This window comes from Pseudomonas sp. PDM30, assembly GCF_019218985.1.
GTDB lineage: Bacteria > Pseudomonadota > Gammaproteobacteria > Pseudomonadales > Pseudomonadaceae > Aquipseudomonas > Aquipseudomonas jessenii.
The window spans coordinates 689,397-747,067 of the sequence record NZ_JAHUWM010000001.1 but is presented as its reverse complement, the minus strand read 5'-3'; the positions used below and the strand labels follow the sequence as shown (position 1 = coordinate 747,067).

At 56.8% G+C, this 57,671-nt stretch carries 49 protein-coding genes and 1 pseudogene (1 of these 50 only partly in view); 15 read left to right on the top strand and 35 right to left on the bottom strand.

Going from position 1 to position 57,671, the window contains the following annotated elements; genetic code table 11:
• Window positions 1-93: 93 nt before the first annotated feature.
• Together KW840_RS03460 and KW840_RS03455 are read right to left on the bottom strand one after the other, a co-directional pair.
• Window positions 94-387, bottom strand: a complete 294-nt coding sequence (locus KW840_RS03460) for a hypothetical protein (protein ID WP_003226812.1) — start codon at window positions 385-387, stop codon at window positions 94-96.
• Between the two features lie 56 nt (window positions 388-443).
• On the bottom strand, window positions 444-1,049 hold the full coding sequence (locus KW840_RS03455; protein WP_090457081.1) for an arylesterase: 606 nt from the start codon (window positions 1,047-1,049) through the stop codon (window positions 444-446).
• 10 nt (window positions 1,050-1,059) lie between these two features.
• Here KW840_RS03455 and KW840_RS03450 point away from each other — a divergent pair, with 10 nt between their 5' ends.
• The 3 genes from KW840_RS03450 to greB are packed head-to-tail and all read left to right on the top strand — an operon-like array spanning window position 1,060 to window position 4,779.
• Window positions 1,060-1,743, top strand: coding sequence for an ABC transporter ATP-binding protein (locus KW840_RS03450; RefSeq protein WP_046043370.1), 684 nt, complete (start codon window positions 1,060-1,062; stop codon window positions 1,741-1,743).
• Complete coding sequence (locus KW840_RS03445) at window positions 1,743-4,247, top strand: ABC transporter permease (RefSeq protein ID WP_218494454.1); 2,505 nt, start codon at window positions 1,743-1,745, stop codon at window positions 4,245-4,247. The genes KW840_RS03450 and KW840_RS03445 overlap by 1 nt, the downstream gene beginning before the upstream one ends.
• Window positions 4,248-4,281: 34 nt before the next feature.
• Window positions 4,282-4,779, top strand: coding sequence for a transcription elongation factor GreB (greB, locus tag KW840_RS03440; protein ID WP_057713804.1), 498 nt, complete (start codon window positions 4,282-4,284; stop codon window positions 4,777-4,779).
• 3 nt (window positions 4,780-4,782) lie between these two features.
• On the opposite strand, the gene KW840_RS03435 is transcribed toward greB, so the two are convergent.
• From KW840_RS03435 to KW840_RS03425, 3 genes are all read right to left on the bottom strand, one after another.
• A complete protein-coding gene (locus KW840_RS03435) occupies window positions 4,783-5,091 on the bottom strand; it encodes a hypothetical protein (RefSeq protein WP_057713803.1) in 309 nt (102 codons plus the stop codon).
• Between the two features lie 247 nt (window positions 5,092-5,338).
• Window positions 5,339-5,773 (bottom strand): DoxX family protein, encoded by a 435-nt coding sequence (locus tag KW840_RS03430; RefSeq protein WP_090457085.1) that lies wholly within the window; start codon window positions 5,771-5,773, stop codon window positions 5,339-5,341.
• A 103-nt stretch (window positions 5,774-5,876) separates the two neighbouring features.
• The gene (locus KW840_RS03425; RefSeq protein WP_150812275.1) at window positions 5,877-7,298 is read right to left on the bottom strand and encodes a transglycosylase SLT domain-containing protein; all 1,422 of its coding nucleotides are present in this window, start codon (window positions 7,296-7,298) and stop codon (window positions 5,877-5,879) included.
• Window positions 7,299-7,535: 237 nt separating this feature from the next.
• Here KW840_RS03425 and KW840_RS03420 point away from each other — a divergent pair, with 237 nt between their 5' ends.
• From KW840_RS03420 to KW840_RS03410, 3 genes and pseudogenes are all read left to right on the top strand, one after another.
• Window positions 7,536-8,345: a TatD family hydrolase gene (locus KW840_RS03420; protein WP_218494453.1), complete on the top strand. Its 810-nt coding sequence runs from the start codon at window positions 7,536-7,538 to the stop codon at window positions 8,343-8,345.
• 188 nt (window positions 8,346-8,533) lie between these two features.
• Entirely contained in the window at window positions 8,534-10,015 is a 1,482-nt protein-coding gene (locus KW840_RS03415) for a methyl-accepting chemotaxis protein (protein WP_218494452.1), read from the top strand.
• Window positions 10,016-10,236: 221 nt separating this feature from the next.
• Window positions 10,237-10,591: pseudogene (locus KW840_RS03410) on the top strand (Mpo1-like protein).
• On the opposite strand, the gene KW840_RS03405 reads toward KW840_RS03410, so the two are convergent.
• The 3 genes from KW840_RS03405 to KW840_RS03395 all read right to left on the bottom strand — a co-directional run bounded on the left by KW840_RS03405 (window position 10,592) and on the right by KW840_RS03395 (window position 12,779).
• The gene (locus KW840_RS03405) at window positions 10,592-11,389 is read right to left on the bottom strand and encodes an acyl-CoA thioesterase II (RefSeq protein WP_090457089.1); all 798 of its coding nucleotides are present in this window, start codon (window positions 11,387-11,389) and stop codon (window positions 10,592-10,594) included.
• 231 nt (window positions 11,390-11,620) lie between these two features.
• The gene (locus tag KW840_RS03400) at window positions 11,621-12,379 is read right to left on the bottom strand and encodes a CHAD domain-containing protein (RefSeq protein ID WP_154860257.1); all 759 of its coding nucleotides are present in this window, start codon (window positions 12,377-12,379) and stop codon (window positions 11,621-11,623) included.
• A 121-nt stretch (window positions 12,380-12,500) separates the two neighbouring features.
• Entirely contained in the window at window positions 12,501-12,779 is a 279-nt protein-coding gene (locus KW840_RS03395; RefSeq protein WP_034150181.1) for a hypothetical protein, read from the bottom strand.
• A 219-nt stretch (window positions 12,780-12,998) separates the two neighbouring features.
• Between KW840_RS03395 and KW840_RS03390 the strand changes: the two genes are divergently transcribed.
• Window positions 12,999-14,036 (top strand): patatin-like phospholipase family protein, encoded by a 1,038-nt coding sequence (locus tag KW840_RS03390; protein WP_057713795.1) that lies wholly within the window; start codon window positions 12,999-13,001, stop codon window positions 14,034-14,036.
• Window positions 14,037-14,188: 152 nt separating this feature from the next.
• Here KW840_RS03390 and KW840_RS03385 read toward each other — a convergent pair whose 3' ends face one another.
• From KW840_RS03385 to kdpF, 6 genes are all read right to left on the bottom strand, one after another.
• A complete protein-coding gene (locus KW840_RS03385; RefSeq protein WP_090457093.1) occupies window positions 14,189-14,887 on the bottom strand; it encodes a response regulator in 699 nt (232 codons plus the stop codon).
• 48 nt (window positions 14,888-14,935) lie between these two features.
• A complete protein-coding gene (locus KW840_RS03380) occupies window positions 14,936-17,587 on the bottom strand; it encodes a sensor histidine kinase KdpD (protein WP_218494451.1) in 2,652 nt (883 codons plus the stop codon).
• Window positions 17,588-17,716: 129 nt separating this feature from the next.
• Window positions 17,717-18,262, bottom strand: a complete 546-nt coding sequence (gene kdpC / locus KW840_RS03375) for a potassium-transporting ATPase subunit KdpC (protein WP_218494450.1) — start codon at window positions 18,260-18,262, stop codon at window positions 17,717-17,719.
• Between the two features lie 144 nt (window positions 18,263-18,406).
• Entirely contained in the window at window positions 18,407-20,464 is a 2,058-nt protein-coding gene (gene kdpB / locus KW840_RS03370) for a potassium-transporting ATPase subunit KdpB (RefSeq protein WP_218494449.1), read from the bottom strand.
• 10 nt (window positions 20,465-20,474) lie between these two features.
• Window positions 20,475-22,184, bottom strand: a complete 1,710-nt coding sequence (gene kdpA, locus KW840_RS03365; RefSeq protein WP_218494448.1) for a potassium-transporting ATPase subunit KdpA — start codon at window positions 22,182-22,184, stop codon at window positions 20,475-20,477.
• A gap of 8 nt (window positions 22,185-22,192) precedes the next feature.
• Window positions 22,193-22,282 carry a K(+)-transporting ATPase subunit F gene (kdpF, locus tag KW840_RS03360; protein ID WP_079246727.1) on the bottom strand — a complete coding sequence of 30 codons (90 nt, stop codon included), beginning with the start codon at window positions 22,280-22,282 and terminating at the stop codon, window positions 22,193-22,195.
• 344 nt (window positions 22,283-22,626) lie between these two features.
• Here kdpF and rfbB point away from each other — a divergent pair, with 344 nt between their 5' ends.
• The 6 genes from rfbB (at window position 22,627) to KW840_RS03330 (ending at window position 28,153) form a co-directional block, all read left to right on the top strand.
• Complete coding sequence (rfbB, locus tag KW840_RS03355; protein ID WP_057716576.1) at window positions 22,627-23,709, top strand: dTDP-glucose 4,6-dehydratase; 1,083 nt, start codon at window positions 22,627-22,629, stop codon at window positions 23,707-23,709.
• The gene (rfbA, locus tag KW840_RS03350; protein ID WP_057713789.1) at window positions 23,706-24,581 is read left to right on the top strand and encodes a glucose-1-phosphate thymidylyltransferase RfbA; all 876 of its coding nucleotides are present in this window, start codon (window positions 23,706-23,708) and stop codon (window positions 24,579-24,581) included. The genes rfbB and rfbA overlap by 4 nt, the downstream gene beginning before the upstream one ends.
• A 46-nt stretch (window positions 24,582-24,627) precedes the next feature.
• Window positions 24,628-25,497: a dTDP-4-dehydrorhamnose reductase gene (rfbD, locus tag KW840_RS03345; RefSeq protein ID WP_218494447.1), complete on the top strand. Its 870-nt coding sequence runs from the start codon at window positions 24,628-24,630 to the stop codon at window positions 25,495-25,497.
• Window positions 25,498-25,755: 258 nt separating this feature from the next.
• Window positions 25,756-27,120, top strand: a complete 1,365-nt coding sequence (eat, locus tag KW840_RS03340) for an ethanolamine permease (RefSeq protein ID WP_218494446.1) — start codon at window positions 25,756-25,758, stop codon at window positions 27,118-27,120.
• 141 nt (window positions 27,121-27,261) lie between these two features.
• Window positions 27,262-27,429, top strand: coding sequence for a DUF2897 family protein (locus tag KW840_RS03335; RefSeq protein WP_007985427.1), 168 nt, complete (start codon window positions 27,262-27,264; stop codon window positions 27,427-27,429).
• Window positions 27,430-27,595: 166 nt separating this feature from the next.
• On the top strand, window positions 27,596-28,153 hold the full coding sequence (locus tag KW840_RS03330) for a TetR/AcrR family transcriptional regulator (RefSeq protein ID WP_057713786.1): 558 nt from the start codon (window positions 27,596-27,598) through the stop codon (window positions 28,151-28,153).
• Here KW840_RS03330 and fabF read toward each other — a convergent pair.
• Window positions 28,150-29,424, bottom strand: a complete 1,275-nt coding sequence (gene fabF, locus KW840_RS03325; RefSeq protein WP_090457107.1) for a beta-ketoacyl-ACP synthase II — start codon at window positions 29,422-29,424, stop codon at window positions 28,150-28,152. The genes KW840_RS03330 and fabF overlap by 4 nt on opposite strands.
• Window positions 29,425-29,455: 31 nt before the next feature.
• The gene (locus KW840_RS03320) at window positions 29,456-30,250 is read right to left on the bottom strand and encodes an SDR family oxidoreductase (RefSeq protein WP_218494445.1); all 795 of its coding nucleotides are present in this window, start codon (window positions 30,248-30,250) and stop codon (window positions 29,456-29,458) included.
• A 479-nt stretch (window positions 30,251-30,729) separates the two neighbouring features.
• Between KW840_RS03320 and KW840_RS03315 the strand changes: the two genes are divergently transcribed.
• Entirely contained in the window at window positions 30,730-32,010 is a 1,281-nt protein-coding gene (locus tag KW840_RS03315) for a Wzz/FepE/Etk N-terminal domain-containing protein (RefSeq protein WP_218494444.1), read from the top strand.
• Between the two features lie 151 nt (window positions 32,011-32,161).
• On the opposite strand, the gene KW840_RS03310 is transcribed toward KW840_RS03315, so the two are convergent.
• From KW840_RS03310 to KW840_RS03300, 3 genes are read right to left on the bottom strand one after another with little or no spacing between them, the layout of a single operon-like run.
• Window positions 32,162-33,532, bottom strand: coding sequence for a TolC family outer membrane protein (locus KW840_RS03310; protein ID WP_218494510.1), 1,371 nt, complete (start codon window positions 33,530-33,532; stop codon window positions 32,162-32,164).
• Between the two features lie 35 nt (window positions 33,533-33,567).
• Window positions 33,568-34,890 (bottom strand): HlyD family type I secretion periplasmic adaptor subunit, encoded by a 1,323-nt coding sequence (locus KW840_RS03305; protein WP_218494443.1) that lies wholly within the window; start codon window positions 34,888-34,890, stop codon window positions 33,568-33,570.
• Between the two features lie 13 nt (window positions 34,891-34,903).
• A complete protein-coding gene (locus KW840_RS03300) occupies window positions 34,904-36,646 on the bottom strand; it encodes a type I secretion system permease/ATPase (protein ID WP_218494509.1) in 1,743 nt (580 codons plus the stop codon).
• 289 nt (window positions 36,647-36,935) lie between these two features.
• On the opposite strand from KW840_RS03300, the gene KW840_RS28815 reads away from it, so the two are divergent.
• Window positions 36,936-38,705, top strand: coding sequence for a calcium-binding protein (locus tag KW840_RS28815; RefSeq protein WP_218494442.1), 1,770 nt, complete (start codon window positions 36,936-36,938; stop codon window positions 38,703-38,705).
• 83 nt (window positions 38,706-38,788) lie between these two features.
• Here KW840_RS28815 and KW840_RS03290 read toward each other — a convergent pair whose 3' ends face one another.
• The 16 genes from KW840_RS03290 to ihfB form a co-directional block, all read right to left on the bottom strand.
• Window positions 38,789-39,124, bottom strand: coding sequence for a helix-hairpin-helix domain-containing protein (locus KW840_RS03290; RefSeq protein ID WP_218494441.1), 336 nt, complete (start codon window positions 39,122-39,124; stop codon window positions 38,789-38,791).
• Window positions 39,125-39,236: 112 nt separating this feature from the next.
• On the bottom strand, window positions 39,237-41,231 hold the full coding sequence (locus KW840_RS03285) for a nucleoside-diphosphate sugar epimerase/dehydratase (protein WP_090457119.1): 1,995 nt from the start codon (window positions 41,229-41,231) through the stop codon (window positions 39,237-39,239).
• Between the two features lie 103 nt (window positions 41,232-41,334).
• A complete protein-coding gene (locus KW840_RS03280; RefSeq protein WP_218494440.1) occupies window positions 41,335-42,360 on the bottom strand; it encodes a glycosyltransferase family 4 protein in 1,026 nt (341 codons plus the stop codon).
• A gap of 64 nt (window positions 42,361-42,424) precedes the next feature.
• On the bottom strand, window positions 42,425-43,387 hold the full coding sequence (locus KW840_RS03275) for an SDR family oxidoreductase (protein ID WP_090457123.1): 963 nt from the start codon (window positions 43,385-43,387) through the stop codon (window positions 42,425-42,427).
• Window positions 43,388-43,407: 20 nt separating this feature from the next.
• Window positions 43,408-44,535 carry a non-hydrolyzing UDP-N-acetylglucosamine 2-epimerase gene (gene wecB / locus KW840_RS03270; protein ID WP_090457125.1) on the bottom strand — a complete coding sequence of 376 codons (1,128 nt, stop codon included), beginning with the start codon at window positions 44,533-44,535 and terminating at the stop codon, window positions 43,408-43,410.
• A complete protein-coding gene (locus KW840_RS03265; RefSeq protein ID WP_218494439.1) occupies window positions 44,528-45,538 on the bottom strand; it encodes a polysaccharide biosynthesis protein in 1,011 nt (336 codons plus the stop codon). Before KW840_RS03265 ends, wecB begins: the two co-directional genes overlap by 8 nt.
• 33 nt (window positions 45,539-45,571) lie before the next feature.
• Window positions 45,572-46,429: an SDR family oxidoreductase gene (locus tag KW840_RS03260; protein ID WP_218494438.1), complete on the bottom strand. Its 858-nt coding sequence runs from the start codon at window positions 46,427-46,429 to the stop codon at window positions 45,572-45,574.
• A complete protein-coding gene (locus tag KW840_RS03255; RefSeq protein WP_218494437.1) occupies window positions 46,426-47,670 on the bottom strand; it encodes a glycosyltransferase family 4 protein in 1,245 nt (414 codons plus the stop codon). Before KW840_RS03255 ends, KW840_RS03260 begins: the two co-directional genes overlap by 4 nt.
• 3 nt (window positions 47,671-47,673) lie before the next feature.
• On the bottom strand, window positions 47,674-48,813 hold the full coding sequence (locus tag KW840_RS03250; protein WP_090457131.1) for a glycosyltransferase family 1 protein: 1,140 nt from the start codon (window positions 48,811-48,813) through the stop codon (window positions 47,674-47,676).
• Window positions 48,814-48,837: 24 nt separating this feature from the next.
• Window positions 48,838-50,763, bottom strand: coding sequence for an asparagine synthase (glutamine-hydrolyzing) (gene asnB, locus KW840_RS03245; RefSeq protein WP_218494436.1), 1,926 nt, complete (start codon window positions 50,761-50,763; stop codon window positions 48,838-48,840).
• A gap of 34 nt (window positions 50,764-50,797) precedes the next feature.
• Window positions 50,798-51,982 (bottom strand): hypothetical protein, encoded by a 1,185-nt coding sequence (locus tag KW840_RS03240; protein WP_218494435.1) that lies wholly within the window; start codon window positions 51,980-51,982, stop codon window positions 50,798-50,800.
• 142 nt (window positions 51,983-52,124) lie between these two features.
• Window positions 52,125-53,348 (bottom strand): oligosaccharide flippase family protein, encoded by a 1,224-nt coding sequence (locus KW840_RS03235; protein WP_218494434.1) that lies wholly within the window; start codon window positions 53,346-53,348, stop codon window positions 52,125-52,127.
• Window positions 53,349-53,353: 5 nt separating this feature from the next.
• On the bottom strand, window positions 53,354-54,403 hold the full coding sequence (locus tag KW840_RS03230) for an NAD-dependent epimerase/dehydratase family protein (RefSeq protein WP_218494433.1): 1,050 nt from the start codon (window positions 54,401-54,403) through the stop codon (window positions 53,354-53,356).
• 61 nt (window positions 54,404-54,464) lie between these two features.
• The gene (tviB, locus tag KW840_RS03225; protein ID WP_090457139.1) at window positions 54,465-55,742 is read right to left on the bottom strand and encodes a Vi polysaccharide biosynthesis UDP-N-acetylglucosamine C-6 dehydrogenase TviB; all 1,278 of its coding nucleotides are present in this window, start codon (window positions 55,740-55,742) and stop codon (window positions 54,465-54,467) included.
• Window positions 55,743-56,164: 422 nt separating this feature from the next.
• Window positions 56,165-57,205: an LPS O-antigen chain length determinant protein WzzB gene (locus KW840_RS03220; protein ID WP_218494432.1), complete on the bottom strand. Its 1,041-nt coding sequence runs from the start codon at window positions 57,203-57,205 to the stop codon at window positions 56,165-56,167.
• A gap of 408 nt (window positions 57,206-57,613) precedes the next feature.
• On the bottom strand, window positions 57,614-57,671 hold the 3' portion of the coding sequence (ihfB, locus tag KW840_RS03210) for an integration host factor subunit beta (protein WP_090457143.1). It continues 257 nt past the right edge of the window; only the last 58 of its 315 coding nucleotides appear in the window; the start codon falls outside the window, past its right edge; its stop codon occupies window positions 57,614-57,616.

Below are 57,671 nucleotides of genomic sequence, written 5' to 3'. Positions count from 1 at the left end.
CAGGCCGAGCGCAACTGACCAGAGGGCAATGCCGCCGTTACCGTAGAAGCGGATACACGCACAGTCGGCAAAAGGCTAACGCGCAATGACGGATCAAAGCTCAAACCGCAATTCCGGCCAGATCGGCGACGTCCCCCGCTTCTGCGACTCAAGAATGGCCCGGCACAACGAACACAGCCGCTGGTCCTGAAACACCCGGCGATCAACACTCGACCAGCGCGGTTGCGCCGGCAACAGACTGCCGCACAGGGTCCGGTCCGCCGAACCGCCCAATTCCAGCTGACGGGTCACCAGATGCACCCGCACTTCCTGGCAGGCGAACAGATCCAGCTGTTCGTCAGGCTCGATCAGTTGATAGGCAAATAGTGACCAGGCGGGACGCGGCATCGGGGGCTCCAAATCGGGGGCGCCACCTTAGCCGAAAGCCTGCTTCTAGAAAAGTGTCATAACAGCGGTTTTAGAGTAGGCCAGACATTTTCCAGCAACTTGTCCTGGGCCCCGGCCGCCGGGTGTATGCCGTCAGCCTGCATCAAGTCCGGATGGCCGCCTACGCCATCGAGGAAAAACGGCACCAGCGGGATCTTTTTCTCATCGGCCAGGTTGCTGTAGACCTCGGCGAACGCCTTGGTGTAACGCGCACCATAATTGGGTGGCAATTGCATGCCGAGCAGCAACACCTTGGCACCGCTGGCCCGGGAGCTGTCGATCATCGAAGCAAGATTTTGTTGCAATTGAGTTGGCAGCATCCCACGCAGACCATCATTGCCGCCCAGCTCGAGGATCACCAGTTCCGGTTTATGCTCTGCAAGCAGCGCGGGCAGGCGCGCCTGGCCTCCGGCACTGGTGTCGCCACTGATGGATGCATTGATCACTTTGTCGTCGAAACCTTCGTGCCTGAGCCGTTGCTCAAGCAGCGACACCCACCCCAGCCGGGTATCCAGCCCGAAACCGGCGCTGATACTATCGCCAACGATCAGGACTGTACCCGCCGCTGCGTTTTGGGCCATGCACATCAAGGCCAGGCCAGCACTCAAAAACCAGACACGCATCGGACTCTCCATGGGCGCAAGCATTCTCATCGCGAAGGACCTTAGCAAAGTGGTTCCCAGCGCGGAAGGTGAACTGACCATCCTGCACCAACTCAGCCTGGAACTGAACAAGGGCGACAGCCTGGCCATCGTCGGCGCTTCCGGCTCCGGCAAGTCCACCCTGCTGGGCCTGCTTGCTGGCCTCGACCTGCCGAGCAGCGGCGAAGTCACACTCGCCGGGCAAGGCCTGAGCAACCTCGATGAAGACCAGCGTGCGCGCATCCGCGCCGAGCACGTGGGTTTTGTGTTCCAGTCATTTCAGCTGCTCGACAGTCTCAATGCCCTGGAAAACGTCATGTTGCCACTGGAGCTCGATGGCCGCAAAGACGCCCGCGAACGCGCCACCCAATTGCTGCAACGGGTGGGACTGGGCCAACGCCTGACTCACTCGCCGCGCCAGCTCTCCGGAGGCGAGCAACAACGCGTGGCGATTGCCCGCGCATTCGCCGCCGAGCCCGATGTGCTGTTCGCCGACGAACCGACCGGCAACCTCGACAGCCACACCGGCGAGCGCATCAGCGACTTGCTGTTCGAGCTCAACCAGGAGCGCGGCACGACACTGGTGCTGGTGACTCACGATGAACGCCTGGCCCATCGCTGCCGGCGCCTGATCCGTCTTGAAGCCGGCCTGCTGGTCGCCCCTCTGGAGCCTTGATGGCACGCCTGCCGCTGTTGCGCCTGTTCAGTCTCGCCATCCGCCAATTGCTGCGCGATGCCCGCGCCGGTGAATTGCGCGTGTTGTTTTTCGCCTTGCTGGTGGCCGTGGCCGCCAGCACTGCCATCGGTTACTTTGGCGCGCGCCTGAACGGCGCCATGATGCTGCGCGCTACCGAATTCCTTGGTGCCGACCTGCTGCTCGAAGGCAGTTCGCCTGCGCGCCCCGAACAGATAAGAAGCGGCACCGAACTGGGTCTGGAACACGCTCAAGTGGTGGAGTTCTCCAGCGTCATCGCCACCGACAACAGCATTCAACTGTCCAGCATCAAGGCGGCCGATGACACCTACCCGCTACGGGGCGAATTGAAAAGCGCGCCCGCCCCCTTTGCCACGCAAATAGTCGGTGGCGGACCGCACCCCGGTGAAGCCTGGGTCGAGGCACGCCTGCTGACCGCCCTGGACCTGAAGATCGGCGACAGCATCGATGTCGGCATGAAAACCCTGAAACTGGCGCGGGTGCTGACTTACGAACCCGATCGCGCCGGCAATTTCTACAGCCTGACACCGCGGGTGCTGATCAACCTCGACGACCTTGCAGCCACCGGCGTGGTGCAGCCCGGCAGCAGGGTCAGCTATCGCGACTTATGGCGAGGCAGCGCTCAGGCACTCGAGACGTATCGGCAACTGATCAAACCGGGGCTTGCCGCCAACCAGCGCTTGCAGGACGCCCGCGACGGTAATCGACAGATCGGCGGCGCCCTGGGCAAAGCCGAACGCTACCTGAACATGGCCAGCCTGGTGGCGGTGTTGCTGTCCGGCGTGGCGGTGGCGCTGTCGGCAACCCGCTTCGCCACCCGACGGTTCGATGCCAGTGCCTTGCTGCGCTGCCTCGGGCTGTCGCGCCGGGAAACCATGGTGCTGTTCAGCCTGCAACTGACTGTCCTCGGGCTGCTGGCCAGCATCAGCGGCGCCCTCCTCGGCTGGCTCGCACAGCTGGGGTTGTTTGCCCTGCTGCATGACTTGTTGCCGACCGACGTGCCTCCGGGCGGGCTGTTTCCGGCCATTGCCGGGATCGGTACCGGACTGGTGGCGTTGGCCGGATTCGCCTTGCCGCCACTGGCGGCTCTGGGTCGGGTTCCGCCATTGCGCGTGCTGCGCCGGGACATGTTGCCGATCCCCTCCAGCACCTGGATGGTCTACGGCGCAGCGCTGGGCGCCCTCGCCCTGATCATGTGGCGCCTGAGCCTGGACCTGGTGCTGACCTTTGCCCTGCTCGGCGGCGGCGTGATTGCAGCGTTGGTGCTGGGCGGCTTGTTGTTGCTGCTGTTGAAGAGCCTGCGGCGCATGCTTGCTCGTGCGTCCTTGCCCTGGCGCCTGGGACTGGGCCAACTGCTGCGTCACCCGCTCGCTGCCGCGGGCCAGTCCCTGGCGTTCGGCCTGATTCTGCTGTCAATGGCGCTGATTGCGCTGCTGCGCGGCGAGTTGCTGGACACCTGGCAGAACCAGCTGCCGAAAAACGCTCCAAACTACTTCGCGCTGAACATCCTGCCGGCGGACAAACAGGCCTTCACCGATCACCTGATCACCGTATCGGCGCAATCGGCACCGTTGTACCCGGTAGTGCCTGGGCGCTTGATCAGCATCAACGGCGAGCCTGTACAGCAAATCGTCACCAAGGAATCGGCCGGGGACCGGGCGATCCAGCGCGACCTGAGCCTGACCTGGGCCGCGGACCTGCCGTCGGGCAACAAACTCACGGCCGGCAATTGGTGGAACCAACAGTTGCCGGACGATGTTCCCGGCGTGTCGGTAGAAGGCAAGGTCGCCGAGAGTTTGAAAATAAAGCTCGGCGACCACCTGGTATTCAGCGTTGGCGGAGTCAATCGCGAGGCGAAGGTCACCAGCCTGCGGGAGATCAACTGGGACAACTTCCAGCCGAACTTCTTCATGATCTTCCAGCCCGGCACCCTCAAGGATCTGCCAGCGACCTACCTGACCAGTTTTTATCTGGCAGCGGGTCACGACCAACAGATTGTCGACCTGTCCCGCGCCTTCCCGGCGGTGACCATCCTGCAGGTCGAAGCCTTGCTGGAGCAACTGCGCAGCATCCTCGCCCAGGTGACCCTGGCGGTGGAGTACGTGTTGTTGTTCGTGTTGGCGGCGGGGATGGCGGTGCTGTTCTCCGGCCTGCAAGCGACGCTGGATGAACGCATTCGCCAGGGCGCGCTGTTGCGTGCGCTGGGGGCGGAGCGGCAATTGCTGGTCAAGGCCCGGCGTATCGAGTTCGGTTTGCTGGGCGCAGTCAGTGGCTTACTGGCGGCACTGGGCTCGGAAGTGGTGAGCTGGGTGCTCTATCGCTACGCCTTTGACCTGCCGTGGCATCCACATCCATGGCTGTTGTTGCTCCCACTGGTGGGCGCCGTGCTCATTGGTGGTGCAGGGGTGTTCGGCACCCGTCGGGCATTGAACGCCAGCCCGCTGACAGTTCTGCGCGAGGGTTGATAGACTCCTGCCATCCTCACCACAAGAAGCTGTCATGAGCCGTTACCGCCCTCCCCGCACCGCTGGCACCGCGCTGATCACCCCCGAGGGTGAAGCGCGGATGCGCGCCGAGTTCCATGAGTTGTGGCATGTACGTCGGCCCCAGGTTACCCAGGCTGTCAGCGAAGCCGCGGCCCAGGGTGATCGCTCGGAGAACGCCGAATACACCTATGGCAAAAAGATGCTGCGAGAGATCGACAGCCGCGTGCGTTTTCTCACCAAACGCCTGGAAGCGCTCAAGGTGGTCAGCGAAAAACCCAGCGATCCGAACAAGGTCTATTTCGGCGCCTGGGTCACGATCGAGGACGAGGATGGCAAAGAGTCGCGCTACCGCATTGTCGGGCCGGATGAACTGGACCTCAAACAGGGCCTGATCAGCATCGACTCGCCCCTGGCCCGCGCATTGATCGGCAAGGCGCTGGACGCCGAAGTCCGGGTCCAGACACCGACGGGTGAGCAGTGTGTGTACATCGTGGCAATCGAGTACCCGTGAGCTTTAAAGCCGGGTAATCAGCCCTTGCCGGGCAACGCGGGTCAGTTGCCGGATCACTTCAGGCGCATCTTCGAGGCTGGGGGATTGAATCACTGCCAGATCGAAACTGTCGTTGGCGAAACGAGCGAGCGATTCACCGTCTTCGACAAACTGGATCAGGAAGGCAGCGGGACCGCCGGTACGACGTGGCCAGCCATCGAGATAACGCAAGAGCGTCGGCTGATGTTTGCCGCCAAGCAGGATTTTTGGATTGCGCTGGGTGAGATGTGCCGTGATCGGCGCGGGACGTACAACGGGGTTTAGTGCATTCATTGTGTCGTGTCTCTGCCTCAAAAGTCTGCATGGCAGGTGAGAGGCAACACCGAACCAGCGCTTTAGCGGTATTTCGAAGCCTGTTCCGGCTTCTATCGGCAACTGGATGAGTCACCTGGCGCCCCGCAAGTAGCTGTTTAAATCGGCGCATGAGCAACATCCTAGAGAAGCTGACTGGACAGTGTCAAGAATGACGCTCAACAAAAAAGGCCCGCACAATGCGGGCCTTTTCGTTGAGCCAGAGCGGTCAACCGGCGATGGCACGGTCCGCCGAGAGCTTGCCCGCACCTTCGATCAATACCGCGAGACTGCCACCGAGCAACGCCAGGGCGAACTCATAACCGTTGTTGGCCATGAACAGACCGTTGCTGATGTGCACCGAGAAAATCGCGACCAGCGACAGGAAGATCAGGCCCAGTGCGGCCGGGCGAACCAGCAAGCCGATGATCAGGGCCAGGCCGGCGAAGAATTCGGTGCCGCCCGCCAGTGCCGCCATCAGGTAACCCGGCGTCAGTCCGAGGCTTTCCATGTACTGCGCGGTTCCAGCCAGACCATAGCCACCGAATGCCCCGAAGAGTTTTTGCGAACCGTGAGCGGCGAAAACAATACCGACCACGATGCGCAGAACGGTCAGGCCGTAGCCAGCGCGGGTAGACAGTACCTTATTGATCAGAGTGCTCATGCTGTTTCATTCCTTGTCAGTGTGTGTGGGTTGGCCGCCATATTAATCAGTAATTCACATTCTAAAAGCGCAAAAAACCCGTCATAACAATCAAATTTGTTGATCATTTGCGTGAAACAACCTTTTGCCCCTGGGGCTCCAACGACTCCCGCTCCCGGTCGAACGCCAAGTAATACTTGTTCACGCTATTAACATAACTGACAGGCCCCATACCCACTTGCTCCATGGCAATGCGTTCGACCTGGAAGAACCACTGGTTGGGATTCAAGCCTCGCCGACGGGCTTCGGCGCGCATGCCTTGCACCCGCTCCGGCCCGATGTTGTAGGCCGCCAGCACGAAGGCCATGCGTTCGCGCTCGTTGAGTTTCGGACTGGCAAAGAATTTGCGCCGGATCATCGCCAGGTACTTGGCCCCGGCCTGCACATTGCCATCAAGGTCCTGAATATTGTTGACCCCCACCCGCTGCGCCGCAGAAGGCGTGATCTGCATCAGACCGGTGGGGCCACCGCCACTGCGGGCGACGGGTTGCAGGGATGACTCCTTGAAGGCCAGCGCCGCCAGGTTCAGCCAGTCCATGCCCTGGGCGTCGGCGTGTTTCTGCAGCACCGGGCGAAGTTTTTCCAGGCGCTGTCGGTCCGCCTTGGCCAGTGGATAGTGCACTTGATAGAGACGACGATAGATCCGCAGGAACGCGGCGTCCTGATCCGATGGTTTTTTGTAGACGGTGAGGAAGCGATCAATGCTGGCCCGCAGCATCGAGGCATCACGGCGCACGAACCAGAATTCCTCTCCCGGATCACTGACGAGTACCTGTTTGTCGAAACGCAGCTTGGGCAGGATCTTGCCCCAGCGTTCGGCGATCGGTTGCTCGACGATGGTCAGGTGGAAGATCCCGCCCTGCACCATCTCCAGTACATCCTCGACGGCAAGGCTCGGATCGACCCATTCGATCGTGACCGGTGGCAGTTTGTGCAAGGCGAGCTTTTGATTGATCTGGCTGACGGCATCCCCGGCGGCGCTGCCTGCGGGTAATGCCAGGGTCTTGCCGGAAAGCTGTTCAAGCCTGGTGTAGCGGCGTTCGCCCTTGATGCCCACCAGGACCAACGGGATGTTGCTGGCAATCGGCTCACTGGTGCTGACGGCGAAGCCGGGTTGCAGCTCGAGCAACTCGCCTGGCGCCACCAGATCGCCCTCCCCGCGCTGCAATGCGCCAAGCAGTTGATCCTTGGCCTTGGGAATGATCTTGAGGGTGATTTCCTGACCGTCACGGGCGTGGCCGTTGAGGTATTGCTCGAACGCTCTCAGGCGATGGTATTCGACCCCGATCGCCTGCCCCTGGACTTCACCGGAACTGTTGCGGCTCTGGTTGACCAACACCCGCAGCACACGACTGCTGCGTATTTCCGCAAGGTCGCGCACCTTGCTCGCCGGTACGGCTTGCAACGGCCCGGGCAGACGCGCGACCGCCGTCATCGGCAGTAGCAGCGAACAACACAGCAGTAGCAAAACCGAGGGACGAATCATCCACTCTCCGGAAAGAATATGAGGCCCGCTTCAATGACGAAAACCATCAAGCGCGGCGACAAAAACAGAGCGCCCAAGGCGCTGGCAACGTGCGAAAGACTGGCACAATGATGGCAAAACTACCAACCAGGTCTGGTCCGCGGCTCAAGAGACAGCGTTAACCCGTTGTAGTTCTTGGTTTTTCTTATAAATCCACGGCTCTGATATGCTTTCCGGCCTTTGGGCCGAGGTAGCACCATGCAACTCATCGATATCGGCGTCAACCTGACCAACGCCAGTTTTGCCGACAAACACCAGGCCGTACTTGACCGCGCCTACGCGGCTGGCGTGTGCCAACTGGTGCTGACCGGCACCAGTGTCGAGGGCAGTGAACAGGCCCTTGAGCTGTGCCAGCAACTGGACGAAAGCGCCCAGCGACTGTTCGCCACCGCCGGTATTCACCCTCACTGCGCCAGCGACTGGAACGCCGACAGCGCCCGACGTTTGCGCAGCTTGCTCCTGGAGCCGAATGTGGTGGCCGTGGGCGAATGCGGGCTGGATTTCAACCGTGATTTCTCGCCGCGCCCGCAACAGGAGAAGGTCCTCGAAGAACACCTGGCCATGGCCGTCGAATTGCAGCTGCCGGTTTTTCTGCACGAACGCGACGCCAGCCAGCGCCTGCTGGAAATCCTGCGCGACTTCCGCGACCGACTGCCGGCCGCCGTAGTGCACTGCTTCACTGGAGAGCAGAAGGCACTGTTCAGCTATCTCGACCTGGACTTGCACATCGGCATTACCGGCTGGATCTGTGACGAGCGCCGGGGCACGCATTTGCACCCACTGGTCAAGGAGATCAAGCGCGGACGCCTGATGCTCGAAAGCGATGCACCGTATCTGCTGCCGCGCAGCCTGCGCCCCAAGCCGAAAAACGGGCGAAACGAGCCGGCGTACCTGACCGAAGTGCTGCGCGAAGTGGCACTGCATCGCGGGGAAAGCCAGGAGGATCTGGCAGCGCATACCACCGCGTGCGCGCGGGCGTTTTATCGGCTGCCCACCATCGCCTTGTAAACACTGCCCCTTGTGGGAGCGGGCTTGCTCGCGAAGGGGGACTATCAAACACCATTGATGTCGACTGATACCCTGCTTTCGCGAGCAAGCCCGCTCCCACATTGACGTGTATCAAGGTTCGAATTTCTGAGTAGCGGCACAATGCTGGCACCTTGCCAAAACTGTTTCCGCTATCAGAGAAGACCTCCATGGGTGCCTGGCTTAGCAATATCTCGCTGAAATACAAATTCTGGGCGGTCAACGCTGTCGCCTTCGTCACCACGCTGCTGTTGGTGCTGTATGCCGTACGCCTCGAACAACAAGCCCGCGTTGATGCGTCCCAAGCCGCGACTCAGGTACAAGCGCGATTGCTGGTCGACTGGCCTGTCGGGCAGCCTCTGCCCAAGGCCGACAACCTTCTGACGTTCGATCGCGGACAGACACCGTCGCTGAATGGACAGCCCATGCTCGAACTCGTCGATGCAAACGGCTGGGTCGAAATCAACGTGATGCCGCTGTTCGGCGACAATCCGCTGATGGGTGCCGAAGTGTTTACCCGTGCCGACGGCCAGCAGGTCGCCGTGATTGCCCACGGGCCAAGCCTGAGCCAGGTGTTCAGCGAGCGCTTCGCCAACTACGCGTCGGCGGTGTTCATCCTGATGCTGGCAATGCTCGGTGCATCGCAGTTATTGATCCGCTTCCTGCTCAGCCAGCTCAACACCTTGAAAGACGTCATGTTGCACGTGGAGAAAACCGGCGACCTGTCGGCCCGCGTGCCATTGGCTTGCCGCGACGAAGTCGGGCAAATGGCCAACGCCTTCAACGCCATGCAGGCCGGTTATCAACGGGTGGTCAACACCGTCGCCAGCACCGCCCGGCAACTGGACGTCGGCGCCGCACGGCTGGCGGCCAGCATGAATGAAGTGCGCCACGGCATGCTGGGCCAGCAAAGCGAAACCGATCAGGCCGCCACAGCGATCAATGAAATGACCGCCACGGTCTATCACATCGCTCAACACGCGGGTGCCACCCGTGACCTTTCGCAATCGGCCGATACCCTGGCCGGCAGCGGGCAGGCGGTTGTGACACGGGTGCAGCGGTCGATTGCCGGACTGTCCACCGGCGTCCAGCAGACTGCCGAGATGATTCAACGCCTGGCCGAGGACAGCCAGAAAATCAACGGCGTGGTCAAAGTGATTCACAGCATCGCCGAGCAGACCAACCTGTTGGCGCTCAACGCCGCCATCGAAGCGGCCCGGGCCGGCGAAATGGGTCGCGGTTTCGCGGTAGTCGCCGATGAAGTACGCAACCTCGCCAAACGCGTGCAGGCCTCCACGGATGAGATCACCCTCATGGTCTCGGCGTTGCAGGCCGGCACACGGGACGCCGTGGATTTCATGCAAGAGAGCTCGTTCAAGGCCGACGACTGCGTACAACAGGCGCAAGAGGCCGGCGCGGCATTGGCCGAGATCACCGGAGCGGTGGCGCAGATGCGTGAAAGCAACACGCAGATCGCGGTGGCGGCCGAGCAGCAGAGCCAGGTGGCGGAGGAGATGAACCGGGCGGTGGTGAGCATCCGTGACGTGACCGAGAACACGGTGCAGCAGACGGTGACGTCGGCGACCACCAGCAATGAGCTGGCGGCGTTGGCCGGTGAGTTGAGCAAGGCGATAGGTCAACTGAAACTTTGAGAGCCTCTTCGCGGGCAAGCCCGCTCCCACAGGTGACCGCGTTCTTTCATTGGAATACGGTCAAAATGTAGGAACGGGATTGCTCGCGAAGGCTTCAGAACTGGCACCATCTATTCCAGTCATGGCACCTATCAAGCCAATAGCCAGCCTTGATTCGCCGCCAGCATAGACCGGGCCTATTCTTAATCACATGTGTTCAACATGGATCGAGGATCGGCATCATGGGCAAACGTCACCCCAACCTACCCGCCTGGCAATGGCGAGCCTACCCGAACAATCATCAGCACCCGACCAATCTGGTGCTGCACCTGATCGCGGTGCCGCTGTTCATCGTGGCATTTCTGCTGATTGTGACCGGGGTGTTCAGCCTGAGCCTGGCAAATATCGCCATCGGCGTAATCGGTGTGATTGCGGCGCTGGCCTTGCAACGCCACGGCCACAACCTGGAGACCCAAGCCTCCGAACCCTAAGGATGCGGTATCACGCCTGTTGGTCGAGCAGTTCCTGACGTTTCCACGGTTCTTCCTCAGCGGCGGCTGGTGGCGCGCCTGGCGTGAGCGCCACCGCCGACACTGATCAGGCGAACACAGTCACGGTCTGCCGGCTCATGGCGATCAACCGACCATCCGCGCTCCACATTTTTGCGGCGGCATGCCCGTAGCCGTCGGCGGCGTATTCGGTTTCGACGAGGTATTTGCACCAGTCCAGGGTGTTCAGTTCCAGCAGCGGCTGCACGAATTCGATGGTCCAGGTCAGCGTGCTGCCCATCGCCGGCTTCTTCAAAAACGGCATCAGGGCCGGCGGCCAGGCGTCCACCAGCGCCAGGATATGCGCCTCGCCGATAGCCTCTTCCTTTACGTCGCCGCGCAAACGTACCCAGCCACCCATTTGCCGGGATGTGCTACCGCTGAACGGCAGCCCGCCGACACTCCAGCGCATCGCCAGATGCCGCATGAACTCCGGGATGACGCCTTCGACGAAAGGCAATTCCTGGCATTCGTCCCAGTGCTTCATTTCAGGTGCCGGTTCAGCGGCCACCGCCACTTCCGAAGGTCGCGAGGCGCCGAAGCTGCCCTGGATCAACGTCACCACCTGGCCCTTCTGCATCACCCGGCCCAGCACTTGGCTGACGGCCTTGCCTTCGCGCAACACCTCGACGTCAAAACTGACCGGCACCTCGGGCTCAACCGGGCCAACAAAGGTGATTGCCAACGAACGCACCGGCCGATCCGCCGGAACCCGGGCGCGCATGGCTTCGTACTGCAAAGCGGCCACCAGGCCACCGAAACTGGCTCGCCCCTGGGCCCAGGATGCCGGGATAGACAGCTCCATCGGCTGGCTGCGGACAGCGTTGAGCAGTTCGGAAAAACGCATGAAAACCTCTGGGAATGGAAAAAGATGAAGGGATCTTAACCATCTGGCGACGTTGATACATCGCCTATTCCGGCCAAATTGACTGACAGATAAGTCGCACAAGGCTCGTGCCGGACATATAACCTGCAGGAGCGAGCCTGCTCGCGATAGCGCCCGGACAGCCAACATCAATGTTGAATGTCACGACCTCATCGCGAGCAAGCTCGCTCCCACAAAGGATCTCGAGTGGTCTCAGGATTTGAAACAGGCCTTGCTGAATTTTTCCAGAACGCGGTCCGCTCGGGTTTCGGCCTCGGCCATCGTGGCTTCCCATACGGCAACACAGGGTTGCAAATCCGCTTCCCGTTCAGCCATCGCCAGCCATTGCACGCAATCGTGCCAGTCGCCCAGCGCACCCTGGGCCGATTTCAGCCGGGGCATGGCCGCTTTCGGCAAACGGTCCAGTTCGGGGTAAGCGTCGATGCCATAGCGCACGCGCTTGATCAGCAGGCGCAGCCGATGACGGTCGTGGGTCGGATCGTGCAGTGCCTCGTCGAGTTTTTTCCATTGCTTGCCCAGGCGTTTTTCGATGCGCTTGCGCAGGCCCTTGAGCAATCCCTGGCGCTGGGCGGCACGCAGAAAACGCGGAAACGCATCGAGGACGATCAGCATTTGCGCGAGTTCGGGACTGGTCGCCACGGCCGGGTAAGCCTCGGCCATTTGCGCCATGCGCCACTGTGCGGCTTGGGGTTGATGGTGCTGGAGCAGGTACGCCGCCAGCACTTCGCGATCACGCAATGGTGTGGTCAGATCGCCCACCCGGGAGGCCGCCGCTTCCAGTTGTTCGACGCCGGGCAACCCGCGCAAGGGTCGCAACAGACTGCGTAACCGTCGCATGGTTGTACGCAGATCATGTAACGCTTCAGGGTCTGTACGCTCTTTCAAGCGGGCCTGACAGGCCAGCAGACGAACTTCCAGGCCCAGAACCTGAGCCACCAACCGATCGATCATGGGGGTTTACTCCGTAAACAGCGCCAGGTTGCAAGCTCCAGGCTGCAAGCTCCAGACTGCAAGCTCCAGACTGCAAGCTCGAAGGCTCTTGCAGTTTAGAGCTTGTCACCGCTTTTTGCTTTTAACGCCCTGCGCGCGATTCACGAATATAGAAACGAGCCTTCTCGGCTTTTTTGGTGCAGCCTTCGAATCCCTCGAATTGCTGCTGGGTCTTGGCCGCGGTCAACAGCGACAGGGCCTTGGAGTAGCTGACGGTCCCGGCGAAACCTTCGGCTTTGGCCAGGTCCAGTTCATGCCATGCCGCATCCAGGTTACTACCGCAGCTGTCGCGATAAGCGGTTTTGCCGGCACAACCGGCCAGCGCCAGGGCAATCAATGGCACGCAGATCCAGGCTTTCATCACTCACTCCTCAAAAATAGGTCAACAGTCATGCAGGTAAGACGTTGTGGCACCTGAAAAGTGCCGTTGGTCGCCGTGCAACTATAGCGCCGACAAGAATAACCATGTGCCGCCATGGAGTGTCGAAAATACGACGCTCTTGTCCCCTCGAACGACCATGGCGATTGAAGCATGGCCCTCGATGGGTGCATTGTTGAATCATTCAAACGAGGGCGATCCATGAAAAAGCGTGTCGCACTGGTATTGGGCTCGGGTGGAGCCCGGGGTTATGCACATATCGGGGTCATTGAAGAGATCGAACGGCGCGGCTATGACATTGCCTGTATCGCCGGATGCTCCATGGGCGCGGTGGTGGGAGGGATCTACGCCGCCGGCAAACTCAATGACTACCGTGACTGGATCGAGAGCCTGGATTATCTCGACGTGTTGCGTCTGGTGGACGTCAGTTTTCGTCTGGGGGCGATCCGTGGCGAGAAAGTCTTCGGACAGATCCGCAAGATCGTCGGCGAGATCAACATCGAAGATTTGCGTATCCCCTACACCGCGGTTGCCACCGACCTGACCAACCAGCAGGAGATCTGGTTCCAGGAAGGTTGCCTGCATCAGGCCATGCGCGCCTCGGCAGCGATTCCCAGCCTATTTACCCCGGTGATGCAAGGCAACCGCATGCTGGTGGACGGCGGCATTCTCAACCCGCTGCCGATCGTGCCGGTGGTGTCGAGCCATTGCGATTTGATCATCGCGGTCAACCTCAACGCCACCAACCAGCGCCACTATCAATTGCCGGTCATCCAGCGTCCCGCCGCCTTCAAGACCCGCTTCGACAGCCTGATCAACTCCGTCGGCTCGAAGTTGCCGTTCCGGCGCAAACAAGCCGAGCAATTGTTGATTCTGGAACAGGAAGCCTTGAAGGCCGAAGGTGCGGAGCTCAACCCGTGGATCGAATCCGCCGAGCCCCAGGCGCAGCAACCCGCGGCCGCTCCGGAAACCAGTGGCGCCCCCCGCTCCGCCACCGGTTCGTTCATCATCGACAACGTCGGGCCGGCGTCCTTGCTGGATTTGATCAACCAGAGTTTCGAGGTGATGCAGACGTCACTGGCGCAGTACAAGATTGCCGGGTATCCGCCGGACATCCTGATCAACGTGCCCAAGCGCGTGTGTCGGTTTTTCGAGTTCTACAAGGCGCCGGAGTTGATCGCGCTGGGAAGGGAGATTGCGCGGGATACGCTGGACCGGTATGAGAATGAGCAGAACTGAACGTCTGAAAACTCTCGATTGAATGCAAGGGTCTCATCGCGAGCAAGCTCGCTCCCACAGTGAATCTTTGGTGTTCACAAAATGTGTGTCTGACCAGGATCCCATGTGGGAGCGAGCTTGCTCGCGATGACGTCAGATCAAGCAACGAAGATCTAAAGGCTGCCTTCACTCAACAACCGATACCCAACCCCAGCCTCGGTCACGATGAACCGTGGTCGGGTCGGGTCATCCGCCAGTTTCTGGCGCAAATGCCCGACCACGATGCGCAGGTAGTGAGTGTCTTCGGTGTGAGTCGGCCCCCAGATGTCCTTGAGCAATTGCTGCTGGGTGATCACCCGCCCGGGATGCCGCGCCAGTTGCGCCAGCACGGCGTACTCCTTGCGAGTCAGTGCGACTTCGACATCGTCGAGCAGCACCCGGCGATACGCCAGGTCGACCGTCAACGGACCGAAGTTCAGCTCCGCTTGTTGCACCTCGCCTGCGGGCGCCTGGCGCAATAACGCACGGATCCGCGCCAGGAACTCCTGAATGCCGAATGGCTTGGTCACATAGTCATTGGCGCCGCCATCCAGGGCCTCGACTTTCTGCCCTTCACCGGCGCGCACGGAGAGCACCAGTACCGGCACCGTCGACCATTCGCGAAAATCGCGCAATACCTGTTGGCCGTCCATGTCCGGCAAGCCGAGATCGAGTACCAGCAAGTCCGGTTTGTTCAACGCAGCTTGCGCCAATCCTTCACTTCCGGTGCCCGCCTCCAGCACTTTGTAGCCCTGGGAAGCGAGGCTGATGCGCAGGAATTTGCGGATCTGCGGTTCGTCGTCAATGACCAAAATGGTCGCGGTCTGGCTCATGAATTCACATCAATACAAAGAAGTGGCAAGAGAGTAGCGCAAGCGCGATCAGGCTTCACTTTCGTATCCCGGCTGAGCCTGTAGCGGCAGGTGCAACGTGATGCAGGTGCCGCGCCCCTCGATGCCGTCGGCGACGCTGATACGCCCGCCATGGGCACCGACCATGCCCTGACAAATTGCCAGCCCCAGCCCCGTACCCTGCCCGCCGCGATCACCCCGCGCCGCGGTATAGAACATGTCGAAAATCTTCGCCCGATCCTCCTCCGGAATCCCCGGGCCCTCGTCGCTGACCGAGAAAAACAGCTCACTGTCATCAGCCCCTGCGCACAATTGCAAACGCCCGTGGGGTGGCGAAAACCGCGCGGCGTTTTCCATCACGTTGATCAGTGCCTGTTCGATCAGTGCGGCATGCACGAACAGCAACGGTAACTCCGCCGGCACGTCGGTGCTGACCTGCAACGGCGCAAGGACTGTCCGCAGACGGTTGAGCGCACTGCCGACGATGTCTGCCGGCGATACCCAGTCCCGCGCCAGCTTCAGGGCACCGTGGCCGAGCCGGGTCATGTCGAGCAGATTTTGAATGTAGCGGTCCAGGCGCTCGGCTTCATCACGGGTGCCTTCGAGCAGTTCACGTCGATCCTCCAGCGGGATCGCTTCACCCAGGGCCAGCAGGCTATCGATACTGCCGCGCATGGATGTCAACGGTGTGCGTAAATCGTGGGACACCGAAGCCAGCAAGGCGCTGCGCAGTTGCTCGGTTTCGCCGTGCAGCCGCGCCGCTTCCAGATCATCGGCCAGTTGCGCCCGGGCCAGCGCCTGGGCTAGCGGTTGGGTCAGCGCGGTCAACAAGCGTCGGCGTTGGCCGCTCAGGGCCTGGCCTTCCCTGGCGCACACGCCAAGCAACGCCAGCGGGCCGTCTTCCACCGATAACGGCCACCACCACCAGCGGCCGAACGGCAAGGTGCCGGTGCCCGCACCCGCGGGTTGATCGTGCTGCCAGGCCCAATCGGCGGCGGCGCGCTCAGCCTCGGTGAACTCCAGCGGGCCACCGGTTTCGACTTTCCAGCCGTTTTGCCCGTCGCGATTGAGCAGGCACAGTTGCACGTCGCTCCAACCGTTGAGGTGCTGGGCAGCCGCGCTGACCACAGCCTGGCGGTCGGTGGCGGCGGTCAGTTTGCGTGACAGGTCGAGCAGTTCGGTGGTCTCTTCCTGGGTATCGCGCAGTGCCTGCAATTGCCTGCGCTGGCGCGCCGCGAGGTTGCCGGTGAGGGCCGCCATCAGCAGGAAAAACAGTAAGGTCAGCACGTCTTCTTCCCGCTGGATGCTGAAAGAGAAATTCGGCGGAATGAACAGGAAGTCATAGGTCAGGAACGACAGCGCCGCACAGGCCAGCGCCGGCCCGAGACTGCTGCGCACCGCCACCAGCAATACCGCCGCAAGGAACACCAGGGAAATGTTCGGCAGTGGCAGTACGCTCGCCACGGCCCAGGCCAGAGCGCTGGCCAGAATCGTCGCCACCACGGCCAATGCGTAGTCGAACCAGACCAGTGAATGCATCGACCGCCGATGGGGTTGATGCGGTTGGTGATCGCTGTCGAGAACGTTGATTTCCAGCCCGCGCGCATTACGCAGCAGACGCGCCGCCAGCCCGCCACCGAACAGACGTCGGCGCAAACGCGGCCGGGACTGACCCACCAGCACCAGGCTGGCACGGCGTTCGGCGGCATGCTGGATCAGGGTTTTCGCCACCTCACCGGCACGCAGCAACACCACTTCGCCGCCCAGGCGCTCGGCCAGTTGCTGGGCGCTTTGCAGGCGCAGGCGGGACTGCTCGTCACGCACGCTGCCGTTGTCCACGTGCACCAGGCTCCAGGGCAAGTGCCGCCGCTGGGCCACGCGACTGGCATGACGCACCAGGCGCTCGGCCTGGGCATCGCCGTCGACCCCTACCAGCAAACGCCCGCGCACGGCCGGCGCCGCTTGCCCCAACTGACGATACCCCTGGGCCAGATCGTTATCGACTTGAGCCGCCGCGGTCTGCATCGCCAGTTCGCGCAGGGCCGTCAGGTTGGTCTGGGAAAAGAACGCATCGATGGCCGCCCGCGCCTGCTCCGGCACATAGACCTTGCCATCGCGCAATCGCTCGAGCAGCTCCCGTGGTGGCAAGTCGATCAGCAGCAGTTCATAAGCTTCCTGCAATACCCAGTCCGGCAGGGTTTCGCGGACCTGCACGCCGGTGATGCCACGCACCTGATCGTTGAGGCTTTCCAGATGCTGGACGTTGACCGTGGTGTACACATCGATGCCGGCGGCGAGCAGTTCCTGAATGTCCTGCCAGCGTTTTTCGTGACGACTGCCGGGTGCGTTGGTGTGCGCCAGTTCGTCGACCAGCACCAGCTTGGGTTTGGCGAGGAGCAGACCGTCAAGGTCCATTTCTTCGAGCAACACGCCACGGTACTCGGAGCGTACCAACGGCTGCTGCGACAAGCCGCCGAGCAGTGCTTCGGTTTCGGCCCGGCCGTGGGTTTCGACGACGCCGGCAATGACTTTCACCCCTTGGCGCAACTGGGTGTGGGCCGCTTGCAGCATGGCGTAGGTCTTGCCGACACCCGGCGCGGCACCGAGAAACACTTTGAGCCGGCCACGGCCATCGCGGGGCAGGTCTGCTAACAGCGCGTCGGCGCGGCCGGAGTTGCTCATGCTTGGGGTCTCTTTTTACCTGGATTGATGTAGTGACTGTTCTGCAGTCTTCGCGAGCAAGCCCGCTCCCACAGGTGTACGCACTCCAATGTGAGAGCGGGCTTGCCCGCGATTGGCAGCGCCGCTGATTTACAGTTTTTCCAGCGCCCGATTCAACTCAAGCACATTCACCACCGGCGGGCCTACCAATGGCTGCTCGATGTGGGCGTCCAGCAGTTGTTGCAGGGTCGCTACCGGCAGATTGCGCGCCGTCGCGACACGCGCCAGTTGATAGGCAATCGCCGCCGGTGGCAAGTGCGGATCGAGACCGCTGCCGGACGTAGTGACCAGCGCCAATGGCACCGGTCCCTGGCCTGGCACCAGCAGTTTGCTGGCATCGTCGATCACCCGCATCGCCAGCGCCGGGTTGCTCGGCGACAGGTTGCTGGCACTGCTCGACACGGTGGCAAAGGCACCGGCCGAAGGACGCGGGTGGAACCAGGCGTCGCCAACGAAATCCTGAGCGATCAGAGAGGACCCGCGGACCTTGCCCTCGGCATCCCGCACCAGGCTGCCGTTGGCCTGATCCGGGAACACGACCTGGGCCACGCCGGTGACCACCAGTGGATAAGCGACGCCGGTGATCAGCGTCATCAGGACCAGCAGGCTCAGGGCCGGGCGTATCAATGTGGACATTTGAAAATCCTCGAATTCACAGGAAAAACCTGTAGGAGCGAGCTTGCTCGCGATGGATCTGAAGGCGCCGCGCTTTGTCAGAAAGGGCGCGTTATCGTTAACCACCATCGCGAGCGAGCTCGCTCCTACAGGGGGCGTGTTCAGTCAAACCAGATGCAACGCCGTCAACAGCATGTCGATCGCCTTGATCCCCACGAACGGCACCAGAATCCCGCCCAGGCCGTAGATCAACAGATTGCGCCGCAACAACGCTGCCGCACTCGCCGCGTGAACCCGCACACCGCGCAGCGCCAGCGGAATCAGCACCACAATGATCAGGGCGTTAAACACGATCGCCGAGAGAATCGCGCTCTGCGGGCTGCTCAGGTGCATCACGTTGAGCACGCCCAGTTGCGGGTAGATCGCGGCGAACAGCGCCGGCAGGATTGCGAAATACTTGGCCACGTCGTTGGCAATGGAAAACGTCGTCAGCGCACCGCGGGTGACCAGCAACTCCTTGCCGATCTGCACCACGTCCAGCAGCTTGGTCGGGTCGCTGTCGAGGTCGACCATGTTGGCCGCTTCACGGGCCGCCTGCGTGCCGTCGTTCATCGCCATGCCGACGTCCGCCTGGGCCAGGGCCGGAGCGTCGTTGGCGCCGTCGCCGCACATGGCGACCAGACGACCGTCGTTTTGCTCGTGACGAATGCGCGCCAGTTTTTTCTCCGGCGTGGCTTCGGCCAACACATCGTCCACACCTGCCTCAGCGGCGATGGCAGCGGCGGTCAACGGGTTGTCGCCGGTGACCATGACGGTGCGGATCCCCAGTTTGCGCAACTCGGCGAAACGCTCGCGGATACCGGGCTTGACCACGTCCTTGAGGTGGATCGCCCCGAGCAACTTGCCGTCGGCACACACCAGCAACGGGGTGCCGCCGCTTTGGGCGATCTTGTCGATTTCACGGGACAGGGCCGGTGCCAGGTCAGCACGCTTGAGACCAACGAACGCCAGCAACGAATCCACCGCGCCCTTGCGGTACACGCGCCCCTGATAGTCGACACCGGACAAGCGGGTTTCGGCACTGAATGGCACGGCTGTCAGCACCTCAGCGGACGGTTCCGGTTGCGGATGGGGGCCGCGCAGGTACTCGACGATCGACTTGCCTTCCGCAGTGTCGTCGGCCAGCGAGGCCAGCAACGCGCCTTCGGCCAACTCCCCGGCTGTCACGCCAGGCGCGGCATACACCGCCGAGCAACGACGGTTACCGAAGGTGATGGTGCCGGTCTTGTCCAGCAGCAGGACGTGCACGTCCCCCGCCGCTTCCACCGCACGACCGGACTTGGCGATCACGTTCAGGCGCACAAGGCGATCCATACCGGCGATACCGATGGCCGACAGCAAGCCGCCGATGGTGGTCGGAATCAACGTGACCAACAGCGCCACCAGGAACACCAGCGGCAGGCTGCCGTTGGCGAAGTGGGCGAACGGTTGCAGGGTCACCACAACCAGCAGGAAGATCAGGGTCAGGCCGATCAGCAGAATATCGAGCGCCACTTCGTTCGGGGTTTTCTGGCGCTTGGCGCCTTCGACCAGGGCGATCATGCGGTCCAGGGTCGACTCACCGGGGTTGGCGGTAATCTTCACCAGCAGCCAGTCGGACACCAGCCGCGTGTTGCCGGTGACGGCCGAACGGTCGCCACCGGACTCGCGAATCACGGGGGCCGATTCACCGGTAATCGCCGCTTCGTTGACCGCCGCGATGCCTTCGATCACCTCGCCGTCACCGGGGATCATCTCCCCCGCTTCGACGCGCACCACATCTCCTTTGCGCAGGTTGGCGGCGGGCACCACCTGAAAGCTGCCGTTGCCGGTTTTGCGCCGGGCGCTCAAGCCTTCACTGCCGGCCTTGAGGCTGTCGGCGCGGGCCTTGCCGCGACCTTCGGCCAGGGCCTCGGCGAAGTTGGCGAACAGGACGGTGAACCACAGCCACACAGCGATTTGCGCGGCGACGAAAGTCGGCACTGCGGTGTCGGGAATGAAGCACAGCACGGTGGTCAGGATCGCCGTCAGTTCGACCACCAACATCACCGGCGCACGCTGCAACTGCCGTGGGTCGAGTTTGACGAAAGCTTGCAGCAGCGCCGGGCGCCATAGGGCCGAGATCGCGGTTTTCGGTTGCTCCGGCGCCTTGGCGGCGACGGTTTTGGTTACGGGCATATTCATCATCAGCTCCTTAGCTCTTTAACCCAAAAGCAGCCATACCCAGATGTTCAGCGATTGGACCCAGTGCCAAAGTCGGCAGGAAGGTCAATCCACCCACCAGCAAAATGGTCACGGTCAGCAGGGTCACGAACAGCGGGCCGTGGGTCGGGAAGCTGTTCTGCCCGATCGGGGCGGTTTTCTTCAGCGCCAGGCTGCCGGCCAGGGCCAGGACCGGGAGGATGTAACCGAAGCGACCGATCAACATGCCCAGGCCCAGCATCAGGTTGTGGAAGGGGGTGTTGGCGCCGAAGCCAGCGAAAGCGGAACCGTTGTTGGCACTGGCCGAGGTGTAGGCGTAGAGCAGCTGACTGAATCCGTGAGGCCCAGGGTTGCTCACCGCAGCCACCGGGCCTGGCAGGCTGGCGGCGATCGCGCCGAGCACCAGTACGCCAATCGGCATGACCATCAGGGTCACCACCAGCAATTGCACTTCCCTGGCTTGCAGTTTCTTGCCGAGGTATTCCGGAGTACGACCGATCATCAGGCCGGCGAGGAACACCGCGATCAGCACGTTGAGCAACATGCCGTAGAGCCCGGCGCCAACGCCGCCGAAGATCACTTCGCCGACCATCATGTTGACCAGGGCCACCATGCCGCTCAGTGGGTTGAGGCTGTCGTGCATGCCGTTTACCGAACCGTTCGACGCGGACGTGGTGGTCACCGACCAGAGCACGGTGGCGGTGGTGCCGAAACGCGCTTCCTTGCCTTCCAGCGGCGCGGTCTGCTCGACAGCGACGTTGTTCAAGGCAGGGTTAGGTTGGTATTCAGCCCACAGCGAGGTCGCGCCGCCGATCAGGAACAGCGCCAGCATGCAGGCGATGATCGCGCGACTCTGACGCAGGTCCTTTACGTAGTGACCGAAGGTGAACACCAGTGCCACCGGGATCAGGATGATCGAGGCCACTTCGAACAGGTTGCTCCACGCCGTCGGGTTCTCGAACGGATGCGCCGAGTTCACGCCGAAGAAGCCACCACCGTTGGTGCCCAATTGCTTGATGGCAATCTGACTGGCAGCCGGTCCCAGCGGAATCACTTGGTCAACACCCTGCATAGTCACTGCATTCACGTACTGTGCGAAAGTTTGCGGCACGCCCTGCCAGACCAGGTACAGCGCCAGCAGCAGGCACAGCGGCAGCAAGCCGTAGAGGGTGGCGCGGGTCATGTCGACCCAGAAGTTGCCCAGAGTCCGGGTGGATTTGCGGCCGATGCCGCGACACAGCGCGACCAGTACCGCCAGACCGGTGGCGGCGCTGACGAAGTTCTGCACGGTGAGGCCAGCCATCTGGCTCAAGTAGCTCAGGGACGCTTCGCCGCTGTAGGCCTGCCAGTTGGTGTTGGTCATGAAGCTGACGGCGGTGTTGAACGCCAGCGTCCACTCCTGACCCGGCAGGTTCTGCGGGTTGAGCGGCAGGTGGTCCTGGAACAACAGGATCGTGAACAGCAGCAGGAAACCCGCGAGGTTGAAGGCAATCAAGGCCAGGGCGTATTTCTGCCAGCTCTGTTCGGCTTGCGGATCGACGCCGGCCAGACGATAACAACCACGTTCGACCGGACCGAGAATCGGCGTCAGCCAGGTGCGCTGCCCTTCCATCACCTTGTAGTAGAAGCGCCCGAGAAACGGCGCCGGGACCAAAACCAGGGCAAAAAAACCGAGGATCAGCCAATAGTCATAACTGTGCATAGCCGCTCCTAGTTCCGGTCCGCGCGCAGCAGCGCAACAAACAGATAAATGAACAGCCCCACTGCCAGCAGCAGCGACACCCCGTCCAGAACGCTCATGGAAGTTCTCCGTGTTACGGCGTATTGCCGCGTGTGGAGTCATTGTCGGAAAGGAGGCTGTAAAGGAACGAGATCGAGGGTGCCCGCAGGGCATAAAGAAAGCGTAAAGAGTGGGTTTACGCGGGGGTTACAGGGTGCGGGAAGGCGTTCGAGTACGGAAAAAACCGGGAGTGTCGTACGTAGAGCGTTAAATTGTGCGCGAGAGTAGTGAGTGCTGGTTGCAAGTCATGGATAATCCGGCCCAAATGACGCGACGCAACCGATTGGGGTCAGGATCTCTTGCACCTCCCCGCTTGCGCCTGCAAGCTACCTCTATTCGCATTACTGAAAAAGGCTGGCCCAACGTGCGTATCCTAATTACCGGCGGAGCCGGTTTCATAGGCTCGGCCCTTGTCCGCGAGCTGATTCAACACACTGAGCATGAAGTGCTCAACCTGGACAAACTGACGTATGCCGGCAATCTCGAGTCGCTGACCAGCATTGCCAACGACACTCGCTACGAGTTCGTTCAGGCCGATATTGTCGATCAGGCGACCGTCAGTGCAGTGCTGGCGCGCTTTCAGCCTCACGCGATCATGCACCTGGCAGCGGAGTCCCACGTCGATCGTTCCATCGACGGGCCATCGGAATTCATCCAGACCAACATTGTCGGCACCTACAGCCTGCTAGAAGCCGCCCGAGCCTATTGGCAAGCCCTCCCGGAACCTGAGAAAAGCGCCTTCCGCTTTCATCACATTTCCACTGACGAGGTTTACGGCGACCTGCACGGTGTCGATGATCTGTTCACGGAAACGACGCCCTACGCGCCGAGCTCGCCCTACTCCGCCAGCAAGGCAGCGTCCGACCACCTGGTCCGCGCCTGGCAGCGGACCTATGGCTTGCCGGTGCTGCTGACCAATTGCTCGAACAATTACGGGCCGTTCCACTTCCCCGAGAAACTGATTCCGCTGGTCATCCTCAATGCGTTGGCCGGCAAGCCGCTGCCGGTGTATGGCAATGGCCTGCAAGTGCGCGACTGGCTGTTCGTCGAGGATCACGCCCGTGCGCTGCTCAAAGTGGTGACCACCGGCACCGTCGGCGAGACTTACAACATCGGCGGGCATAACGAACAAAAGAACATCGACGTGGTGCGTGGCATCTGCGCCCTGCTCGAAGAATTGGCACCGCACAAGCCCGAGGGCGTTGCGCATTACGCCGACCTCATCACGTTCGTCCAGGATCGCCCTGGTCATGACCTGCGTTACGCAATCGACGCCAGCAAGATTGAACGCGAACTGGGCTGGGTGCCCGAAGAGACCTTCGAAACCGGCCTGCGCAAAACCGTTCAATGGTACCTGGACAATCTGGAATGGTGCCGCCGCGTTCAAGACGGCAGCTATCAGGGCGAACGCCTTGGCGCCATCAATCCCAAGGAGCTGCTCGCATGATGAAAGGCATCGTTTTGGCGGGTGGCTCGGGCACGCGCCTGCACCCGATTACGCTTGGAGTGTCGAAACAGCTGTTGCCGGTCTACGACAAGCCAATGATCTACTATCCGATTTCGGTGCTGATGCTGGCCGGCATCAAGGATATTCTGCTGATCTCCACCCCGCAGGATCTGCCCCAATATCGCAATCTGCTGGGTGACGGCAGCCAGTTCGGGGTGAATTTCAGCTTTGCCGAGCAGCCATCACCGGACGGTCTGGCGCAGGCCTTTCTGATTGGCGAAGAGTTCATTGGCGATGACCCTGTGTGCCTGATCCTGGGCGACAACATCTTCCATGGTCAGCACTTTGGCGAACAATTGCAGAACGCGGCAAAACGCACCTCCGGCGCCACCGTATTCGGCTACTGGGTCAAGGACCCCGAGCGCTTCGGCGTGATTGATTTCGACAGCGATGGCCGTGCCCTTTCGATCGAAGAAAAACCGAAAGCGCCGAAATCCAGTTATGCCGTTACCGGCCTGTACTTCTACGACAACGATGTGATCGAGATCGCCAAGGCGGTGAAACCTTCGCCACGCGGCGAGCTGGAAATCACAGACGTCAACAATGCCTATCTGCAACGTGGCGATCTTCAGGTCGAGCGTTTTGGTCGAGGATTCGCCTGGCTCGACACCGGCACCCACGATAGCTTGCTCGAAGCCTCTCAGTACGTGCAGACCATCGAACATCGCCAGGGTCTCAAAGTCGCCTGTCTCGAAGAGATCGCCTATGAAAACGCCTGGATCAACCGCGAACAGTTGATGGAACGCGCCCGGTACTTTGGCAAAACCGGGTATGGCCAGTACCTGGCCAAGCTGGCAGGGGAAGAGCAATGAACCTGTGCGAGCCCGATTCGCCCGGTAACGAGACTGGACTGTTCCCGTGAAAATACTCATCAATGGCCGACACGGTCAGGTTTCACATGAATTGCAACAGCGGCTGGGGGCTGTCGGTGAACTGGTCGTATTGGGTCGCGATCAGCTCGATCTCGCGCAGCCCGATCAGATTCGCCATCAAGTGCAAAACATTCGACCCGATCTGATCATCAACGCGGCGGCCCATACAGCGGTTGATCTGGCAGAAAGTGAACCGCAATCAGCCTTTGCCATTAACGCCGTAGCTCCCGGCATCCTTGCCGAAGAAGCGCTGGCTCTCGACATCCCGTTGATACATTACTCCACGGACTATGTATTCGACGGGATGAAAGCCGGACCTTACAACGAGGACGACACGCCCAATCCGCTCGGGGTGTACGGCAAGAGCAAGCTGGCCGGTGAACAGGCCATCAGGGACGTGCAAGGTAAACATCTGATTCTGCGTACCAGCTGGGTCTACTCGACTCATGGCCGCAACTTTCTGCTGACGATGCAACGTCTGCTGCAAGAGAAACCTGAGTTACGTGTAGTCGCCGATCAAATCGGCGCACCTACATGGGCCGGTACAATCGCAAATAGCACCCTTGCCCTGATTGAACGCTGGCAGACGAGTCAGGTTACCAACTGGGGTACTTATCACCTGAGCGCTCAAGGTGAGACCTCCTGGTTCGGCTTCGCCCAGGCGATCGGTGAAGCGCTGCGACAACAGGGCAAGCCCTGCGCCGACCTGTTACCGATCCCGTCCAGCGACTACCCGACACCCGCAGCCCGGCCGCTCAACTCGCGCCTGGATTGCAGTCGCTTGCAACGCGACTGGGGTGTCAGTCAACCAGACTGGCAAACGGCGTTGCGCGAGTGCCTCAATCTGCAAGCCTGAATATCAACCGCTGCCCGCACCGGCATTGAAACACCAAGCCTGCGCGTTGCAGCGGTGTGGGGAGCGGGTATGCGGGCTTGCTCGCGAAAGCCGCATTTGAAACCGGCGCGCCCCTGACTGACGCACAATATTCGCGCATCCAGTGGCGAACATCCCCGATACGACAGCTTTCAGCCCATTACGACGTGCAATCGCGAAATGGCACGCCCACTGCACTGGCCTCCCCTGAGCTTTCCAAACCACTCAGGGAGCAAACCCATGAACACACAACTCAAACCCACGCTGGGCACCTTGCACCTGTGGGGCATTGCGGTCGGGCTGGTGATTTCCGGAGAGTATTTCGGCTGGAGCTATGGCTGGGGCGTGGCCGGAACCTTGGGCTTTCTGGTGACTTCGTTCATGGTCGCCACCATGTACACCTGCTTCATTTTCAGCTTCACCGAACTGACCACCGCCATTCCTCACGCTGGCGGTCCCTTTGCCTACAGTCGTCGCGCCTTTGGCGAGAAAGGCGGCTTGATCGCCGGACTGGCGACACTGATCGAATTCGTCTTCGCCCCACCGGCGATTGCCCTGGCCATCGGCGCCTACCTCAATGTCCAGTTTCCTGCCCTGGACCCGAAACACGCGGCAGTCGGTGCCTACCTCGTATTCATGGGCCTCAACATCCTGGGCGTGAAACTGGCGGCGACCTTCGAACTGGTGGTCTGCGTGTTGGCGGTCGCTGAATTGCTGGTGTTCATGGGCGTGGTCGCCCCGGCATTCAGCTTCAGCAACTTCGCGCTCAATGGCTGGGCCGGCTCCGACGTATTCGGCGCCCCAGCGATTGCCGGGATGTTCGCGGCCATCCCCTTTGCCATCTGGTTCTTCCTCGCCATCGAAGGCGCAGCCATGGCCGCCGAAGAAGCCAAGGACCCGAAACGCACGATTCCCAAGGCTTACATCAGCGGTATTCTGACCCTTGTGCTGCTGGCGATGGGTGTGATGTTCTTCGCCGGTGGTGTCGGTGACTGGCGCACCCTGTCGAACATCAACGACCCGCTGCCGCAGGCAATGAAAACCGTGGTCGGCGAAAGCTCGGGCTGGTTGCATATGCTGGTGTGGATCGGCCTGTTCGGCCTGGTGGCGAGTTTCCACGGGATCATCCTCGGCTACTCGCGGCAGTTCTTCGCCCTCGCCCGGGCCGGTTACCTGCCGGCGTCCCTGGCCAGATTGTCGCGTTTTCAAACCCCGCACCGGGCAATCATCGCCGGCGGTGTGATCGGCATTGCAGCCATCTACAGCGACGGCCTGATCAACCTCGGCGGCATGACACTGACCGCCGCGATGATCACCATGGCCGTGTTCGGCGCCATCGTGATGTACATCATGAGCATGCTCAGCCTGTTCAAACTGCGTAAAACCGAGCCGAACCTGGAGCGCACCTTCCGCGCCCCGTGCTACCCGCTGGTGCCGTTCATTGCACTGATGCTGGCGGTGGTGTGCCTGGTGGCGATGGCCTGGTTCAACACGTTGATCGGCCTGATCTTCCTGGGCTTCATGGTGGCCGGTTTCCTGTACTTCATGCTCACCGCGCAATTGCGCGCCGACGCACCGGCGGATGCGATGTTGACCGGACATTGAAAGCGTTCGAGTGAACCTTGAACAACAGGCATAGAATGGGGGTAATAGCGATGGAACTGCGACAAAACCCCATCACTCAAAGTGGTATGCACGATCGGTTGGCGAACCCTCGCCAACCCGCCTGCTTTCAAGGAGAGTCCTATGCCCTGGTATGCCTGGTTGATTCTGGTCGTTGCCATCGGCTCGATCGTTGGTGGTCTGATGCTGCTGCGCGACACCGCCAACAAGGTCGAACTGACCGAAGAGCAACGTAAGCGCGTCGCCGAACGCAATGCGGAAATGGACGCCAAGGAAGCGCAGGACCGCTGACTGAAGACCCCGCCTGAAACGGCGGGGTTTGTTTTTGCGTGAAAGCACCTGAAATCATGCCGCTTTTGACCCATATCGAAGCATCTGCATGTTTTTTAGAAGTAGAAGTACAGTCACCATGCAATTTTCATTGGTTAATATGTCCGCATTGATGCGGAGATATCAGATGCGTTACTCGCAGGACCATAAAGCCCAGACCCACCAACGCATAATCAAAGAAGCTTCAGCGCGATTTCGACGCGATGGTATCGGCGCGACCGGGCTGCAACCCCTGATGAAAGCACTGGGCTTGACCCACGGTGGCTTTTACTCGCACTTCAAGTCCAAAGACGAACTGGTAGAGAAAGCCTTGCAAGAGGCTGGCGCACAAGTCGACGAGTTGTGCGCGCAAATCTTCGCCGAGGAGCATCCACTCGAATCCTTCATCGACGCTTATCTGTCCGAATGGCATCAAACCTCACCTCAGGAAGGCTGCCCGCTGTTGACCATTTCTTCGGAACTGGGACTGCGTGGTCAACCGAGTCCAACCAGCGATGTCGTGCTCCAGGCGCGACTCGATCAGATCCAGCACACCCTTGACGGAGAGCGGAGCGCCGAGCGCAGCATTGTGATCATGTCTACGCTGGTCGGCGCCTTGCTGTTATCGCGTAGCGTTGCCGACGCCGAATTTGCCCAACGGATTCTCGACGTCGCACGCGAACACCTCAAACACTCGCAGGATTAACCCTGCCAACGCTTGAACAGCACACTGGCATTGACCCCGCCAAATCCGAAGCCGTTGGACAATGCGTATTCGATGGCCATCGGCCGAGCATTGCCATGAACGATGTCCACGCCTTCAGCGGCAGGGTCCGGGTTTTCGAAGTTGAGGGTCGCCGGCACGATCTGGTCGCGGATCGCCAGCAGCGTAAAGATCGCTTCGAGTCCACCCGCTGCACCGAGCAAATGCCCGGTCGCCGACTTGGTCGATGTCACGGCGATGCCGTTTTGCGCGCCGAACAATGCCTTGATCGCCGCCAGCTCTCCCAGATCCCCCACCGGAGTCGAGGTTGCATGCGCATTCAGATGCTGAACCTGAGCCGGTGAAACACCTGCTTGTGCCAACGCCAACGACATCGCTCGCCGCGCACCGCTGCCGTCCTCGGGGCCGGCGGTCAGGTGAAAGGCATCGGCGCTGGTGCCGTAGCCGACCAGCTCCGCCAGCGGGTGCGCGCCCCGGGCCAGTGCATGGTCCAGAGACTCGATGACCAGCAGCCCGGCCCCTTCTCCCATGACAAATCCATCTCGACCACTGTCGAACGGTCGCGAAGCGCGCTCAGGCGTTTCGTTGTAAGCGCTGGACAAGGCGCGAGCAGCCGCAAACCCGGCAAGGCTGACCCGATCGATCGCCGCTTCCGCACCGCCGCACACCGCGATATCCGCCTCCCCCGTACGGATCAGCCGCGCCGCGTCACCAATCGCCTGAACCCCGGCGGCGCATGCCGTGACCGGCGCGCCTAATGGCCCCTTGAAACCATGCTGGATCGACACATGACCTGCCGCGAGGTTGACCAGAAATGAAGGGATAGTGAATGGAGACAAACGTCTCGGACCACGGCTATCGGTGGTGCGAACCGCCTCGGCAATCGCGCCGAAACCACCTACACCTGAACCGATGATGGTGGCCGTGCGCTCCTGGGCATTGGCATCCAGCGCTTGCCAGCCGGCTTGCTCCAGTGCCTGACGCGCCGCTTCCATGGCGAACAGGATGAAGCGGTCCATCTTCTTTTGCTCCTTGGGTGAGGTTGCCCGATCCGGATCGAACCCCGCCTCCGGATCGTCAGCCAGAGCAGGCACTGCACCGCCAACCTTGGCCGGCAGATCGGCAACCACCTCTTGCGGTAAATTGCGCAGCCCGGAACGCCCGGCCAACAGCCGCGCCCAGACCGCTTCGACACCGCTCCCCAGCGGTGACACCAGGCCCATGCCCGTTACAACTACTCGACGATCACTCATACCAAATACACCTCAAGCCGATTGATGGCGCTTACCGATAACGGGCAGCGGCCCTGCTTCTGGAAAGGTTAGGCGCCATGACATGACGCGCCGCCACGAACGCATCCCAATCCGCCGCATCGGGCAACGAAGGAATGGTGATCAATTCACCCTGATCCAGGCCCGACAATGCGGCATCGACCATCTCACCCGCCTCCATCACCATTTCCGCTGGAATTTGTGAAGCATCGATACCGGAGCGCTCCCAGATCTCGGTTCGTGTCACACCGGGCAGCACCGCCTGAACCTGCACCCCAGTGCCATCCAGTTCGGCGCTCATCGATTGAGTCAAGCTCAATACATAGGCTTTGCTGGCGCTGTACGTCGCGTTGAAACGTGCGGGAAATAAAGCCACCACCGATGCGATATTGATGATTGTGCCGCGCCCGGCCTTGGTAAAGCTGGCCGCAGCTGCCGAGGCCAATCGCGTGACAGCGGTGATATTCAACTGAATCATTCGCTCCAGTTGATTGGTATCGGCATTGGCCAACAGCCCGTCCGCCGCCACGCCGGCGTTATTGAGCAACAGGCTGATACTCGAATCGCTGCGTAACCGCTGTTCGAGTTGCAGCACCTCTTCCTTCTGGGTGAGATCCGCCTTCAACACTTCGACCTTGATCCCATGCTCGGAGCGTAGCTTACTCGCTGCCGCCTCCAGCCGCGGCTCGTCGCGAGCCACCAGCAACAAATCAAAACCACGGGCTGCCAACCGCTCAGCGTAAACCGCCCCGATACCTGAAGAAGCGCCGGTGACGAGGGCCGTGCCTTGGGACTGAACTGAATTCATGACGGTGCTCCTGGAGAATGCTGAAGGACGCCTGACGCGAAAGCACTTCGGCGCAAGCGGATTTTATTATAACCATAATCCTATTAAAATATGATACCCGTAATTTTTAATTAGCCGAGTAACGGAAGGTTCTCGTCAGTAACCCAGGCCAGAATGGAGAGTAGCCCCAGAATGAACATGAAACCGCGACGAGCCTGTGGGATGGAGCGAACGGTATTGCGAGCCGACCGATAAACGGTGGGGCGAATCAACAAAGCGCTTTCAACGGTCACAGAGAGACGGGGGCCTGACGATAGGGCCTTCAAGGCGATGTCTGAGCCGCGACTGCGCTCGCATCCGTGACAGTTCCCCGCCCTTGCTGTTTGTTAACAAATGCTGGAAAATCCAAAAAATTTAACAAAATGTAAAGTTTTCTAACCTAGATGACGGCAATTTCCAGACATAGTTTGGAGAGTCTGTCCAATTTTTTAGAGCGCGTAATGAACATTCCAGTAAACACTATTGATACCCCCCGACAGGAAGTCGTTGAAGTAAAGGAGCTTATCGGTAGCCTTTGGGATCAAAGAGCAATTATTTTATTGTTTACTGCACTAACTGTTACCGCCGCTATTGCTTATGCCCTGTTGGCAACTCCGGAATATGAAGTTGAAACCACTGTCCGGCCTGTCCCTCTGGCAGACCTGGATGAGTTGAATGAGTCCGGGCTTTACAAGCTCTTGCCAAAAGACGCACTGAATATCATCGGCTCATCAATGCAGTCTTATGATGTCCGCCTGAAGTTCTTCCAGGCCAATCCGCAGTACCTTGCGCCATTGCAGGCACCTGGGCAATCCATTGAGAGCGCATTTGAGACGTTCAACGAAAGAGCATTTTCGCTTGAGAAAATTGACCCTAAAAAGAGCTCCAGCCTTTCCGAAGCCGTTGGCCTTAGCCTCAGATATCCTCAGGGTGTAGATGGCGTAGGCATCTTGAGAGACTTTACCGACTTCGTTGTCAAAGGCGAAAAGGAAAAAGTTGCTTTAAACTTAAAAATATTGATTGCCAACCGCATCGACCAGGCTGAAAAGAAGCTGGAGTCAAAAAAGTCCGCTTATGAGGCAGAGAAAGACTCCAAAATTGCTCACTTGCTGGAAAAAGATCAGCTAAAAAAGCAAGTACTTCAAGACGAACTCAAAGCACTGCGTCAACAACTGCAAAGCCGCAGACAAAACCGCATCAAAGAACTTGATGAAGCCATCGTCATCGCCAAGAAACTCGGAATTGTAAAACCCACCACACCTTCGGCGCTGGGAGATGGAGAGCAAGCACATCAGGGCAACATGATCCGCACGGAAGTCAACAACCAGAAAATACCCTTGTATTTCCTGGGACAGGCGGCACTGGAAGCAGAGCGTGCCACCTTGGTAGCTCGTCATTCCGATGACTTCACCGAGCCGCGTATTGATGAGATTCAAAAAGAGCTCAGCCTGCTGACCACCAACCGCGAAGCAGCACTTCTCAAGGAGCGGAATCATCCTGAACTGTTTCTCAAGGACTTCGCGGACATCAGCGGTGAGTTGACTCACCTGAAGCAACTGAATGTAAATTTCGATCAGTTAAAACTGGTCAATGTTGATAAAGATGCGACGGAACCTCAAGCACCTATAAAACCGAAGAAAGCCCTGATCGTTGGATTTGGCCTGATCTTTGGATTCATGCTCGGCCTGGGTGTCGCCATCATTCGTCGCGCCGTACTGTCTCTGCATTCATCACGTCGTTAATTGTCGAGGGCTGCGCTTGCTCTTCAAGCGCAGCTCGACTTGACCAATGGCTTTAGTACCATCCTGTATCCCCCCAAAAATACCAACAGCGCTTTTTTGACAATACAGCTTGTCAGTCCCGCTACGCAAAGAGCGCTTGACGGACGACAACTTACTCCCGCAGCGTCTCTGGTGAAGTGATCGCTTGATCATTTCCACTCAACCAGAGATTGACGTTTTCGACACTTTCTTCCGACAACTTTCCGGCCCAGCGATTCAGGATAAAAAGGTTGGTTATAAAGTCGTATTGAGTCTTGAGCAGATCGCGACGTGCTTTGAATTCGTTCTGCACAGCGGTCAAGACATCCACGGCATTAACCACGCCATAGGTAAATGCTTTTTCAGCCGCAATGCGCGATTGCTCGGCCGAGGCCAATGCATTGCGGCTGGCGTGGATCTTTTCCACGCTTGAGTCTGCAGTCAAATACGCGTTTGTCGTTTCCTTGACCACTTGCCGACGCGTCGCTATCAATTGCTGTTCTGCGGTGAGCTGATCCTGATACAGCTGCCTTACCCGCGCGGACGTCGTGCCACCGCTATAGATCGGTATCTGTACTCCCACACCCGCGACATAGCTGTCGGTCTGTGGCGCCAACGAATTGTTGTAGCCTTCGTTGCTCTGCTGCGCACTCAGGTTCAGATTGACCGTGGGATAGTGCCCGCCCTTACCTTCGCGCAGGGCAGCCTCTGCTGCTTCCTGTGCATTTTCACTGGCCTTGATCGCCGGGTTGTCGGCGATCGCCAAATTGACCCAACTCTCCAGGCTTTCGGCGGACACCTTCAATTCGACGTCATTACGCACACGACTCAGCTTCTCTTTGACCGGTCGTCCGATAATTTCCGACAACGCAACACGGCTCAGGCTGGACTGGTTACGCGCTTCGACTTCCTGGGCAGCCAGCGAATCGACTCGGGCCTGGAGATCCAGCAAATCGGTAACCATCGCCAATTGCTTGCTGTAAAGCGCACTGACCCGGTCGAGGTTCTTCTGGGTAGCCCTGCGTTCGGCCCGCACCAATTCAAGTTCATCATCGGCAGCCAGCGCAGCGAAATATCGCTGCGCAAGATCCACCGTGGCCTCGGCCTGAGCCTCTTTTGATTCGGAGTCAGCCTGCTTGGCCAGGCTTTTATAGCGCTGGTAGTTTTCCCAGGCAGCCTTGTTATACAACGGCTGGGTCAACCCCACCGAATAATTGCGACTGTCGTAGGCCTCGTCGATTTGAAGGTTGGACTGTTTGATCCGGTTGAAACCCGCGTTGGCCGTCACCGAGGGCAACAGACTGCCAAACGCCTGGTTTTGCTGCTCGACCCCGGATTGAGCCTTCGAGTAAGAGGAGATCACCCGAGGGTCCTCCAGGCGCGACTCGCGGTACAACTGCATCAAGTCGACCGAGTAGCTCTGTTTACTGACCGAAGCTGTTTGCGGCGTAGTGATAGAGGGTCGGGCGGTGGGCGCTTCAGCAGCATGGACAGGCAATGCCATCGAACCCAAAACCAGGCAGGGAAACAGACGCACGATCACTCCTCGATCATTGACTGGGCGATAACGTCACGTGCCGGCTGCATCAAGTATTGCAGCATGGTGCGCTCTCCGGTGTTGATCAATACGTCTGCCGGCATACCCGCCAACAGCTTGCGATCTCCCAGCTTTCGCGCGCCCTCCCCCGTCACACTGATCCGCGCCAGGTAGTACGGTGCACTGGTTTTCTCGTTGATCAAACGATCGCCGGATACACTCGTCACTCGACCTTCGATGACAGGTGTCGTGGCCGTGTTAAAGGCGCTGAAGCGAATGTCCGCCAACTTGCCGATAGCGATTCGGTCGATGTCATTGGGCGAGACCTGCGCCTCGACCACCAGGTCGGAAACGGATGGAACGATATCCAGCAAGGGCGTTGCGGGTCGCACAACGCCACCGATGGTGTGAACCGTCATGCCAATCACCATCCCGTCTTCCGGAGCGCGAATAATCACCCTGCTCAGGCGATCTTCCAGCGCCGAGGCTTTTTCCTGCAGGTCGTAGGCCTTGGTCTGGGTCTCTGCCAACTGCTTGGTAACGTCGGCGTTGAAGTCCTTGTCGATCTGCAGGATCTGCAACTGGGTTTCGTTGATCTGCAACCTGGTCTTGATGTTTGTCGAGCGGTGATCCGCCACTTCAGACTTGAGCAAGTCCAGCTTGCGCGCCTGTTCCAGCATCCGCTGTTTGTCGACAAAACCCTGGGCCAGCAACTCTTTCAACTCGGCAATTTCGCCGCTGTAGGATTCCTGCAAGCTGGTCTTGGTACCGATCATGGTGTCGGTTCCCTTGATTTGCTGATTCAACTGACCAATACGCTCTTGCAGGACCGAGATTTGCCCAAGTCTCGAGCTACGCCGCGCGTTGAACACCTGAGTCTCGCCGAAGCGCGCCTCATCACTGCGCTGACTGTCGGAATTGATATCGCTCGGGAAGGCAATTGTCGGAAGGTTATCCCGCTCGGCGAGCAAGCGCGCCTCCGCCGTCCTGGCAGCGATCAACTGGCTACGGGTCATCTCGTATTCGGAGCGCAGTTGAGCGTCATCGAGCACGATGATCGGGTCGCCCTTCTTTACGACATCGCCGTCATGGGCAAGCAGGTCCTTGACGATGCCGCCCTCCAGATGCTGCACCGTCTTGCGATACGTTTGCACGGTAACGACGCCCGGCGCGTAGGCCGCACCGTCGAGTGGGGCAAACGTCGCCCACCCGCCGAACAGGCCGAACGTCACCAGTACAATGAAAAATCCTGTTCGGCGTATAGATATGTCGGACGTGGGCAGATCTGCGAAAGTATCGGCAGGAGTAGCGAGTGTACGGTTCATCGAGAGTTTCCTGTCAAACGTCGGTCGACGCGACGTCTGTGCCGGCCCGGGCAGCCGGCTTTTGCTGGGCGGCCAATTGAGGCGCATTGAGTTGCGCGAGGACCTGATCCCGCGGGCCATACAGGCTGATGGTGCCGGCGTTCATCACCAGCAAGCGGTCGAGCTGGGCCAGGATCGAGGTCCGGTGGGCGATGACGAAGACCGTCGCCCCCGTGAGTTTCAACTGTTGCAGCGCCAACGCCAGCGCACGTTCACCGATCTCGTCCAGGTGAGCATTCGGCTCATCCAGAACGATAAGCCGCGGGCTGCCATAGAGTGCCCGGGCCAGCCCGATACGCTGACGTTGCCCACCCGACAGATTGATGCCCCCTTCGCCAATGACCGTATCGTAGCCATTGGGCAGCATCAGAATCATTTCGTGGACACTGGCGGTCCTGGCCGCCAGCACCACTTTATCCGGATCAACGACACCAAATCGCGCTATGTTGTCGCTGATAGTGCCTTCGAACAATTCAATGTCTTGCGGCAAATACCCGAGGTGCGGCCCCAATTGGCTTCTGTCCCAATTGGCAATATCGGCGGCATCCAGACGAACGACCCCAAGCTGTGGTTTCCACACGCCCATCAAGGCTTTGCCAAGCGTCGACTTGCCCGAGGCGCTTGGTCCGACAACACCGATCATGGCGCCTGCCGGCGCGTTGAAACCGATGCCTTTGATGATCGGGGTCCTTGATCCCGGAGCCCCCAGCGTGAGGTTCTCTACCGTCACATGTCCGATTGGAGCGGGCAATTGCATCCGCTCCGGCTCGGCACTTTGCTGGTCGAGAACGCTGTTCAGACGTGCGTATTGTGAGCGGGCAGCAATGAATCCTTTCCAACTGCCGATCATCAAGTCCAGCGGCGCCAGCGCTCGCCCCAACAGCACGGAACCTGCGATCACCAGCCCGGGGCTGATCTCATGGCTTACCGCCAGATAAGCGCCAAGGCCAAGAATCAGTGATTGAACGAGCAAACGGAAAGTTTTTGATATCGATGTGATGATCCCGCTGCGATCGCTGGCTCGGGACTGCAACAACAGCACGTTCTTTTGACGCAGACTCCAGCGTGACATGAGGGAGTCAAGCATGCCCATGGACTCGATCACTTCGGCGTTGCGCAAGTTCTTGGTGGTGTGCAGTGTTGCACCAATGCTCTGCTTGTTGGCCTCCGCCAGAACTTTGCCCGTGGATTGCTCATTGATACTGGCCAGCGCCAGCAAAACCACCGCACAACCGATTGCCGTCCAGCCATACCAGGGGTGAAACAGGAAAAGCACTGCGACATAAATCGGCAACCACGGAGCATCAAAAAACGCGAACAGACCGTTCCCTGACATGAACTGGCGCAGCCCGGTCAGGTCGCTGAGCGACTGGGCCGACGCATCCATGCCACCGCTGTCCAAGGCCCGTTTGAAACTGGCCCTGTAGACATCACGGCCAAGCAGCACGTCGAGCCTGGTGCTGACACGAACCATGATCCGCGAGCGTACCCACTCCAGCAGGCCCATCGTCACGAGCAGGAAGGTCAGAATAATGGTCAACATGGCCAGCGTCGTCAGGCTGCCGCCCGTGACGACCCGCCCGTAGACCTGAAGCATGTAGAAGGTCGGGACCAACATCAGTGCATTGATGAACAGACTGAAAAAACCCACCGATATGAAGCTGCTCCTGCAGGCCCTCAGGGCTACTTGCAGGCTGTTTTCGGGTGTACTGCGTATCATCTCGGAACTGACAACCTGGTGTGTTGATCGGGGATTGCGGGGCGCGCGAGTGTACCACCTGAGCAACACCTGCAGAATGAAATCGGCAGTATTCCGGCAGTGCAATGCAATCGACGAGCAGCGCTCGCCCTTACTCTCTGAAGACTTATAATTACGCTATGGCTGATAATGGTTCTTTAACATACCGCCCAAAGAACTGTAACATATGTGAAACTTTGGCCAGCAACGCCGTTTGCAGAACGATTCGGGTATCGGGAGCGGCCACCCAATCAATATGGAGTCACTTTTGATCAATTATTTTTCTTTAATCGCCGATATCGTCCGGGAAGAAGCGGCTGCAACCGGTGCGTTGCTGCAAGACGTCGCCCGCGAATTATTGGCCACCAATACAACTCACTCGGATGGAGCCTGGTGGGCTGCCCACGGCAATGACCCTTTCTATACCGCCGAGCAAATTTACAAGACCGTCACAGGCGACCCGACTGCCGAACGCGCAGAACTTCTGTGCGGCAATATGGTTAACGTATTCAGCGGCCTCTGCGCGGAGCTAGGCCTGCAAAAACGCACCATTTGGACGTATTCAGACTCCCAGGGATTCTTTCAGGGACATACGTACCTTGAAATTTTTAATACAACTACCGACAAATGGGAAATTCAGGACGCGGACTATAACGTCTATTACACCGACGTTCGAACGGGCGAGCGTGTTGGTGTCAAAGACATGATGAACGCAGACGACGTTGAATATTTCATCCCTAATAATGCAACTGAATCCGGATGGTCAGAGACAGGCGCAGAAGCCTTGCGCCTGGCTAATCTCTATGCAGCGCAAATTATTACTACGGAGCATAAACTCTATACCAGTAATGACAGCCTGAGCGATACCTTACTGGCCAGCATTGCCAATTCTCTGAGCGGAGTTTTTGACTATACGGTAGACAGCGGTGTCAACAAGCTGACCTCCACCCATTTTACCGATAGCAACGCCGTCACCAACAACGGGAGAGCCACGATCACTGGCACTTCGAGCGCTGACTTCATTTCATATGATGGCAGCTCACTCAGCCCGGTGTTCGCCACGCTCATCGGTGGAGCGGGCGATGACACACTCGCGCTACGTTTTTCCGGCGGCCAACTTTACGGTAATGAGGGCAATGACGTCCTGATTGGCGGGCAATTGGCAGATCTTCTGGTCGGCGGCACTGGTGATGACTACATGTCTGGCGGTTACGGTGCAGACCAGTACGCGTTTTCGAAGGGCGACGGCTTCAACGACACCATCGACAGTTTCGGCGTAGGTGCCGACCAACTGGTTTTCCTCGGCGTTAGCGGTACCGGCGGTTCAGGTCGTACGCAAATTTCGGAAAAAGAGTTCAACTTCAGGGTTGACCAGAAAGTGACCGCGGACGGCGTCTATCTTCGCTATGACACAGATGGCGACTCGCGTTTTGATGGCGGAATGTTGCTCGAAGGCCGTACGACACTGCTCACCGCCAAAGACGCTACATTTGTTTTCAACGCCGCCCCACTCAAAGACTTCAATACCACCACCGTCGCTGGCAACCCTGGCTCCGGGTACGCCGAAAAAATCTACGGTGGCAATGCGGCAGACAAAATCCTCTACACCGGTACGCTTGGCGCAGAACTGGCTGGCAGTACCAGTGGATTAAACAGCGGCAATGACATCATCCAGTCTCACTCGGATGCAAACTGCTCGCTGTACGGTCAGGATGGCAACGATGTGTTGGCTGGAGGAAACGGCAGCGACTTCATCGTCGGAGGCACCGGCAACGACCTGTTGACTGGCGGAAATGGGCGAGACGTTTTCGTGTTCAACGCAGGATCGGGCTCAGACACCATCCAGGACTTCAAACAAGGTGAAGACACCCTGTATATCTACGGCTGGACGGCTTCTACCAAGGCTGTGACGCAAACGCTGCAAGACAACGGGCTGGTTGTGACTTTCGACACCGCCGGCGATGGCGCTCACGGTGGCAATATCACGCTACTTGGCCAGACGACCTTGCTGAGCAATACCGACATGTTGTTTGCCTGAGTTCGGGTGATCAGCCCATCGGGCATTAGTTTCGCTAAAGAAAAAGGCCGATCAATGATCGGCCTTTGTCGTTGAATCACACCTCAGTTCACTTCGATCCTGTCGCGGTTTTTGTCCAGAATCGCCTTGCCGATACCCTTCACCTCCAGCAATTCGTCAACTGACGCAAACGCACCATTACTTTCACGATAAGCAACAATCGCTTTCGCTTTGGCCTCGCCCACCCCAGCCAGCTCACGTTGCAGTGTAGGTGCATCAGCACTATTGAGATCGACTTTGCCGGATTGTGCCTTGGCGACCACATCCTGCGCCAGAGGCGCATTCGTCACCTCAGGTGCCTTGGCAGGTGCGGCGATTGCCGTAAGAGAGGCGCTGGCGAGCAGGGCGAAAACCAGAGAGTAGAAACTGCTTGTACGCATTAGAGAAGCTCCATGCCATCGATTGAGAAAGCGGCTTTTCCGAAGCCGCTCTCCAAACTTAGGCGATGCTATTGAACTGTCAAAAATGTGTACGTTACCGGATATGAAACAATCAGGGTTCCAGGCGGCGCTGCTGGTAGATCCAGTCAACGATCTCACCATCCGGGGTGTAGCCGCTGACAGTGTCACGCAACAGCTGGCGGACGCGCGTATAGTCGTCCTGGTCCACCGCAGCCAGCAACTCGCTCAACTTGCCCTTGAGCAAATCCCAGGACAGGTGATCCTCGTTGGCCGTCATGATCATCGGGTGCTGTGTGGCCGCCACGTTGTCACCAATCAGCAGCTCTTCATAAAGCTTCTCGCCCGGACGCAGCCCGGTGAACTCGATAGCGATGTCGCCATGCAGGTTTTTTTCCGAGCGTACGCTCAGGCCGGACAAATGGATCATCTTCTCGGCCAGTTCGACGATCCTCACCGGCTCGCCCATGTCCAGGACAAAGACATCACCGCCCTGTCCCATGGAGCCTGCCTGGATCACCAACTGTGCCGCTTCAGGGATGGTCATGAAGTATCGAGTGATCTTCGGATGCGTGACCGTCAGCGGACCGCCCGACTTGATCTGTTTGTGAAACAACGGAATGACCGAACCCGATGATCCCAGGACGTTACCAAACCGTACCATCGTGAAGCGCGTTTTGTTCACACGGGAAACATTGCTCGTATCACCGAACAACACCGGGGCCAACTCACGGCTCAGCGCTTGCAACGTCAACTCGGCAAGGCGCTTGGTGCTACCCATGACATTGGTTGGTCGCACGGCCTTGTCGGTGGAAATCAGGACAAAGTTGGCCACCCCTGCCTGGAGCGCGGCCTGGGCCGTATTGAGGGTGCCTATCACATTATTGAGCACGCCTTCGGCAATGTTGTGTTCGACCATGGGGACATGCTTGTAGGCCGCGGCGTGATACACCGTGTCTACTCGCCAGGTTTTCATGACATCCAATAACTTGTCCGGGTTACGAACCGACCCGAGTATCGGCAAAAGACGGATGGACAGCGACTCTCGAGCGATCCGCTGCTCCAGTTCGGACAAGATGGAATAAAGATTGAACTCACTGTGTTCGAACAGTAGAAGCGTTGTCGGGCGCAGCGTCAGAATTTGCCGGCAAAGCTCGGAGCCAATGGAGCCCCCGGCGCCCGTGACCAACACGGACTGCCCTGTGATGCAATGCTCGAGCAAATCAGCCTGGGCCGGGACGGCGTCACGCCCAAGCAGGTCTGCAATGTCTACTTCCTGGATATCATCGACCTTGACCCGGCCGCTGGCCAGGTCCATGAAACCCGGGACGCTGCGAACGTGTAACGGAAAGCCTTCGAGAAACCCGAGAATCTCGCGACGGCGTCCACGGTTGGACGAAGGAATGGCGAGGAGAATTTCCTGAGCGCCAGTGTTGTCGATCATCTGTTGGATGTGCTTGGGCGCGTACACCTGTAACCCGGAGATCACCCTGTCGGCGATTCCGCTATCGTCATCGATAAAAGCAACAGGCCGCATGACGCGCCCCATCCGCAATGCAGTAACGAGTTGATTACCCGCCGCCCCCGCGCCGTAGATGGCCACTTTCGGCAGTCCGTCATCCCGGCTGGTGAACGGGACGTGCTGAGCTGCACTGAACCAGTCGCCCATGAAATACTGACGCATGGCCAGGCGCAGTCCGCCGATCATGATCAGGCTCAACCACCAATAGTTGAAAATGATCGAACGAGGAACGACGTTTTGATGATTGCTGTACCAGTACACCACAACGCCAAGTATCAAGGACGATAGTGTCACTGCCTTGATAATGGCAATGAGCGCGTCATTTCCAAAGTAACGCATGACGGCACGGTACATGCCAAAGCGGACGAAAAGAGGAATGGCAATGACAGGTGCACTGACAAAAAGCCAGACGTGCTGAGTGAACGGGTTGACTAACTCATCCACCCCAAGGCGCACGACAAACGCCATCCACAGGGCACACCAGACCAACGAAATATCGGTCAGAACCTGCAGAATACGCTTATGTCGTCTTGGCAGACTTAACAACCTTGCCCGAATCTTATCCATAACCCCTCTAAACACCTCTCGAAGCTCCTAGCATTGATACAGCAACTACAGCTTTCGGTAACTCACGTGCCGATAAAGCAATACTCAAAAACCAATGCGTCCATCACACCTTGCCAGCGATTTCCAACTCGCCTGCGTGAAACTTGAAAGCCAGCAACACCAGAGGCGCGTAGGCCAAGACCAATCCCGCCATGCCATCGAGATACTGCATGACGACCAATATAGCCACTGGTACTAACCACAACAAATTGATCGCAGCGATTGCCAGCGTAACCGCCCGATGACTGCCATATTTTCGTGAAGCATACTGGTATCCATGGCTGCGATGGGCCTCATAAACCTTGTCCCCGCGCAACAGCCGACGAATGAGGGTAAAGGTGGCATCAACGATAAAGACGCCCAACAAAATGAGCCAGGCCCAGAGGAACAGTGGGTTCGTCCATGCCGCATAGAGCGACATCACCGCCAATATGATGCCCAGAAAACCACTGCCGGCATCGCCCATGAAGATTTTCGCCGGCGGAAAATTCCAGACAAGGAAACCCAAGACGGCCATCGCCAGTACAAGCGGAGCAATGGCGAGGCTGCTGTGGCCCGCGATCCAGTAAACCAGGCAAGCACCGACACAGGCGCAAATCGCCTCGACGCTGGCCAGACCATCAATACCATCCATGAAGTTGTAAAGATTGAGCATCCAGACCAGATAGAACGCTGCGATGACATAACCGAACCAGCCGAGACTGAACTCATGGCCGAACAGATTGATCGGCGCCATCCCCCCAATCCAGAACAATGCCCAGATGGCACCACCGAAATGCGCAAGCAGGCGCCAACGCGCGGCAATATGCCCATGGTCATCCAGAAAACCAACGATTGCGATCCAGCCGCCTGCCCCCAGCAGAGCCAGCGCCATCGGCCAGGCCACGGCATCTGTCCAGGCCAGGACAGGCAACGCAATCAGAAAGCTCACGACAATAGCCACACCACCACCCCGAGGGGTCGGAACCGAATGTGAACTACGCGCATTAGGAATATCTATCAAGCTGCGTGCCAATGCGTATTTGCGCAATGCACCTGTGCCCAAGAATGAAACACCCACCACCAACGCCAACAGCCATATTGTGTTCAAAGGTCAACTTCCTGAAACAGCCAAAATCAATTCTGCAATTGAACCGGCACTGTCATAAGCCAGCTTAGCGCTGCCTTTCCTTGTAGTAGTTGGCAGCCGACACAAGCGCCTCATCGACGCTGACCGGAGGAGTCCAGCCCAGCAATTCCCGAGTTTTGCTTATATCGACCTGCAACGAGCCGCACAGTCGTTGGGACAAAGCCTGCTTGCCCAGTAGCTGTGCACCGCGCTCAAGCAACACGCTTGGCACAGGCAGCAAGCGTGCAGGTTTACCCAACGCCTGCGCCATCCGCGTCAACAATTGTGTCGTGGACAAATCCTCCCCATCACTGACGAGGAAGGTCTGATTGGCGGCAGCCGGATGACGGATGCAGGTGACGATCAAATCAGAAAGGTTTTCGAGCGCGACCAGGCTGCGCCGATTATGGATAGCCCCGAATGGCAAGGGAATGCCCTTGTCCAGCCAACGCATCATGTTCAGAAAGTTGGCTCTCACACCCGGACCGTAAACGAGCACCGGACGGATGATCACCACTTCCATCCCGCTGGCGGTCGCAATCTCGCGCAGCCCCTGCTCGGCCTCCATTTTCGAAATGCCATACGGATCGCCAGGCGCGGGGGTCGCATCAGCGAAGTACGGCTGATTGATCGGCGTACCTTCGCCATTGACCTTGATCGAACTGATGAACACAAAGCGACGAACACCCAACGCGGCTGCTTGCCGTGCGAGGCTAAGCGTGCCTTCGACATTCACCTTGCGAAACGCCTCCAGCGGATCGGATTCGGTGTCATTCATGACGTGAACGCGAGCCGCGCCATGAATGACAACCTCTACATGATCCAGCGCCTGCGACCAGTCGGTATCAGCACTAAGCCCGGCAGTTCGGACGGTAGTAACGCGCGAAGGACAGTCAGGCAAGGCGTGCCCACGAATGGCTGCCACTGGCTCCAGATCGTCAGAGGCCGCCAAGCGGCCCAATACCGCACGACCAACGAAGCCCGTTGCACCTGTCAATAAAACACGCATTTTTCAAACCTCGACGGCGCTCAGGATTTCGACCAGACAGTACGATTGATGTAGTCGGTGTAACTCAATACGACCCGAACTACCTGCTTCGACACAGGACCTGCCTGGTAATCCCTCACGACCGGGATAACGCGCTGGGTACGATCATGCTGGCTGGTTACAACACGTACGGCATCCAGAACGCCCTCCACTTTCAGGCCACTCATGATGAGAGTGCCTTCGTCCATCCCTTCTGGGCGCTCGTGCGCATTACGAATAGTAATGGCAGGCAAATTCAGAAGAGAGGCTTCCTCAGTGATGGTTCCACTGTCGGACAGCACGCAGAACGCCGACATCTGCAACTTGATGTAGTCGAGCAGACCGAATGGCTTCGAGAAGCGAATCAGTGGGTGGTCCAGCGATTCACCGATCGCTTCCAGGCGCTTGCGGGTACGAGGATGCGTGGAAACGATAATTGGATACTGGTACTTGTCGGCCAGGGCTCGCAGCGTTTTGAGCAGATCACGAAGGTTGTCCGGCGTATCGACGTTTTCTTCACGGTGAGCGCTGATGATGAAGAACTTGTCCTGCTCCAGGCCTTCTCGTGCGAGCACGTCGGAGGTGAGGATTTTCGGCATGTAATAGTCGAGCACCTCCTCCATGTGCGACCCGGTCTTGATGATGGTTTCAGGACGAATCCCTTCAGCAATCAGGTAGCGCCGGGCATGCTCGGTCAGGACCATGTTGATATCGCTCAGGTGATCGAGCACCTTGCGATTGAGTTCTTCAGGCACGCGCTGATCAAAGCAGCGGTTGCCGGCTTCCATGTGGAACACCGGAATCTTGCGGCGCTTGGCGGCGATGACGGCCAGACAGGTATTGGTATCGCCGTAGAGCAGAAGCGCATCAGGCTTTTCGGCCTCAAATACTTCATCCGCCTTGGAAATCACTTCGGCGATGGTCTTGGCTGCGGTATCGCCTGCAGCACCCAGGAAGTAATCAGGCTTGCGAATTTCAAGGTCATCGAAAAAAACCTGATTCAATTCGAAGTCGTAGTTTTGACCCGAGTGAACCAGTACATGATTAACCTGCTTATCAAGCTCGGCAATAACGCGGCTCATCTTGATAAGTTCTGGTCGCGTACCAACCAGCGTCATGACCTTAAGCATTAAGTTGCTCCTGAATGTATTCCAGATTCAACAGAACTTTCTTCACGCCTTCTACATCAAGACGCTCGGTGTTGTGGGAGGTGTAGTCGTCGAGATCGGAAATCTCCTGTTCGCCCTCAACAAAAAACTTCTTGTAGTTAAGGTCGCGATTGTCCGAAGGAATACGGTAGTAGCGCCCCATGTCTTCGGCCTTGGCCATTTCTTCACGGGAGATCAGCGACTCGTAAAGTTTTTCACCGTGGCGGGTACCGATGACCTTGACGGCATTGTCACGAGCGAACAGCTCCTTGAGCGCTTGCGCCAGGTCCGCCACTGTCGAGGCAGGTGCTTTCTGGACGAAAATATCGCCTTGCTCGGCGTGTTCGAACGCGTGCAGAACCAGGTCAACAGAATCCTCGAGCGACATCAGGAAGCGTGTCATGTTCGGGTCGGTGACGGTCAGCGGCTCACCGCTCTGCAGTTGATTGATGAACAACGGGATCACCGAACCACGGGATGCCATGACGTTACCGTAGCGGGTTGCGCAGATCACCGGACCTGTCGCCGGAATCATCCGCGATTTGGCAACCATCAGCTTTTCAGCCATGGCCTTGGAAATACCCATCGCATTGATCGGATAAACAGCCTTGTCGGTGCTGAGCACAACAACGCGCTGCACACCCGAAGCGATGGCCGCATTCAGAACGTTTTCGGTACCCATGACGTTGGTACGCACGGCTTCCATCGGGTAGAACTCGCAGGAAGGCACCTGCTTCAGGGCGGCGGCGTGGAAAATGTAATCCACCCCCACCATAGCCTGATCAAGGCTATCGCGATCACGAACGTCACCGATGTAGAACTTCACTTTGTCATTCGACAAAGCAATGCGCATATCTTCCTGCTTTTTCTCGTCACGGCTGAATACGCGAATCTCTTTTACGTCGGTATCCAGAAAACGCTTCAACACCGTATGGCCAAACGAGCCCGTACCGCCCGTGATCATCAAAACTTTATTATCGAACATAACGATCTTCCCAAACCTGATTGAATTTAATGATCAACGCAACGCGCGCATCGATTTAACCAATTCCAACCATGAAGGTGGAACGTAACCGGTCGCAGCCTGGAACTTCGAGGAGTCCAGTGAACGATCTATAGAAACTTGACTATCGGCGACGATATCGATTTGCTTTTCATAAACTTCAGCTACCAGTTTAAGAAGCGACAGCTTGTCGATCGGCGCCACCGACACATGATAAAGGCCATGGAGTTGCGGATTCGGGATCACGTAGTCGCGAATGACACGCGCGAGCTCTACGGTAGGAAGTCCCGAGAAAATGGCCTTCTCATAACCCTTGACCGGCCCGCTCTGGGACAGGAACCAGTCCACCAGTGAATACTGGCTCCCCAGTTCGTGACCAATGATCGAGGTCCGCAGGGTGACGGCATTCAGGTCCGTGTGAAGCTCACCGATGTACTTGGACTTACCGTAGAGATCCTCTGCATCGGAGATATCCTCCTCGGCGTACATGCCTTTACGGCCGGAAAATACGCAATCGGTGCTGATATGAATCAGGCGAGAACCGGACAACGCGCACAACTTGGCAATACGATGGGGCAACATGGCATTGATAGGGAGTGCGGAAAGCGGATCTTTGGCATCGGCCAATTGTTTGATGAGCCCGACGCAGTTGATGACGACATCCGGCTTGACCCGTGCCAGCACCGAAACCAGCGAGTCCTGGTCAAGCACGTCGACATTGCTGATCAACGAACTGTGCATGTCCTCAGAAAAGTATCTTGCGCCACCCGGATTGCGCAAAGTGCCCCACACCTCGTAGTGCGGGTTTCCATGGAATTGCCTGAACACTGTGCTACCCAGCATTCCGGTGACCCCTAACACGAGAACTTTCATTTTGAGCTACCTTTTAATTCATTGATCCTGCTACTGAGGATTTCGACCAGACGCTGACTTTGCCGCTCCATTTCGAAATGCTCGAGGTAGTAAGCCCGACCTGCCTGCCCCAACGATTCCCGCTCATCCGAAGTCATGCGAAAAAGTTGCTCAATGCAGTTGGCCATACCTTCGGCGTCTTGCGCTGCAGTGGTCAGACCGGCTCCCGCCTCTTGAATGACGCGCGCGCCCTCCCCGTCCAGCGCGGCGATAATCGGCCTCCCCGCAGCCAGGTAAGCCTGAACTTTACTAGGGATGGTATAGGAGAACGCCTCATCCTGCTTCAACGTCACCAATAATCCCTCGGCGCGACTGAAAAAATGTGGCATTTCAGTGGCCGAAAAGCGTCCGGCGAGAACAAGGTTGTCCAGACCTCGGGATTTCTTCTGGGTTTCGATCCAGTTCGACATACTGCCACTGCCGACCAATACAATCCTGAGTTCCGACAAATGGCGAAGTTTGTCAGCTACCTCAACGAGGGTTTCGACCGACTGCGCGGTCCCCAGGTTTCCGGCAAAAACCAGACAGAAATGGTTGTCGAGCTCCGCGAGCAAGGGTGCGGGAATCCGGGTCTCTTCGACACTCGCAGGTACATCCTGATACGAGTTTGGGTAATACACGACCTTGCCAGGATTGGCGTAACGGGCGACCGGCTCTCGAAATGCCCTCGACTGAACAAGAAGCGTATCGACGAAGGCGTAAATACCTTTCACCAGCCAGCCCACAACGCGCAATATTGCTTTGTTCTTGATGAACCCGGTCGCACTCAAGCTCTCCGGCCAGAGATCCTGAACCCATACGACCAGATGACTCTTGAGTTTCCACTTCAAGTAAATCGCCGGGATTACCGATGTAATCGGAGATGGCGCAAATACAAAAATCGCATCATAAGCCTCCCCTTTCACTGCACGCGGGTAGTACTTCAAGCCATTCAGGATGAATGACAAATAGTTCAATACGAGGTTTTTTGCACCCGAAGTACCACGAGGTCTAAGAGGTGCACGAAAAACACTGACCGAGGACTCGAATTTTTCTTCCTGGGCCCCGGAAGCACTATAGCCGCTAAAGACGACGCCATCCGGGTAGTTGGGCTTTCCGGTAAGGACTTTTACGACGTGGCCTTGAGCAGATAAAGTTTTGACCAAATCATTGACGATAAAAGACTCTGGCCAAAAATATTGCGACACCACAAGAACCTTCATTTATCAAACACCTTTTTTCGGGCACACGGCCAGCGCCAACAACTCTGACCATGTTTTTCTTGAGGTATTTTCCCAGTCAAACTTATCGCTCTGCGTCACGGCCGCAACGGACAGTTTCTTCAAAAGATCCGGACTCGTTAAGGCCTCGGACAGAACGCGGCCTATATCTTTTGGGTCAAACGGAGAAAAATACAGAGCTGCATCTGCTCCGAATTCCGGCATCGGCATTACGTTCGAGCATATCATCGGCCGGCCAGAAGCAAGCGCTTCGAGCAGAATATTAGGGCAGTTCTCGCACGATGAAGCAAAGAGATTCAGATAAGCGTGATGATAAAGAGGAGGAAGACTCTGATAGGGAATAGCCCCCAGCAACAGCACTTGCGCTTCGAGGCCTAGCGTTGCAATCAGAGACTTTACCCGCTCGGCTTCCGGCAGGTTTACTTCGCCGACAAGAACCAGGGGGAATTTCTCACGAAGTTCAGTTGGCAAATTTGCATAAGCACTGACCACTTCATAATGATGTTTGTATACATCAAATCTCGACACGTATAAAACATATTCACCCGCGGGCAAAAACTCCGGCCGAGGAACGACAGCATCACCGTGAGTCCGAAATACAGAGCCAATTCCGTGAGGAATCGTAACAGCATTCTTAATCTTGGTTAGTGATTCAATGACACTACGTGCGTAATTGGAAATAAATATCGTCAAATCAGCATCGCGCATGCTCTTGAGCATAATACGATTCAGTAACCAGTTTCTCAGACGCTGCAACCCGAGCGGAATGCTTTTGCGTACTCGCAAGTCAAATGGAATCATGTTCCGAAACATCGTCGCAACTTTGCAACCTGCAGGTGCAGAGGTGCCCACTACGCCACCGGGACAAAACAGGACGTCAGCCTTCTCGGCCTTCAAAATACCGGGCAACACCCACCGCTCCCATACTGCTCTCACAATCGGATTTTCAGTGGGCCAGGCTGGTTCGACCCGCCTGATCCTCGGGTGATCCGGCAGCTTGAGTGACGCCGGAGCGAAAACCAGAATTTCAAGATCCGCATTGTCAGGTACGAACTGAAAAAGATTAATCAGATATGTCTGACCACCACCAAGACGGGCAGAGAGCGCATTGAAAACTATCTTCATGGAAAACCTTTTGCCCAATCTAAATTAGTGGTTATTTTTATCGAGCCAGGATTGGAACATTAGAATATTCCACAAATGAAGACTCCGATCGTATGTTCCATTCTGATGCTGGAGCCATGCCGAGCGAATTTTCTGACAATCGAAGTAGCCCTCTCTCTTCAGTCGCTCCTCCGTTAACAACTCCTCCGCCCATTCTTTCAGCGGCCCACGCAACCATTGCGCCAGTGGAATAGAGAAGCCCGCCTTAGGCCTATCGAAGAATGAAGTCGGTACGTATCGCTTAAGAAGCTCGCGAAGCGGCCATTTTCCCACGCCATTTTTTATCAGTTGGTCTGACGAAAGGGAAAACGCGAGTTCTGCAACTCGATGATCAAGCAATGGAGCGCGGGTTTCCAGGCTTGCGCTCATCGCGCCGCGGTCCACTTTAACCAGCAAATCATCAGGCAAATACTGAGAGACGTCCCAGCGACGCATTTCCTCGACGTAATCAACTGCCGACTCCCAGGAAGCAACGCCTTGATGTTGAGCATCGATACCCAGGACCACATTGTCGGTCGACTGCCACTGAGACATCAATCCGGTATACATCTGCGCCAGATTTTCAGAGCCCAACAACTCGGACATTCTGTAGATACGCCGACCATTAACCTTGGCTCGAAGGCTGCCAGGCAAAATCGAACAGACGTTGTCCCAACCTTTGGACGAAAGCGAGCGAAGTGAATAGGCCATGATCTGGCGTGCAGGCAGCGGCAGCTTTTCTATGCGCGCCCATAGTCCCGCGGTAATCTGATAGCGAGGATATCCGGCAAAAAGCTCATCTCCACCGTCACCGGACAAGGCTACGGATACATGCTGCTTTGTCATCCTGGAGACCAGGATTGTCGGGATTTGAGAGGAGTCAGCAAAAGGCTCGTCGTATATTTCCGGTAAGTGCGGAATTATAGAAACAGCATCGTCAGCGCCCAGATAAAATTCGGTGTGGTTAGTCCCCAAGTGCTTAGCAATAGCTTTAGCGTAAGGAGCCTCATCAAATTCAGGTTCGTTAAAGCCGATCGTGTAAGTGTTGATGCTGGTAGAGCTTTGCGACTGCATCAACGAAACTATCAAGCTTGAATCGACGCCGCCCGACAAAAAAGCCCCAAGTGGAACATCGGCGATCATCTGCGACTTTACAGCAGCAGACAATCTTTCACCGACAACGTCTACAACTTCCTTATCGCTGGCCTGCGACAGTTCGTCTCTTAATTCGCCAGCCGCCGGTAGCGTCCAGTAGGAAACGGGCTCTGGCGCACTGGAAAACGAACCAACACTAAAATAATGCGCTGGCTGCAACTTTTTTATGCCTTCGTAGATAGATTCCGGAGCCGGAACATAGCCATACCTTACAAACTTCGCCAGTGCATGACGATCAATTCTCAAATCACTGCCAAATGCCGCCTTGATTGCCTTCAATTCAGAGGAGAAGACAAAACGGTCGCCCACAATACCGTAATAGAGTGGTTTCTCCCCCATTCTGTCTCGCGCCAGGGTCATCGTTTTGGAAACTTTATCCCAGACAGCAAAGGCAAACATGCCTACCAGGTTTTCAAGGGTTTTCTGTACCCCCCACGCGCCGATTGCGGCCAACAACACTTCTGTATCAGAGTGCCCACGCCAAACACGTGCCAAACCTGACTCAATCAGCTTTTCGCGCAGCTCATTGAAGTTATATATTTCACCATTAAAAACAATAACAAAGCGTTCGTCATCGGAAATCATCGGCTGGCTTCCATGTACCGACAACTCCAGGATCGAAAGCCGTCGGTGTCCCAGCGAGACCCCACTATCGGCATCTGACCAAACTGCTCCATCGTCGGGACCGCGATGCATCAGCGCATCCACCATTTTGCCAACGGCAACGGCGTTTTGCTGATTCAACTTCCACCCGACAACTCCCGCAATTCCGCACATACCTATTCTCTCAATCCAGTAAAAGTATTTAAGCTCACTTCAAAACCCGAACGAGCTTCATAGTGAGGAATAATCCTAATGCCATCACATAAAAAACCAATGAGTTCAGCAAGTATATTTCGCCATACCAAACCCAGTGCATAACCGTTGCGGCACAAAGCATATATAAGAAAATTCGCAAAAAATCATCCTCGCGGCAGCTCGAGTCGATCAACCGCAAGAAACAGACACTGATGAATCCATTCATGAAAACACCAAACAATCCGAAATTCTCAAAAGCCACACCAGCAACGTGAATTCCACCGAGCCCGGTAATGTAATACCAGAGGGCCGGATTATCCACCACAATGGGCTTTTCCATGCCGAAAGCTGAATAGAAAGGCGATGGTGCCAGCGAAAGAAACATGTCGAGATAGGTCTGACCGTAGCGTAGGTGCTCCCCATCCCAGAAATTGGTTAACTGCTGAACAAGCGGTAAAATTATCGCATTCCAGGAGTTAAACAAAAAATACTGCGTAATGTTGTCCGCCGTTAAGTCCACGTCCATTCGGCCCATTGAAACAACAACACCACTGACGAGCAGAAGGACCATGAACGCAGCAACAAACAACAGAGCTTTAAACTTGATAAATTGATTATAGCGAAACATCAACCCAAGAATGGCAGCAACAACCAGTACAACAAAGTCCCGATCCCCTGTCATAGCGTTGGCAACACAATAAGAGATCACCAGGGTGACAGACACCATAAACATCAATCTGGATGGGTAGGACAATGCCAAAGCAACGATCGCAATGATGGAAAAAACCACCACTGACTCGACACCCGCGAACATTTCAAGCATCGCGTCCGGCTTTACAAGCCTGAAGCTAATGAAAAAGGCGGACAGCGCAAGGAAAATCCCGCCGGCTAATTTGAAGTCCAGCGGGGAAAAAAAAGTTTCTCGGTGCGAGTGCAAACTTCTGGGCGGCACCAAAAATGACAGTAGATAGGCAATGAGTCCGCCAGCGACACCAAGGAACCAGACGAGCGAAAGTCGGAATACCAACAAATCATCCAGATAAAAATCATAGTCCCCAATTGGCCAAAGCGTAACGGTGTTACCCCACAGACAACTCACAAGACCAAGGAAAGGCACCGAATAACAAACGGCATACAACGCAACCAGGTATTTTTTGGATATCAGACACAGAACGCATTGCGTGAGCAAAATAAGCAAGCACGTCGAAACCAATAATATAACCATTAACCCTGACCAACAAAAACAAAGCAACTGAACCGTAAACCAGACTCAATACTGGCCCCAACATCACTTTCAGCCATGGGCGCTGTACAAACACAACTCACACCCAAAATGCTTATCATAGCACCAACTTACGGCCACCCAGGACCGCCAGTACAGTAAGTTGAGTTGCTAGCGCCAACACAAAGGACCTGAAAAGATCGACTGCCAACATATCACCTTTGAAACCTGCGACTACCGTTAACGACAGATAAACAAACGCATAAAAGCAACTACCAAGAAAAACAACCCTGGTCATATTTTTGCTATGCAATATTTGAGTAACGATTGTAGTCGTAAGCCCTATACCACCCGCCAACACTGCGTAAGTCAGAAGATCATTTTTGCTGCAAAAGCTACTACCGAGCAAACATAACCAATAACTCTGTGTCAAAACCAAAAACAGAGGTAAACAAACTGAAATTGACAACCCGAGCATCAAGTACAATTTGCTGGCACTATTCCCGCGCCCTGCCAGTTTTACAATGGCATAGGATGTAAGCGAGCTTGGCAGCACAGTCACCAAAATATAAAATAGAAAAAACAGATTAAAGTAGCCAACCTCAGACACATTCAAGCTTGAGTTGGCAAATATCATCAGGCAAACAATATGGACAGGAGCCCCGAGAAGCATACTACCGGCGACGGTCGGAGCCCCTGAAAGTGAAAGCAATGCCATCATTTGTCGAAAAGAGGAAGTCTCTCGTCCCTTCCGCTGCTCATGACTGAACTTATTTTTCCGTATGGTAAAAAAGCCAAATGCGGGAGCGATTAGCGTACAAATTGCGAGGGTTAGAATGACACCCTCTATTTCTCCTCCAACCTTCGCAATGGAAACTACCAGCAGTAATCCAAGCAGACCATGAACCGCCAGTGCAGCAGCCCATTTCCCTGAAGTATTAAGGGAGAACATAAGACCGGTTATAGTCAAATTGCAAACACAAGCGAAACCTAGAAAGAATGCTCCGATCAGCAAGTAACCAGGATTCATTTCGTACGAGGAAGCAGGCGCCGGAAAAACCAAAAACACGATGACACAGAGAGCACCTACAACGATGCCACCCCATGACATGAGCCCCAAGGAAGTCCTGTAATTTACTTTTTCGGTATTAAAGACCGCGTAGCGGCTCAACGCCACACTCAAGCACTCTCCTACCACCGTCGCGATGCCTGTTACGATCGCATAGTGGTAAGAGAATACGCCGTACAGCTCAACGCCTAAAATTCGCGCCAAACTAAACAACAAAACAAACATACAAAGTTTGTTTGCAAGAACAGTGATTGCGCAGATCTCTTTAATCACTGATTTTAACTTCTTGCAAAGAACGAGACATACCAATCTGCAGCTTTCAACATACCTTCACCAACATTGAAAAGCGGCTTGTAGCCCAACAGATTCTTTGCCTTATCAATATTTGCCTGAGAGTGCCTTACGTCGCCCGCACGAAAATCCCGATAGACCATATCCGAGGTAGACGTGACATCAACGCGAGCCAAAGCATCCTTGATACAGGCAAAAACCTGATTCAATGTTGTCCTGTCACCGACGGCGACGTTGTAAACGTTATTCTTGGCTTCCGGGCTGGCACAGGCAGCCAGTATATTGGCCTGGACTGCGTTTTCTACAAAACAAAAGTCCCGACTGGTTTCACCATCACCATTCACGAAAACTTCTTCGTTATTGATCATGGCCGCTGTCCACTTAGGAATCACGGCAGCATAAGCGCCATTTGGATCCTGACGCTTGCCAAAGACGTTAAAATAGCGAAGCCCAATGGTATTGAAACCGTATGTACTGGAAAAAACCTCAGCATACAATTCGTTTACATATTTCGTGACCGCATAAGGGGAAAGCGGCTTACCAATCACACCTTCAACCTTAGGCAGCCCGGGATGGTCCCCATAGGTAGAACTGGACGCGGCATAAGTAAAACTTTTTACTTTCGCATCCTTCGCCGCAACCAACATGTTCAAAAAACCGTCGATATTGGTGCTGTTCGTTGTAATAGGGTCATTGATGGAGCGAGGAACAGAGCCTAATGCAGCCTGATGCAAAACGAAGTCCACTGGAATATCAGTGGCCGCTGGAAAGATCATCGCACTTCTGCAATCGTCAATGTTTCTGATATCACCTTTTACCAGTGCGAACCGCGCCCATTGCTCAGGACTCACTACCGATTGCACTTCATCGAGATTACGCTGGTGCCCTGTTGCAAAGTTATCGAGACCTACAACCCGCTGATCTAATTGCAGCAATGTCTCCAATAAATTGGAGCCAATAAATCCGGCCACCCCCGTCACCAGCCAAACCTTTGGGGATTGTTGAATTTCAGCTTTAACTTCTTCGAAACGGATCATGTAGTTCTCGACTTGGTTTTTTCCGGCGGTAACGAATCAGGGTCATTACTGACCCTGAGATTCAGAGACGCAGATCTGATTGAGAGGCATCCAGCAGGTACTTAAGGTCATAGAGAACGTGCTCTGCCTTACCCAGGCTCCGAATCTGCTCAGCCCCCATCGCAGAGAATTCATTATGTGCGACAGCCAGAATGATACCGTCGTAAGAATTAACCTGTGGCTGGCCGATAGGAGTGATTGAATACTCGTGCATTGCTTCCGCCGCATCAACCCACGGGTCATAAACATCAACAACAATATTGAACTCAGCGAGTTCATTCACAATATCGATGATTTTAGTGTTACGCAGATCCGGGCAGTTTTCTTTGAACGTCAGCCCCATGATCAGGACGCGAGCACCGTCAACATGAATTTTACGTTTCAGCATCGCCTTGACAAGTTGAGAGACTACATAGGCTCCCATGCTGTCATTCAAACGACGACCCGCTAAAATGATCTCGGGATGATAACCAATGGACTGTGCTTTGTGAGTCAGGTAATAGGGATCTACACCGATGCAGTGACCACCCACCAGTCCTGGGCGGAATGGCAAGAAGTTCCACTTCGTCCCCGCTGCTTCCAGAACCGCCTGAGTATCGATACCCATCTTATTAAAAATAAGTGCCAACTCATTGATCAGGGCAATGTTCAAGTCGCGCTGCGTGTTCTCAATAACCTTTGCCGCTTCGGCAACCTTGATGCTCTTGGCTTTATGAGTTCCGGCGATAATGATTGTGTTATACAAAGCATCGACCAGATCAGCAACCTCTGGAGTGGAACCGGCGGTTACTTTTTTAATGGTAGTAACACGATGCTCTTTATCACCAGGATTGATCCGCTCTGGGCTATAACCTGCATAAAAATCAACATTGAACTTAAGCCCGGATACTTTCTCCAGCACTGGAACACAATCTTCCTCAGTAGCACCAGGATAGACCGTTGACTCGTAAATAACGATATCGCCCTTTTTCAAAACACGACCAATCGACTCACTTGCCTTAATCAAAGGAGTCAGATCCGGCCTCTTATGCTCATCAATCGGGGTTGGAACGGTAACAATAAATATATTGCACGCAGACAATTCTTCCAGCACAGAGCTAAAACTTAAACCCGATGCGGAGCGTAATTCACAATCGGACACTTCAAGAGTAGCGTCATGACCGGCCTTTAGCGCTTCGATTCGACGCTGGCTGATATCAAATCCGACCACTTGCATTTTTTTGCCAAACTCAACCGCCAGCGGCAAGCCCACATAACCGAGACCCACTATGGCCAACTTTACATCTTCGAGTTTAAGCATTGTTTTCCCTTGCCATTCATCATTATTAAGTCGATCGTAAAAAAGCGCGCCAAACCTTGCGCCTTAGAAACAAAAATCACGGCTGCCTAAGTCAGAAATTATACCGAAAGCGCCTAACGGAGCCATAACAATTTTCAGAAAGCCAAGGAGGAACCCGGACGTTCCCCCTTCCGCTTGTGCATGCTTTGAGAACCACCGCTGCAAGGCAAGCCGTCGCAACGCAACAGCCAATTTTCGAGCGCGACCTGCTTATCACGATGCCGGGCATATACTCAACCCCGCATCAGAAAAAACGTGCAAAATCCGACAAAAAGGAGGTCCTGACCAACCGGACAGACAACTCACGTTTAACCCAAAGGTAGAACCGCCCCTCCTTGGGCGATGTACCACTTATGCACAGCAGTCAAAGAATTGAAATACAGCTATTCCGGTTTTACTGCAAAGAACCCACGAAGCAATACGAAAGCAACGCCGGCGATCAAACCTGCAACAACACCCAATATAAGGACCAGCGTCTTGTTAGGTTTCACTGGATTGTCTGGCAACTCCACTGCCCCATCTTGCCGATAAACAGAAACCGACACTGGATCTGTTTTCAACCCCTTAAAGAAATAGTATTGATCCTGAAGATCACGCAAATGCTCCGTAAAGGGGTCATCGGACTTGCGAGCCTGTAAACTTTCAATTTCCGCTTTTAGTGCTTTCGAGCCACGCATGTACGTAAGCTGCCCTGCCTCCCCACCCGCAATAACCGATTGACTCACCGTGATCGAAGGCGGCTTCTCCAGACCGATTGACTCGGCGATCCTCAGCGCCTCACTCAACCTAGCGATCGAATCTTCTTTGGCCTTGCTGCTTTTTTCCCTGGCGGAACTTATCTGCTGCTCCAGATTACGAGCCCGAACCTCAGACTCAATTGAAACGTTCTTGATCATTTCGCTTTTGGCCAACTCACCCGCCTGAGCAACATATGCAGCAACCCACTCTTTGGCCTTCTGGGGATCGGTAGCCTGCACGACAACCGAATACCTGTCAGAGGTCTCCCTAAGTGGCGGAACCACACGCAACACACGAGAGAACGTCGAGTACAGGACATCCCTGGACTTTTTCCGCTCATCCGAAGACAAACTCGGCAAATAAGTCTTGCTAAAAAAATCTAGACGGAGCGACTCCGCTTGCAAATATCGTGTGTAGATTTCATAGACATCCTTAACAGTGTAAGGAACCAACTCTGACTCTTTCATCCGACCATAATTAAAGTTGGATATATCATTCTGAGACGGCGGTATCACAAAAGCCTTCGCCTCATAAACGGGAGCAACAAGGAAAGCATAGCTCGCCGCGAGAGCAGCACCTAATAAAGTAAAAACGATGACAACAAGTTTTTGCCGAAAAATCGCACGAACAAAATTCTGAAACTCAAAATATTCTAAATCACTATCTTTTTTTGAATCGACACGCATATTTTGTTAGCCTTTTTTTACTTAAGCGGTCACTTTAATTGCACAGACTAAACCACTTGAGAACCATCAACGCAAACCAAGCAAACAAAGGGGAAACTCCCCCCTTATCTACTCTCGCAATACACTGTATTACATACTCGGACGAGCGCAAAAAAAACATCAAACAAATCAATACCAGCCTATCGCCCGCGCCTCCTAACCCCAAGGAAATGAACTACCACAACCCCCCCACCAAAGATCATCCCCATCAGGAACGAAGCAACTCCGAACATCGAGATCTGTAGCTGAGGCGAAGAAAAACCGAGAAAGGAAACGACGACAAGCTGCTGGTTTTCCAGCACGAAGAGCAGGCATACAACTGATGTTAATAAGACAAGCCCGGTAATCATGAATCGCTTGATGCGACTCTTATCTCGCCAACTCATCGTCACCTAATTCCTCCTCATCTTCGTTTACACGATCACGT

What these genes read in the sequence shown, in the direction of transcription:
- KW840_RS03460 (WP_003226812.1), bottom strand. Translation starts at nt 387, where the DNA reads ATGCCGCGTCCCGCCTGGTCACTATTTGCCTATCAACTGATCGAGCCT.
- KW840_RS03455 (WP_090457081.1), bottom strand. Translation starts at nt 1,049, where the DNA reads ATGCGTGTCTGGTTTTTGAGTGCTGGCCTGGCCTTGATGTGCATGGCC.
- KW840_RS03450 (WP_046043370.1), top strand. Translation starts at nt 1,060, where the DNA reads ATGGGCGCAAGCATTCTCATCGCGAAGGACCTTAGCAAAGTGGTTCCC.
- KW840_RS03445 (WP_218494454.1), top strand. Translation starts at nt 1,743, where the DNA reads ATGGCACGCCTGCCGCTGTTGCGCCTGTTCAGTCTCGCCATCCGCCAA.
- greB (WP_057713804.1), top strand. Translation starts at nt 4,282, where the DNA reads ATGAGCCGTTACCGCCCTCCCCGCACCGCTGGCACCGCGCTGATCACC.
- KW840_RS03435 (WP_057713803.1), bottom strand. Translation starts at nt 5,091, where the DNA reads ATGAATGCACTAAACCCCGTTGTACGTCCCGCGCCGATCACGGCACAT.
- KW840_RS03430 (WP_090457085.1), bottom strand. Translation starts at nt 5,773, where the DNA reads ATGAGCACTCTGATCAATAAGGTACTGTCTACCCGCGCTGGCTACGGC.
- KW840_RS03425 (WP_150812275.1), bottom strand. Translation starts at nt 7,298, where the DNA reads ATGATTCGTCCCTCGGTTTTGCTACTGCTGTGTTGTTCGCTGCTACTG.
- KW840_RS03420 (WP_218494453.1), top strand. Translation starts at nt 7,536, where the DNA reads ATGCAACTCATCGATATCGGCGTCAACCTGACCAACGCCAGTTTTGCC.
- KW840_RS03415 (WP_218494452.1), top strand. Translation starts at nt 8,534, where the DNA reads ATGGGTGCCTGGCTTAGCAATATCTCGCTGAAATACAAATTCTGGGCG.
- KW840_RS03405 (WP_090457089.1), bottom strand. Translation starts at nt 11,389, where the DNA reads ATGCGTTTTTCCGAACTGCTCAACGCTGTCCGCAGCCAGCCGATGGAG.
- KW840_RS03400 (WP_154860257.1), bottom strand. Translation starts at nt 12,379, where the DNA reads ATGATCGATCGGTTGGTGGCTCAGGTTCTGGGCCTGGAAGTTCGTCTG.
- KW840_RS03395 (WP_034150181.1), bottom strand. Translation starts at nt 12,779, where the DNA reads ATGAAAGCCTGGATCTGCGTGCCATTGATTGCCCTGGCGCTGGCCGGT.
- KW840_RS03390 (WP_057713795.1), top strand. Translation starts at nt 12,999, where the DNA reads ATGAAAAAGCGTGTCGCACTGGTATTGGGCTCGGGTGGAGCCCGGGGT.
- KW840_RS03385 (WP_090457093.1), bottom strand. Translation starts at nt 14,887, where the DNA reads ATGAGCCAGACCGCGACCATTTTGGTCATTGACGACGAACCGCAGATC.
- KW840_RS03380 (WP_218494451.1), bottom strand. Translation starts at nt 17,587, where the DNA reads ATGAGCAACTCCGGCCGCGCCGACGCGCTGTTAGCAGACCTGCCCCGC.
- kdpC (WP_218494450.1), bottom strand. Translation starts at nt 18,262, where the DNA reads ATGTCCACATTGATACGCCCGGCCCTGAGCCTGCTGGTCCTGATGACG.
- kdpB (WP_218494449.1), bottom strand. Translation starts at nt 20,464, where the DNA reads ATGAATATGCCCGTAACCAAAACCGTCGCCGCCAAGGCGCCGGAGCAA.
- kdpA (WP_218494448.1), bottom strand. Translation starts at nt 22,184, where the DNA reads ATGCACAGTTATGACTATTGGCTGATCCTCGGTTTTTTTGCCCTGGTT.
- kdpF (WP_079246727.1), bottom strand. Translation starts at nt 22,282, where the DNA reads ATGAGCGTTCTGGACGGGGTGTCGCTGCTGCTGGCAGTGGGGCTGTTC.
- rfbA (WP_057713789.1), top strand. Translation starts at nt 23,706, where the DNA reads ATGATGAAAGGCATCGTTTTGGCGGGTGGCTCGGGCACGCGCCTGCAC.
- eat (WP_218494446.1), top strand. Translation starts at nt 25,756, where the DNA reads ATGAACACACAACTCAAACCCACGCTGGGCACCTTGCACCTGTGGGGC.
- KW840_RS03335 (WP_007985427.1), top strand. Translation starts at nt 27,262, where the DNA reads ATGCCCTGGTATGCCTGGTTGATTCTGGTCGTTGCCATCGGCTCGATC.
- KW840_RS03330 (WP_057713786.1), top strand. Translation starts at nt 27,596, where the DNA reads ATGCGTTACTCGCAGGACCATAAAGCCCAGACCCACCAACGCATAATC.
- fabF (WP_090457107.1), bottom strand. Translation starts at nt 29,424, where the DNA reads ATGAGTGATCGTCGAGTAGTTGTAACGGGCATGGGCCTGGTGTCACCG.
- KW840_RS03320 (WP_218494445.1), bottom strand. Translation starts at nt 30,250, where the DNA reads ATGAATTCAGTTCAGTCCCAAGGCACGGCCCTCGTCACCGGCGCTTCT.
- KW840_RS03315 (WP_218494444.1), top strand. Translation starts at nt 30,730, where the DNA reads ATGAACATTCCAGTAAACACTATTGATACCCCCCGACAGGAAGTCGTT.
- KW840_RS03310 (WP_218494510.1), bottom strand. Translation starts at nt 33,532, where the DNA reads ATGGCATTGCCTGTCCATGCTGCTGAAGCGCCCACCGCCCGACCCTCT.
- KW840_RS03305 (WP_218494443.1), bottom strand. Translation starts at nt 34,890, where the DNA reads ATGAACCGTACACTCGCTACTCCTGCCGATACTTTCGCAGATCTGCCC.
- KW840_RS03290 (WP_218494441.1), bottom strand. Translation starts at nt 39,124, where the DNA reads ATGCGTACAAGCAGTTTCTACTCTCTGGTTTTCGCCCTGCTCGCCAGC.
- KW840_RS03285 (WP_090457119.1), bottom strand. Translation starts at nt 41,231, where the DNA reads ATGGATAAGATTCGGGCAAGGTTGTTAAGTCTGCCAAGACGACATAAG.
- KW840_RS03275 (WP_090457123.1), bottom strand. Translation starts at nt 43,387, where the DNA reads ATGCGTGTTTTATTGACAGGTGCAACGGGCTTCGTTGGTCGTGCGGTA.
- wecB (WP_090457125.1), bottom strand. Translation starts at nt 44,535, where the DNA reads ATGCTTAAGGTCATGACGCTGGTTGGTACGCGACCAGAACTTATCAAG.
- KW840_RS03265 (WP_218494439.1), bottom strand. Translation starts at nt 45,538, where the DNA reads ATGTTCGATAATAAAGTTTTGATGATCACGGGCGGTACGGGCTCGTTT.
- KW840_RS03260 (WP_218494438.1), bottom strand. Translation starts at nt 46,429, where the DNA reads ATGAAAGTTCTCGTGTTAGGGGTCACCGGAATGCTGGGTAGCACAGTG.
- KW840_RS03255 (WP_218494437.1), bottom strand. Translation starts at nt 47,670, where the DNA reads ATGAAGGTTCTTGTGGTGTCGCAATATTTTTGGCCAGAGTCTTTTATC.
- KW840_RS03250 (WP_090457131.1), bottom strand. Translation starts at nt 48,813, where the DNA reads ATGAAGATAGTTTTCAATGCGCTCTCTGCCCGTCTTGGTGGTGGTCAG.
- asnB (WP_218494436.1), bottom strand. Translation starts at nt 50,763, where the DNA reads ATGTGCGGAATTGCGGGAGTTGTCGGGTGGAAGTTGAATCAGCAAAAC.
- KW840_RS03230 (WP_218494433.1), bottom strand. Translation starts at nt 54,403, where the DNA reads ATGATCCGTTTCGAAGAAGTTAAAGCTGAAATTCAACAATCCCCAAAG.
- tviB (WP_090457139.1), bottom strand. Translation starts at nt 55,742, where the DNA reads ATGCTTAAACTCGAAGATGTAAAGTTGGCCATAGTGGGTCTCGGTTAT.
- KW840_RS03220 (WP_218494432.1), bottom strand. Translation starts at nt 57,205, where the DNA reads ATGCGTGTCGATTCAAAAAAAGATAGTGATTTAGAATATTTTGAGTTT.